Consider the following 40,751-nt stretch of genomic DNA (forward strand, 5'->3'; position numbering starts at 1 on the left):
GCTCCGACGTCCCGGGCCGTGCCCAGCCGGTCCAGCCGGCGCCGACCCTGGCCGTCCCCGAGCCCGGCGTCCGGCCCGCCCTGCGCGGCCGCCCCGGCCGGCCGTACCCCGGCGGCCCGGCGGACGCCCGGCAGGGCCTGGCCGCGCCGCCCGGGGGCAGCCTGCTGGACATGCTCAAGGTCGCCATCGCGATCCTGGACACCGCGGGCCGGGTGGTGCTGTGGAGCCCGGCCGCCGAGGAGCTGCTCGGCTGGCCGAGCGAGCTGCTGGTCGGCCGCCGGATCGACGAGCTGATCCCGGACCAGGAGCAGGTCGCCCGGATCCGGACCGCGGTCCAGGACACCCTGCGGCACGGCCGCTGGGCGGGCAACGCCGAACTGCGCGACCGGGACGGCGTGCCGGTCGCCGTGGACGCCCGGATCTCCCTGCTGGTGGACGGCGACGGCACCCCGTTCCTCCAGGTCAACCTGGCCGAGGCGGCCGCCGTACGGGCCATCGAGCGGGACCTCGCGGTGCGCGACGCGCTGTTCGAGCAGTCCCCGCTGGGCATCGCCATCCTGGACACCGACCTGCGCTACACCGCCGTCAACCAGACCCTGGCCGAGATGAACGGCGTCGCCCTGGAGGACCACGTCGGCCGCACCACCGGCGAGACCCTGCCCGAGCGGGCCGCCGACGAGATCACCGCGATCCAGCGCCAGGTGCTGGCCACCGGCGAGCCGGTCATCGACGTCACCCTCGCCTCCCCGGTCACCACCCGGGCCGGCTACCGCTCGATCTCCTACAGCCGGATGACCGACCGGGCCGGCCGGGTGCTCGGCATCTCCGGCACCGTCATGGACGTGACGGAGCGTTACCGAGCGGTGGCCAAGGTCGAACACGCCCGGCGGCGGCTCTCGCTGCTCAACGAGTTCGGCTCCCGGGTCGGAGACCTGCTCGACGCCGCCCGGATCGCCCAGGAACTGGCCAACTCGGTGGTGCCCCGGCTGACCGACCACTCCGCGGTGATCCTGCTCCAGGCCGTCGCGCACGGTGACGACCTGCCCCGGCACGGCCACGACCGGCGCACCTCGCTGCTCCAGCTCGGCACCGCCTCGGTCCAGGACGGCCCCGAGGTCGAGGTGATGCTCCGGCGCGGCGCCCGGATCACCTTCGCGGAGGACTCCGCCTGTGGCCGGGTGCTGCGCACCGGGGTGCCCGAACTGCTGTCCGGCGCCGACCAGCTGGACGACGTCACCTACCCCGGCGACCCCAAGATGCAGGCCGCCCACGACCTGGGCGTGCACTCGATGTTGGTGGTCCCGCTGCGCGCCCGCGGCATCGTGATCGGCCTGCTGCTGGTCAGCCGGGCCGGCTACCGCGAGGGCTTCGACCGGGACGACCTCGCCTTCACCGTCGAACTCGCCGACCGGGCCGGCAGCTCGCTGGACAACGCCCGGCTGTACGCCCGCGAGCGCACCGCCGCGCTCACCCTCCAGCGCACCCTGCTCCCGCAGCAGGTCCCCCAGCCCACCGGCGTCGAGGTCGCCTACCGGTACGTGCCCGGCAGCAGCGGCACCGAGGTCGGCGGTGACTGGTTCGACGTCATCCCGCTGCCCGGCGACCGGACCGCGCTGGTGGTCGGCGATGTGATGGGCCACGGCCTGCGGGCCGCCGCCACGATGGGCCGGCTGCGCACCGCCGTCCGGGTGCTGGCCGCCCTCGACCTGCCGCCGGACGTCCTGCTGCGGCACGTCCACGAGCTGGCCGACGACCTCGCCCAGGGCCCGGACGAGGCGCTGCTCGCCACCTGCGTCTACGCCGTCTTCGACCCGGGCACGGCGAAGCTGACGGTGGCCAAGGCCGGGCACATCCCGCCGGTGCTGGTGGTGCCGGGCGAGGGGGCGGTGGAGCCGACCCGCACCGGTGGCCCGCTGCGCGGCGGGGCCGGGCGGATCCTCGACCTGCCCTCCGGCGCCCCGCTCGGCGTGGGCGGAGTTCCGTTCGAATCGGTCGAACTGAAGATCCCCGAGGGCAGCCTGCTCGCGCTCTGCACCGACGGCCTGGTGGAGTCCCGGGACAAGGACCTCGACGTCGGCCTGGGCCGGCTGGTCACCGTGCTCCAGGAGCCGCACGCCTCCATCCAGGCCGCCTGCGAGGCGGTGCTGGACACCATGGAGCAGGGCCGCGAGCCGGACGACGTCGCCCTGCTGCTGGCCCGGCTCGGGCACGGCCAGGCCGGTACCCCGACGGCCGGCTGGACGCTGCCCGCCGAGCCGACCGCCGTCTCCCGGGCCCGTCGGCTGGTCCGCGCCGCGCTCGCCGAGTGGGGCGTCGAGGACCTCACCGACACCGCGGAGCTGCTGGTCAGCGAGCTGGTCACGAACGCCGTCCGGTACGCCAGCGCCCCGATCGGGGTCCGGCTCACGCTCGGCGAGACCCTGCTGGTCGAGATCTCCGACCCGCTGCCGGACCCGCCCCGGGAGCGCCACGCGGCCGAGGCCGACGAGGGCGGCCGGGGCCTGGAGCTGGTCCACCGGCTCGCGCTGCACTGGGGTGCCCGGGCCGAGGGGATCGGCAAGGTGGTCTGGTTCGAGCTGGCACTGCCGGGTAGTGACACCGGCGAGGAGTGACGCGAGTAGAGCGTCCGGACCGTCGGGAGAACCGTGCTGCATATGCCAACGGGCGCTCAGGGGGAGCGCGCGCTCCGGAAGGGGGCGCGGGCGTGGCATTGTGGTTGCGCGGGCGGTAGGACAAAAACCTTCGCCCGATCTGATGTTGTGATGTTGAGGGCGTGTGAACGCACCCCTCGATGATGAATACTCGGTCTTCTCGACATCCGGACGGTCGCGGGTTGGAGGGGTCGGTCCGTTGAACAGCACTCCGGCGCGGAACGCGCCGAGCAGCAGCGGTCATGCCGCTGTGCCCGGGCAGGCCGGTTCCCCGCACCTGCCCGTACCGGCGCCGCCGCCGGCCCGCGCCACCGCCGGCCCGGGCCGCGACGGCCGCGCCGCGGCCCACCCGGCCGCCGAATCCCGGCCCTGGGGCGCCGGGGACCCGGGCTCGATCTACGACTACATCCGGGTCGCCACCTTCGCGATCGGCCCCGACGGCCGGATCAGCCAGTGGAGCGAGCGCGCCGCCGAGTTCTTCGGCGTCCCCGCCGCCGAGGCCGTGGGCGCCGACCCGATCAGCACCTTCGTCCCCCGCGAACTCTGGCGCCGCGGCCGCGCCCGGCTGGAGCGCACCCTGGCCGGCGAGGAGTGGGTCGGCACCACCCCCTACCGGGACGCCGCCGGCGGCGAGGGACTCGCCGAGCTCTACCTGATGCCCGACAGCGCCCTGCCCACCGCGGGCGCCACCTGTCTGGCGGTCGACCTCGGCCGGCTGCGCCGGATCGAGACCGACCTCGCCGCCTCCGAAGCCGTCTTCGGGCAGACGCCCACCGGCTTCGTGCTCTTCGACGACCGGCTGCGGCTGCAGCGGGTCAACGACGCCTTCGCCTCCGGAATGGGCCTCGTCCCCACCGACCTGGAGGGCCTCACCCCGCACGACCTCTTCCCGCCGTCCGAGGCCGACCGGCTCAGTGCCGCCCTGCGCAAGGTCCTCGCCACCGGGGAGCCCGTCTTCGACCTGCGCTTCCACAGCGCCGTCCCGACCCGCGAGGGCAACCGGCTCTGGGCCGTCTCGCTGTACCGGCTCAACGGCTCGGCCGGGCAGCCGATGGGCGTGGCCGGACAGGTCTCCGACGTCACCAGCCGGCACGTCGCCGAGCGCGAGGCCGACGGCGTGCGCCGCAACCTCGCCCTGCTCAACGAGGCCAGCGCGCACATCGGCTCCACCCTCGACCTGGAGACCACCGCCAAGGAGCTCCTGGACGTGGTCGTCCCGCCGTTCTGCGACCTCGCCACCGTCGACCTGTACACCGCGCTGCTCTCCGGCGAGACCGTCCCCAGCGCCGGGCGCCTCGGCGACACCGTGCTCACCGACGGCAGCGGCGAACTGCGCCGGGTCGCCGTCTCCAGCGTCATCGGCGGCGCCTCCTCGGTGCTCGGCTCGGTCACCGGCCTGCCGATCGCCGAAGCCGGCGGCACCCTCTGCTACCCGCGCCGCTCCCCGCACGCCCGGGCGCTGCGCACCGGCCGCAGCGTCGTCCCCGAGCCCGGCCGCGACCCGCTGCTGCGCTCCACCCTGATCGTCCCGCTGGTCGCCCGCGACCAGGTGCTGGGCCTCGTCCAGCTCTCCCGGGCGATCGGCAGCGAGCCCTTCGACGCCCGCGACGTGGCGATCGCCGAGGAGCTGGTGGCCCGCGCCGCCGTCTGCATCGACAACGCCCGGCTCTACCGCCGCGAGCACGAGCGGGCGCTGATCCTCCAGCGCAGCCTGCTGCCCCCGGGCAACCCGGCCGCCAGCGGCCTGGAGATCGCCTGCCGCTACCTGCCCAGCAACAACAACACCGAGGTCGGCGGCGACTGGTTCGACGTCATCCCGCTGCCCGGCAACCGCACCGCCCTGGTCATCGGCGACGTGATGGGCCGCGGTCTGCGCGCCGCCGTCGCGATGGGCCAACTGCGCACCGCGGTAAGGACCCTGGCCATGCTCGACCTCGACCCGGCCGAGGTGCTCGGCGCGCTGGACGAGATCGCCCGCGGCCTCGGCGACGACTCCGTCCCGGCCGGGCCGCCCACCCAGTACGGCCGGCTCACCTCGACGGCCGACGAGGAGGCCCGCGAGGTCTACCTGGCCACCTGCGTGTACGCCGTGTACGACGCCGTCACCCGCCGCTGCGTGTTCGCCAACGCCGGCCACCTGCCGCCCGTCCTGCTCAGCCCGGGCGAGCCCGCCCGGATGCTCGACGTGCCGCCCGGCCTGCCGCTCGGCGTCGGCGGCGAGCCCTTCGAGGAGGTCGAGCTGACCCTCCCGGACGGCGCCTTGCTCGGCCTCTACACCGACGGCCTGGTGGAGAGCCGCAAGCACCAGCTGGACGAGGGCCTGCGCGCCTTCCGGGCCGCGCTCAGCGACCGCGGCAAGGGCCTGGAGGACCTCTGCGACCACGTCCTCGGCGAGCTCGACCCGCACCACGGCGAGGACGACATCGCCCTGCTGATGGCCAAGGTGCACGCCTTCCCCGAGGACGCGGTCGGCAACTGGTTCCTGCCGCCCGAGCCGACCTCCGTCGCCAAGGCCCGTGAACTGGCCTGCAGTTGGCTGCTCGCCCGGGGGCTGGACGAGCTGGTCGACACCACCGAGCTGCTGGTCAGCGAGCTGGTGACGAACGCGCTCAAGCACGGCCGGGGCGAGATCCGGCTGCGGCTGCTGCGCGAGCGCAGCATGGTCTGCGAGGTCTGGGACGACGGCTACGCCCAGCCCCGGCAGCGGCGCGCCCAGGAGACCGACGAGGGCGGGCGCGGCCTGCAGCTGGTCAGCCTGCTGGCCGAGCGCTGGGGCAGCCGGCGCACGCCCAAGGGCAAGATCGTCTGGTTCGAGCTGGCGCTGTAGCGCCCGGCGGGGCTGGGCCGTACGGGTGCAGTCGCCCGGCGGCCCGCCGTGTCGGCGCGGGCCGGGCGGGGCGGGCGGCGTTCGATGGCCGCCATGCGCGTCCGCCAGCTCACCGCCGCAGCCGCCGCACTGCTGCTCGCCGCCGGGCTCGGCGGCTGCTCCGACGACCGGGGCCGCGGCCCCTCGCCCGCACCGGCCCGGGCCGAGCCCACCGCCACCACCGGGGACGTCCGCGCCGCCGAGCGCGGCGCCGTCCGGGACGGCGGCACGCTGAGCTGGGCGCTGGACGGCGTCCCGGCCACGCTCAACGTCTACCAGCGCGGGGCCGGCGCCGACTCGGCGCTGCTCGCGCACGCGCTGTACCCCTCGCTGTTCCGGCCCGACGAGCGCGGGCGGCTCGTCCCGGACCCGGACTACCTGGTGGGCGCCGAGTCCACCCCGCCCGGGCAGCAGCCGCAGGTGGTCACCTACCGGCTCAACCCGCACGCCGTCTGGACCGACGGCACCCCGCTGTCGGCCGCCGACCTCGGTGCCCAGCGGGCCGCCCTGTCCGGCCTGGACCCGGCCTACCGGGGCGGGCCGGCGGCCGGGTACGAGGCCGTCGACTCGGTCGCCGAGGGCGCCGACCCGCACGAGGTCAAGGTGACCTTCCGGCGGCCGTACGCCGAGTGGCGGGCCCTGTTCGGGCCGCTCTACCCGGCCGCCGAGACGGCCACGCCGGCCGCCTTCAACCGGGCGCTGACCGGCACCGGCCACCTGAGCGCCGGGCCGTACGCGCTCACCCGGTACGACGAGGACGGCGGGCGGGTCACCGTGGAGCGCAACCCGCTCTGGTGGGGGGACCGGCCGAAGACCGACCGGATCGACTTCCTGGCCACGCCGCCCGAGCGGCGGCTGGACGCGCTGGACCAGGGCCGGCTGGACGTCGCCCCGCTCACCGCCGCGGTGGACCGGGCGGTGCCGCCGCCCGCGCCGTCGCCCGCACCGCCGTCGCCAGCACCGTCCTCCCCGGCTTCGTCCAAGGGCGGCTCCGCGGCCGCCGCCCCGCCCGAGGCGGCGCCCGAAGCGGTGCCCGAGGCGGCGGCGTCGGCGCTGCGGCGGGCCGAGTCGCTGCCCGGGGTCACCGTGCACCGGGCGGCCGCCCCCTCGCTCACCCAGCTCACCCTCAACGCCACCCGCGGCCCGCTCGGCGACCCGGCCCTGCGGCGGGCGGTGGCCCGGGCGGTGGACCGGCGGTCGATCGCCGAGGCCGCGCTGGCCCCGCTCGGCCTGCCCGGCGCCCCGCTCGGCAGCCACCTGCTCGCCGGCGACCAGGAGGGCTACCGGGACGACAGCGCCGCGATCGGACCGGCCGACGCCGCGACGCTGCTGGACGAGGCCGGCTGGAAGCTGTTGAACGGGAGCACCCGGACCAAGGACGGCAAGGAGCTCGTCCTCACCCTGCTCGTCCCGGCCGGCTCCGCGACCGCCCGGCGCACCGCCGACGCGCTCACCGCGGACCTCGACGGGTACGGCATCGGGGTGAGGACGCTGACCGCGCCCGCCGACACCTTCGTCCCGGAGCAGCTGGCCGACGGCGACTACGACCTCGCGCTGTTCTCCTGGCCGGTCGGCCCCAGCCCGGCCGTGGAGCAGCGCGCCGCGTACGCCAAGCCCCGGCCGGACGCCGACGGCGCGCTCGAGTCCGGCGGCAACTACGGCCGCAGCGGCACCGAGGAGATCGACCGGCTGTTCGACCGGGCGGTCACCGAACTCGACCCGGCGGCCCGGCTGGACCTGTTGCAGGAGGCGGACGTCCGGATCTGGCAGCTCGGGCACTCCGTCCCGCTCTACCAGCGGCCGGAACTGGTGGGGGTGCGGACCGGCGTGGCCGGGGCGGGGGCCTTCGGCTTCGGCTGGCCGCGCTTCCAGGACGTGGGCCGGAGCCGGTAGCGGAGCCGGGCGGGCCGGGCCACCGGAGTGCGAACGGGGGAGTGTCGGAAGGCGACCGCGGGGTGACGGGGACGTGACTCGTCTGTGATCTTGATCCCGCCCGACCTGCTCGTTTCTGCCGCCTTGGACGGTTCCCCGTACCATAGGGAAAAGCCGAGGCATGTCCAGATGCCCGGCGGGTGGACCGGTAGTAGCAGGCGGAACGGGTGGCGCGGCCGAAGGGCCGCCGGTGCGCGTCTCGCGGCCGGGCCCGCCGTAACCCACGATTCCGGGAGAATCCGCAAGGCATGCCCACGCGCAACGACATCCGTAACGTCGCCATCGTCGCCCACGTCGACCACGGCAAGACCACGCTGGTCGACGCCATGCTCAAGCAGGCCGGTGCCTTCGCGGCCCACCAGCAGCTCGACGACCGCATGATGGACTCGAACGACCTGGAGCGCGAGAAGGGCATCACCATTCTCGCGAAGAACACCGCCGTCAAGTACCACCCGAAGGATGGTGGCGCTCCGATCACCATCAACATCATCGACACCCCGGGCCACGCCGACTTCGGTGGCGAGGTCGAGCGCGGTCTGTCGATGGTGGACGCGGTCGTGCTGCTGGTCGACGCCTCCGAGGGCCCGCTGCCGCAGACCCGCTTCGTGCTCCGCAAGGCGCTCACCGCCAAGCTGCCCGTCATCCTGTGCATCAACAAGACGGACCGCCCGGACTCCCGGATCGACGAGGTCATCAACGAGACCTACGACCTGTTCCTGGACCTGGACGCGGACGAGGACCAGATCGAGTTCCCGATCGTCTACGCCTGCGCGCGTGACGGCGTGGCCTCGCTGACCAAGCCGGAGAACGGCACCGTCCCGGCCGACAGCACCAGCCTGGAGCCGTTCTTCTCCACCCTGCTGGAGCACGTCCCGGCCCCGAGCTACGACGAGGACGCGCCGCTCCAGGCCCACGTCACCAACCTGGACGCCGACAACTTCCTCGGCCGCATCGCGCTGCTGCGCGTCGAGCAGGGCGAGCTGCGCAAGGGCCAGACCGTGGCCTGGATCAAGCGCGACGGCACCATCTCGAACGTCCGCATCTCCGAGCTGCTGATGACCGAGGCGCTCACCCGCAAGCCGGCCGAGGTGGCGGGCCCCGGTGACATCTGCGCCGTCGCCGGCATCGGCGAGATCATGATCGGCGAGACCCTGGCCGACCCGGAGAACCCGATCGCGCTGCCGCTGATCACGGTGGACGAGCCGGCCATCTCGATGACCATCGGCACCAACACCTCGCCGCTGGTCGGCCGCGGCGGCAGCGGCAAGGGCGCGGACGCCAAGGCCGGCGTCAAGGTGGACCGCAAGGTCACCGCCCGCCAGGTGAAGGACCGCCTGGACCGCGAGCTGATCGGTAACGTCTCGCTGCGCGTCCTGGACACCGAGCGTCCGGACGCCTGGGAGGTGCAGGGCCGCGGTGAGCTGGCGCTGGCCATCCTGATCGAGACCATGCGCCGCGAGGGCTTCGAGCTGACCGTCGGCAAGCCGCAGGTGGTCACCAAGGAGGTCAACGGCAAGACCCACGAGCCGGTCGAGCGCCTCACGGTGGACGTGCCCGAGGAGCACATGGGTGCCGTCACCCAGCTCATGGGCATCCGCAAGGGCCGGATGGACAACATGTCCAACCACGGCTCGGGCTGGGTCCGGATGGAGTTCGTCGTGCCGTCCCGCGGCCTGATCGGCTTCCGCACCGAGTTCCTCACCAACACCCGCGGCACCGGCATCGCCCACTCGATCCACGAGGGCCACGAGCCGTGGTTCGGCAACCTGACCACCCGCAACAACGGCTCGCTGGTCGCCGACCGGGCCGGCGTGGTCACCGCCTTCGCGATGACCAACCTCCAGGAGCGCGGCGTGCTCTTCTGCGAGCCGGGCACCGAGGTGTACGAGGGCATGATCGTCGGTGAGAACTCGCGCGCCGACGACATGGACGTGAACATCACCAAGGAGAAGAAGCTCACCAACATGCGGTCCGCGAACGCGGACGTGGCCGAGTCGATCGTCCCGCCGCGCAAGCTCTCGCTGGAGCAGTCGCTGGAGTTCTGCCGCGAGGACGAGTGCATCGAGGTGACCCCGGAGACGGTTCGCATCCGTAAGGTCGTGCTGGACCAGAAGGACCGCGGACGCACCGCCTCGCGCGCCAAGAAGGCGTGATCCGGACGCTCTGACCGGCCTTTGGCCGGAATGCTTCGCCCCCCTTTCCGATGGAGAGGGGGGCGAACTTTTTCAACTACTCCAAGTTGTCGGGGCCGCTATTAACGGAATAGCGCTCATCACACCCAGGTGTCCGCTGAGCGAACGTGACAGTTCGTCATCCGTGACGACTGTCCGTTTGGTGCCTGTCTGGCTATGTCTCATATGTCCGGTTTTCGAAACTTACCGACTGTTCATGTGACCTAATTGAGATCGTCACTGGTCACTTTCGTGTCCGTGCGTGACGGATAGTGGGTGCAGTCAGGCTCGGGTCAAGGGTGAACGCGCAGGGGTGCGCGCCGAAACCACGAGCGCGGACGGCATTGCGGGTCCGGTGATCACCGTTCCGCGTTGCCCTCCTCGTCGCAAACGTCGAATTCAGGAGGCACACCGATGCGTGGTGTGAGCCAGGCCAAGTGGGTTGTCGCAGCTGTTGCTGTCGCGCTCGCCGCGACTGCTTGTAGCAGCAGCGGCAGCAGCGACACCTCCGGGAGCTCGGACAGCGCCGCGGTCGACCCCTCGGGCACGTTCAGCTTCCAGAGCGCGGAGCCGCAGCGTCCGCTGCAGCCGGCCAACGCCATGGAGAACCAGGGCGGCCGTATCGTCAAGCAGCTGTTCACGGGCCTCGTCGACTACGACCCCGCGACCGGTGCTCTTCGCAACCAGGTGGCCGACAAGATCGAGACCACCGACGCCAAGAACTACACCGTCACGCTGAAGTCCGGCTGGACCTTCCACGACGGCACCCCGGTCACCTCCAAGTCCTTCGTGGACTCCTGGAACTGGTCCGCCAACCCGGCCAACAACCAGATCAACTCCGACTGGTTCTCGGACATCGTCGGCTACGACGCCGTCCACCCGGACAAGGGCGACCCGACCGCCAAGGAGATGGCCGGCCTCAAGGTCGTCGACGACACCCACTTCACCATCGAACTGGCCCAGCCCGTCTCGTACTTCACGTACAAGCTCGGCTACTCGGCCTTCTTCCCGCTCCCCACCGGGTTCTTCGCGGACCCGAAGGGCTTCGGCGAGAAGCCGGTCGGCAACGGCCCGTACCAGTTCGTGTCGTGGGAGCACAACAAGGCCATCACGCTCAAGGCCTACGACAAGTACACCGGCACCAACAAGGCGAAGAACGGCGGGATCGTCTTCCGCAGCTACACCTCGCCCGAGGCCGCGTACAAGGACCTGATGTCCGACACGCTGGACGTGCTGGACCAGGTCGACTCGACCGACCTGCCCAAGTACAAGGACGACCTGGGCAAGCGCGCGATCGACCAGGCCCAGGGCGCGATCCAGAACATCTCCTTCGCGCTGTACAACGCGGACTGGTCCTCCATGGACAAGGACAAGGCCGCCAAGGTGCGCCAGGGCCTGTCGATGGCGATCGACCGCGACACCATCACCAAGACGGTGCTGAACAACAGCCGTCAGCCCGCCGACTCGTTCGTGGCGCCGGGCGTCATGGGCTACAAGGCCGGCGTCTGCGGCGACGCCTGCAAGTACGACCCGGCCAAGGCCAAGCAGCTCATCACCGACAACGGTGGCGTCCCCGGCGGCAAGATCACCATCCTGTACAACTCCGATGGTGGCCACAAGGAGTGGGTGGACGCGGTCTGCAACTCGATCCGCCAGGCGACCGGCGTCGAGTGCCTCGGTGACCCGAAGCCGGACTTCAAGACCTCGCGTGACATCGTCACCAAGAAGCAGGTCCAGAGCATGATGCGGACCGGCTGGGTGCAGGACTACCCGCTGAACGCCAACTTCCTGCGGGACGTCTACGGCACCGGTGCCGCCGCGAACGACGCCGGCTACTCCAGCCCGGAGTTCGACAACCTGGCGAAGCAGGCCGACGCGGCCACCACGGTCGAGAAGACCGCCGAGCTCTACCAGCAGGCCGAGGCCGTTCTGGCCAAGGACATGCCGGCGATCCCGCTCTGGTACTACAAGACCAACTCGGGCTACTCGAACAACGTCCAGAACGTGAAGTTCAACTCCTTCGGCGACCCGGTCTACACCGACGTCGAGGTCAAGAAGAAGAAGTAATCGGTCGGCACCGCCTGACCCGGTGACAACGGCCGGTGCCCGTCCCATCCCCACAAGGGCGAGGACTGGCACCGGCCGTTGGCACGCCGACTTATCTCTTGCCGGGTTGACGGGCCCGGCAGAGCCATACATGGAGGCACGATGGGGCGCTTTGTCGCGAGGCGACTGCTCCAGATGATTCCGGTGTTCCTCGGAACGACCGCACTCATCTTTTTCATGGTGCACTTGCTGCCCGGTGACCCGCTGGCAGCACTGTGGGGCGACAAGGCGCCGGACCCGGTGCAGCTCGCAGCCCTGAAGCACCAGCAGCACCTGGACCAGCCGCTGGTCCAGCAGTACCTCTCCTACATGGGGGGCCTGCTCACCGGCGACTTCGGCAAGGCACTGGACGGACGTCCGGTGCTCGACAAGATCACCGAGGTACTTCCGGTCACGGTCCGGCTGGCGCTGTTCGCGTTCGCCATCGAGATCGTGGTCGGCATCGGCATCGGCCTGATCGCGGGCCTGCGCCGCGGCAAGATCTTCGACAAGGGTGCGCTGGTCTTCACCCTGCTGCTGATCTCGATCCCGGTCCCCGTGCTGGGCTTCCTGTTCCAGACGATCTTCGGCATCAACCTCAAGTGGGTCACGCCGACCGTCCAGCACAGCGACGACATCACCCAGCTGGTGCTGCCGGCCGTCGTGCTCGGCTCGCTGTCGCTGGCCTACGTCGCGCGCCTCACCCGTACCTCCATCGCCGAGAACATCAAGGCCGACTACGTCCGCACCGCGGTGGCCAAGGGCCTGCCGCGCCGGAAGGTCATCGGCACCCACCTGCTGCGCAACTCGCTGATCCCGGTGGTCACCTTCCTCGGCACCGACCTCGGCGCCCTGATGGGCGGCGCGATCGTCACCGAGGGCATCTTCAACGTCCAGGGTGTCGGCCACGCGCTCTACCAAGCGATCAACATGAAGGAGGGCGCGACCGTCTCCGGCTTCGTGGCCTTCCTGGTGATCGTCTACCTGGCCGCCGGCCTGATCGTCGACCTGCTTTACGCGGTCCTGGACCCGAGGATCCGGTATGCCTGACCTGACCGAGAAGAAGACGACCGGGAAGATCCCGGCCCAGGCCACCGTCGCGGCGGCCGCCAAGCCGGAGAAGGCGCGCAGCCTCGGCTCCGACGCCTGGCACGACCTCCGGCGCAAGCCGATCTTCGTGATCTCCGGGCTGCTCATCCTGCTGCTGATCGTGATCGCGATCGCCCCCGGGCTGTTCACCTCGGTGGACCCGCGCGCCGGCGACCTGCGCAACCACTTCCACACCCCGCCGGTCTACGACCACTTCTTCGAGGGTGACTGGTTCGGCTACGACGGCCAGGGCCGCAGCATCTACGCCCGCATCATCTACGGCGCCCGCGCCTCGGTCGTGGTCGGCATCTGCGTCACCGTCGGTACGACCGTCCTCGGCGGTATCGCCGGCATGGTCGCCGGCTACTTCGGCGGCTGGGTCGACACGATCATCTCCCGCATCACCGACATCTTCTTCGGCATCCCGCTGCTGCTCGGCGCGCTGGTGATCCTCAACGCCTTCCCGACGCGCACCATCTGGAGCGTGGTCTTCGCCCTGATCGCCCTGGGCTGGACCCAGATGACCCGTGTCATGCGCGGTTCGGTGATCACGGTCAAGCAGTCGGACTTCGTGACGGCGGCCAAGGCGCTCGGCGCCAGCACCAGCCGGATCATGTTCCGGCACATCCTGCCGAACGCGATCGCCCCGGTGATCGTGGTCGCCACCATCTCCCTCGGCGGCTACATCGCCCTGGAGGCGACGCTGAGCTTCCTGGGCATCGGTCTGCAGGACCCGACCATCTCCTGGGGCATCGACATCGCCTCGGCCCAGAAGCTGATCCGTACGGCGCCGTTCGCGCTGTTCTTCCCGGCAGGCATGCTGAGCCTCACCGTGCTGGCCTTCATCATGCTCGGCGACGCGGTGCGCGACGCCCTCGACCCGAAGCTCCGCTGAGAGAAGAGGTGACGACCCGATGACCACCGTGATCGAGAACAACCAGAAGAGCGATCGTCTCGAAGTCGGAACCCCGCTCCTGGAGGTCAAGGACCTCCACGTGGAGTTCCACACCCGGGACGGCGTCGCCAAGGCCGTCAACGGCGTCAACTACTCCGTCGCGGCCGGCGAGACCCTCGCCGTCCTCGGCGAGTCCGGCTCCGGCAAGTCCGTGACGGCCCAGACCATCATGGGCATCCTGGACATGCCCCCGGGCAAGGTGACCCAGGGCGAGATCCTGTTCCGCGGCCGGGACATGCTCAAGATGAGCAACGAGGAGCGGCGCAAGATCCGCGGCCAGAAGATCGCGATGATCTTCCAGGACGCGCTCTCGGCGCTCAACCCCGTGCTCAGCGTGGGCTACCAGCTCGGCGAGATGTTCCGGGTGCACCAGGGCGCCTCCAAGTCCGAGGCCAAGGCCAAGGCCATCGAGCTGATGGACCGGGTGCGCATCCCCGCCGCCAAGCAGCGGGTGAACGACTACCCGCACCAGTTCTCCGGCGGCATGCGCCAGCGCATCATGATCGCCATGGCGCTGTCGATGCAGCCCGACCTGATCATCGCCGACGAGCCCACCACCGCGCTGGACGTCACCGTCCAGGCCCAGGTGATGGACCTGCTGGCGGAGCTCCAGGCCGAGTACAACATGGGCCTGATCCTGATCACCCACGACCTCGGCGTGGTCGCCGACGTCGCGGACAAGATCGCCGTGATGTACGCGGGCCGGATCGTCGAGACCGCCCCGGTGCACGAGCTGTACGCGAACCCCGCGCACCCGTACACCAAGGGCCTGCTGCGCTCGATCCCGCGCCTGGACCAGAAGGGCCAGGAGCTGTACGCGATCAAGGGCCTGCCCCCGAACCTGCTCAAGGTTCCGGCCGGCTGCGCGTTCAACCCCCGCTGCGACGTCGCCACCGACCTGTGCCGCACGGAGGTCCCGCTGCTGCACCACGTGACCGACGAGGACGGCACGGAGATCACCGGCCGCCGCAGCGCGTGCCACCTCTGGAAGGAGACCCTCCATGGCTGAGAACATCCTGGAGGTCAAGGACCTGGTCAAGCACTACCCGCTGACCCAGGGCGTCCTGTTCAAGAAGCAGGTCGGCGCGGTCAAGGCCGTCGACGGCATCAGCTTCGAGCTCAAGAAGGGCGAGACGCTCGGCATCGTCGGCGAGTCCGGCTGTGGCAAGTCCACGCTGGCCAAGGTGCTGATGAACCTGGAGCGGGCCACCTCCGGTCAGGTGCTGTTCAAGGGCGAGGACATCTCCACCCTGAGCGGCGCGGCCCTCAAGGCCGTCCGACGCAACATCCAGATGGTGTTCCAGGACCCGTACACCTCGCTGAACCCGCGCATGACGGTCGGCGACATCATCGGTGAGCCGTTCGAGATCCACCCCGAGGTGGCGCCCAAGGGCGACCGCCGCAAGGCCGTCCAGGACCTGCTGGACGTCGTGGGTCTGAACCCGGAGTACATCAACCGGTACCCGCACCAGTTCTCCGGCGGCCAGCGCCAGCGCATCGGCATCGCCCGCGGCCTCGCGCTCAAGCCGGAGATCATCATCTGCGACGAGCCGGTCTCGGCCCTGGACGTGTCCGTCCAGGCGCAGGTGATCAACCTGCTGGAGCAGCTGCAGGGCGAGTTCGGCCTGTCGTACATGTTCATCGCGCACGACCTCTCCATCGTCCGGCACATCTCCGACCGCGTCGGCGTGATGTACCTGGGCAAGATGGTCGAGATCGGCTCCGACGAGCAGATCTACGAGAACGCCACCCACCCGTACACCCAGGCGCTGCTGTCGGCCGTGCCGGTGCCGGACCCGACGGCGCGCGAGTCCCGCGAGCGGATCATCCTCACCGGGGACATCCCCTCGCCGGCCAACCCGCCGTCCGGCTGCCGCTTCCGCACCCGCTGCTGGAAGGCGGAGGAGCGCTGCGCCGAGGAGATCCCGCTGCTGGCGATCCCGACCACGCTGGAGGGCCCGGCCGCCCACGAGTCGGCCTGCCACTTCGCCGAGGTCCGGGAGTCGGCCGCGGCCTGACGTCCCGTACGCACCAGGAAGGGTCCGCGGCTCCGGCCGCGGGCCCTTCCGGCGTTCCGGGCGCCGGGAGGACCCGGCGCCGCGTCAACTCGGCAGGGGGGTCACGGCACCCGTCCGGGTGCACCCGGCTCGCGCCGTCGCCGGGGCGCGCTTCTCATGGGGTGTGATGCGACACACACCCCTTGAGGAGGGACCTCCATGCCCGTAGCCGCCCGTGCTCGCCTGGTCCTCGCCGCTGCGACGTCCGTGGTCCTGGTGGCCACCGGGTGCGGCAGCAGCGGGGGAGGCGGTGGCAACGGCTCGTCGGACGCCGGCAAGACGTTCAGCTACCAGAGCAATGAGCCGCAGAACCCACTGCAGCCCGCCAACGCCAACGAGGTGGGCGGCGGTCGCATCATCCAGAACCTGTTCAAGGGGCTGGTCGACTACGACCCCAGCAACGCCAAGATCCGGATGCAGGTCGCGGACAAGATCGACACCAGTGACTCGCAGACCTTCACCATCACCCTGAAGGACGGCTGGAAGTTCCACGACGGCACCCCGGTGCACGCCAAGAACTTCGTGGACGCCTGGAACTGGGGCGCCAACCCGGCCAACGCCCAGATCAACAGCTCCTGGTTCTCCGACATCGAGGGCTACCAGGACGTCCACCCGGCCAGCGGCAAGGCGACCACGGACAAGATGTCCGGCCTGAGCGTCACCGACGACCTGCACTTCACCGTCAAGCTCAGCCACAAGGTCTCGTACTTCGAGTACAAGCTCGGCTACATCGCCTTCTCGCCGCTGCCGGACGCCTTCTTCAAGGACCCGGCCGGGTACGGGCAGAAGCCGGTGGGCAACGGCCCGTACCAGTTCGTCAGCTGGTCGCACAACACCGAGGTGGTCACCAAGACCTTCCCGGACTACCAGGGCGTGGACAAGCCGAAGAACGGCGGCATCGTCTTCAAGATGTACACCACGTCCGAGGCCGCCTACGCGGACCTCCAGTCCAGCAACCTCGACGTGATGGACCAGGTGCCGCCGTCGGCGCTGGCGAACTACAAGAACGACCTCGGCGACCGGGCCATCGACGCCCCGCAGGGCGCGATCCAGAACATCGGCTTCACGCTGTACCAGGCCGACTGGTCCTCGCCGGACAAGGCGAAGGTGCGCCAGGGCCTGTCGATGGCGATCGACCGGGACATCATCACCAAGACGGTGCTCCAGGGCTCCCGCAAGCCCGCCACCGCCTGGGTCGCCGAGGGCGTCGAGGGCTACAAGGACGGCGCCTGCGGCGACTTCTGCAAGTTCGACGCGGCCAAGGCCAAGCAGCTGATCCAGGAGGGCGGCGGTGTCCCCGGCAACAAGCTGCTGATCACCTACAACGCGGACGGCGGCCACAAGGAGTGGGTCGACGCCGTCTGCAACTCGATCCGGCAGAGCACCGGCGTGGACTGCCTGGGCGACCCGAAGCCCGACTTCAAGACCGCCCGCGCGGCGATCACCGCCCACCAGCTCAACGGAGCCTTCCGCACCGGCTGGGTGCAGGACTACCCGCTGAACGCCAACTTCCTCTCCGACGTCTACCGCACCGGCGCGGCCTCCAACGACTTCGGCTACAGCAACCCGCAGTTCGACGACGCCGCCACCAAGGCCGACGAGGCCGCCAGCGTCGCCGACACGGTGACCGGCTACCAGCAGGCCGAGGCGGTGCTGCCGAGCGGCATGCCGGCCATCCCGCTCTGGTACTACCGCACCAACTCGGGCTACTCGAACAAGGTGCAGAACGTGAAGTTCGACTCCTTCGGCAACCCGGCCTGGACCCAGGTCGAGGTCAAGGGCTGACCCGCCCCCCACGCGGCCCCGCCCTCCCCGCACGGAGGGCGGGGCCCGGTCCTCCCGGCCGGTCGCCCCCGGCCGGGTCACGCCCTGGAAGGAGGCTCGGATGGGCAGTTACGTGCTGCGGCGGGTGCTGCAGATGATCCCGGTGTTCTTCGGCACCACGCTGCTGATCTTCCTGATGGTCTACACGCTGCCCGGAGACCCGGTGACGGCGCTGTTCGGGGAGAAGGCGGCCGACCCGGCCGTGGTGGCCAGCATCAAGCACAAGTACTTCCTCGACCAACCGGTCTGGAAGCAGTACCTGCACTACATGGCGAACCTGTTCCAGGGCGACTTCGGCACCAGCTTCACCGGCCGCCCGGTCTCCGACATCATGGCCGGGGCCTTCCCGGTCACCATCCGGCTCGCGCTGCTGGCCTTCGTGTTCGAGCTGGTCCTCGGCCTCGCCCTCGGCCTGGTTTCCGGACTGTGGCGCGGCAGCATCGCGGACACCCTGGTGCTGGTGCTGACCCTGGTGGTGATCTCGATCCCGGTCTTCGTGCTGGCGTACATCGCGCAGACGATCTTCGCCACCAATCTGGGCTGGGTCACCCCGACCGTGCAGGACAGCTACGACCTCTCCCAACTCGTCCTGCCCGCCGTGGTGCTGGGCTCGCTCTCGCTCGCCTACGTGGCCCGGCTGACCCGGACCTCGATCGGCGAGAACCTGCGGGCCGACTACATGCGCACCGCCGTCGCCAAGGGCCTGCCCCGGCGCACCATCATCCTGCGCCACCTGCTGCGCAACTCGCTGATCCCGGTGGTCACCTTCCTCGGCACCGACCTGGGCGCCCTGATGGGCGGCGCGATCGTCACCGAGGGCATCTTCAACGTGCAGGGCATCGGCAACGTCCTGTACCGGGCGATCAACACGAAGGAAGGGCCCACCGTGGTCGGCATCGTGACCGTCCTGGTGATCGTCTACCTGGTCGCCAGCCTGCTCGTCGACCTGCTCTACGCGGTCCTGGACCCGAGGATCCGCTATGCCTGACATCCACGACGAGGACTCGCCCAAGCCGCACCCCAAGCCCGGCGTCGCACGCCTGGACTACGCGGGCGAGCAGGGCATGGCGGTCGAGCAGGAGACCCTGGTCGAACCCGACGTGGAGAAGCGGGAGGAAGCCCGCAGCCTCTGGGGCGACGCCTGGCGGGACCTGCGCCGGCGGCCGATCTTCCTGATCTCCGCGGTGCTGATCCTGCTGCTGGTGGTGATGGCGGTCTTCCCGTACGCCTTCACCGACGCCGACCCGCGCAAGGCCGACCTGGTGAACGACTACCTGCGCCGGCCCGCCTGGGGCGACGTCTTCGGCACCGGCTGGTTCGGCTACGACGCCCAGGGCCGCTCCATCTTCGCCCGGGTCATCTACGGCGCCCGCGCCTCGATCACCGTCGGCATCTTCGTGACCGCCGCGGTCACCGTGCTCGGCGGGCTGACCGGCATGGTCGCCGGGTACTTCGGCGGCGCCGTGGACGCGGTGATCTCCCGGATCATCGACATCTTCTTCGGCATCCCGCTGCTGCTCGGCGCCCTGGTGCTGCTGAACGCCTTCGCCACCCGCACGGTCTGGAGCGTGGTCATCGCCCTCGGCGTGCTCGGCTGGACCCAGATCGCCCGCGTCATGCGCGGCGCGGTGCTGACCGTCAAACAGGCCGACTACGTGGTGGCCGGCCGGGCGCTCGGCGCCGGGACGGGGCGGCTGATGTTCCGGCACATCCTGCCGAACGCGATCGCCCCGGTGATCGTGGTCGCCACCATCGCGCTCGGCGGCTACATCGCGGCCGAGGCCACGCTGAGCTTCCTCGGCATCGGCCTCCAGGACCCGACCATCTCCTGGGGCATCGACATCTCCTCCGCCCAGAAGGTGATCCGCACGGCGCCGTACGTGCTGTTCTTCCCGGCCGCGGCGCTCTCCGTCACCGTGCTGGCCTTCATCATGCTGGGCGACGCGGTGCGCGACGCCCTCGACCCGAAGCTTCGCTGAGCGAGGGGAGCGCATCGTGAGTACAGCTGTGGACGCCACCGGGCAGGAACGGCAGACGCCCTACGAGGGGCCGCTGCTCGACGTGCGGGACCTGCACGTCGAGTTCGTCACCCGGGACGGCGTCGCCAAGGCCGTCAACGGGGTCAACTACAGCGTCCGGGCCGGGGAGACGCTGGCGGTGCTGGGCGAGTCCGGCTCCGGGAAGTCGGTGACCGCCCAGGCGATCATGGGCATCCTGGACATGCCGCCGGCCCGGATCCCGCGCGGGGAGATCCGCTTCCGCGGCCAGGACATGTTGACGATGGGCAAGGAGGAGCGGCGCAGGATCCGCGGCCGGAAGATCGCGATGATCTTCCAGGACGCGCTGTCCGCCCTCAACCCGGTGCTCAGCGTGGGCTACCAGCTCGGCGAGATGTTCCGGGCGCACCAGGGCGTCTCCCGGGCCGAGGCGAAGGTGAAGGCCGTCGAGCTGATGGAGCGGGTGCGCATCCCGGCGGCCAAGCAGCGGGTCGGCGACTACCCGCACCAGTTCTCCGGCGGCATGCGCCAGCGCATCATGATCGCCATGGCGCTGGCGCTGGAGCCGGACCTGATCATCGCCGACGAGCCCACCACCGCGCTGGACGTCACGGTGCAGGCCCAGGTGATGGACCTGCTGGCGGAGCTCCAGGCCGAGTTCCACATGGGGCTCATCCTGATCACCCACGACCTGGGCGTGGTCGCCGACGTCGCGGACAAGATCGCCGTGATGTACGCGGGCCGGATCGTCGAGACGGCGCCCGTGCACGAGCTGTACGCCCGGCCCGCGCACCCGTACACCCGCGGCCTGCTGGACTCCATCCCCCGGCTGGACCAGAAGGGCCACGAGCTCTACGCCATCAAGGGCCTGCCGCCCAACCTGCTGCGGATCCCCCCGGGCTGCGCCTTCAACCCCCGCTGCCCGCGGGCGCAGGACGTCTGCCGGGCCGAGGTGCCGGAGCTGTTCCCGGTCACCGAGGAGGACGGCACCCCGCTGGAGGGTCGCGGCAGCGCCTGCTTCTTCTGGAAGGAGACCCTCCATGGCCGTTAACGGGGCCAGCGCGATGGGCGTGGCGGTGCCGGAGGAGGTCGCCTTCGAGCAGCCGGTGCCGCGCGGCGAGCCGATCCTGGAGGTCCGGGACCTGGTCAAGCACTTCCCGCTGACCAAGGGCGTGCTGTTCAGGAAGCAGGTCGGCGCGGTCAAGGCGGTGGACGGGGTCAGCTTCGACCTGATGCAGGGCGAGACGCTCGGCATCGTCGGCGAGTCCGGCTGCGGCAAGTCCACGCTGGCCAAGGTGCTGATGAACCTGGAGCCGGCCACCGGAGGGTCCGTCCGCTACAAGGGCGAGGAGATCTCCCGGCTCTCCGGGGCCGGGTTGAAGGCCGTCCGGCGCAACATCCAGATGGTGTTCCAGGACCCGTACACCTCGCTGAACCCGCGGATGACGGTCGGCGACATCATCGGTGAGCCGTTCGAGATCCACCCCGAGGTGGCGCCCAAGGGCGACCGCCGCAAGGCCGTCCAGGACCTGCTGGACGTGGTCGGGCTCAACCCGGAGTACATCAACCGGTACCCGCACCAGTTCTCCGGCGGCCAGCGCCAGCGGATCGGCATCGCACGGGGGTTGGCGCTCAAGCCGGAGATCATCATCTGCGACGAGCCGGTCTCCGCGCTGGACGTGTCCGTGCAGGCGCAGGTGATCAACCTGCTGGAGCAGCTGCAGGGCGAGTTCAACCTCTCGTACATGTTCATCGCCCACGACCTCTCCATCGTCCGGCACATCTCCGACCGGGTGGGGGTGATGTACCTGGGGAAGATGGTCGAGCTCGGCAGCGACCTGGAGATCTACGACCACGCGACCCACCCGTACACCCAGGCGCTGCTGTCGGCGGTGCCGGTGCCGGACCCGACGGCGCGCGAGAGCCGGGACCGGATCGTGCTCACCGGGGACGTGCCCTCGCCGGCCAACCCGCCCTCGGGGTGCCGGTTCCGCACCCGCTGCTGGAAGGCGCAGGAGCGGTGCTCGGTGGAGGTGCCGCTGCTGGCCGCGCCGGGCTGGCTGAACGGCGCCGCGGTGCACGACTCGGCGTGTCACTTCGCCGCGGAGCGCGGGAGCGGGCAGGACACGGCGCAGAACGGGAGCGGGCCGGGCACCCCCTGACCCCCTGCCACCGAAGGGCGCGTCCTCGTACCGGGGGCGCGCCCTTCGCCGTGATGGAACCGAGATCTGCCGCGCACTCCCCAAGTGCACGCCGTTCCTTGATAGTTGCACTGCGCCTGGCTGTCGATGGTCGCTGCTGCGCTGAGGAGGCCTGCCCGGATGGATGCGGTCGAGGTGGTCGGCGGCGGACGGGAGAACCTGGTGCCCGGGACGCCGTTGCTGGAGGTCGAGGACCTGCACATCGAGTTCCACACCCAGGACGGCGTCGCCAGGGCCGTCAACGGGGTGAGCTACTCGGTGGCGGCGGGGGAGACGCTGGCGGTGCTGGGCGAGTCCGGTTCCGGGAAGTCGGTGACGGCGCAGGCGATCATGGGCATCCTGGACGTGCCGCCCGGCCGGATCACCTCGGGCCGGATCCTGTTCCGGGGTGACGACCTGCTGACCATGAGCCCCCGGCTCCGGCGGACCGTCCGGGGCCGGCAGATCGCGATGATCTTCCAGGACGCGCTGTCCGCGCTCAACCCGGTGCTCAGCGTGGGCTACCAGCTGGGCGAGATGTTCCGGGTGCACCAGGGGCTGTCGCGCGCCGAGGCGAAGGTGAAGGCCGTCGAGCTGATGGACCGGGTGCGCATCCCGGCGGCCAAGCAGCGGGTCGGCGACTACCCGCACCAGTTCTCCGGCGGCATGCGCCAGCGCATCATGATCGCGATGGCGCTGTCCCTGGAGCCGGACCTGATCATCGCCGACGAGCCCACCACCGCCCTGGACGTCACCGTCCAGGCCCAGGTGATGGACCTGCTGGCCGAGTTGCAGGCCGAGTTCAACATGGGCCTGATCCTGATCACCCACGACCTCGGCGTGGTCGCCGACGTCGCGGACAAGATCGCCGTGATGTACGCGGGCCGGATCGTCGAGACCGCCCCCGTGCACCAGCTGTACGCCCGGCCCGCGCACCCGTACACCCGGGGACTGCTGGACTCCATCCCCCGGCTGGACCAGAAGGGCCAGGACCTGCACGCCATCAAGGGCCTGCCGCCCAGCCTGCTGCGCATCCCGGAGGGCTGCGCGTTCAACCCCCGCTGCGACCGGGTGCAGGACCGCTGCCTGACCGAACTCCCGCCGCTGGTACCGGTGGCGGACGCGGAGGGGGCCGAGCTGCCCGGCCGCCGCAGCGCCTGCCACTACTGGCGGGAGACCCTGCACGGCTGAGACCGGCCGGCGCCGGGACGCTACTTGGTGAAGCCGACGTTCTCCCAGACGATGTCGGACAGGCCCTGGGCGCCGATGTTGGCGAGGTCGGCGCGGGCGCCGTACAGCTGCGGGCGCTGGTAGAGCGGCAGGACGCCGGCCACCTTCCAGAGCTCGCCGTCGGCCTGGTTGATCGCCTCGGAGGCGGTGCTGGCGTCGGTGGCGCCGGCGGCCCGGTCGAGTGCGGCGTCCACCGCGGAACTGCCGGCGCCGGCCCGGTTGGTGGAGCTGTTCTGGGCGTAGCTCGCGCGGCTGCCGCTGGCCGGGAACGGGGTGCCGAGCAGCGCGTAGACGGCGATGTCGAAGTCGTTGCGGTTGACGTACTTGTCGAAGAACTCGTTGGGGGCGGCGGTCACCGGGGTGACCTTGATGCCGACGTCCTTGAGCATCCTCGACACCGAGGCCGTCTCGTTCTGGGCCACGGCCACCCCGGCGGGGACGACCATCCGCAGGTTCAGCTCGTGGCCGTCCTTCTTCCGCACCTCGCCGTCGAGCTTCCAGCCCGCCGCGTCCAGCTTGCGGGCGGCCTCGGCCGGGTCGAAGCGCGACAGCCCCAGGGAGTTGTCGCGGTAGCCGTTCTGGTTGGCGACCAGCAGGTGGTTGTTGAGCGGGACGGCGGGCCAGTCCAGGCCGTTGAGGTCGGTGCGGATCAGGGCGTCCCGGTTGATCGCCTGGAGGACGGCCTGGCGGACGGTCGCGTCGGCGAGCACGGGGTTGCGGGCGTTCAGGGTGAGCTGGCGGAAGTCCGGCCCGCCGGCCCGGCGCACGGCCGCCCCCTTGGTGTTCCTGATGACCTGGTAGCCGGCCAGGTCCGGACCGTTGTTGAGGAGGTCGATCTCGCCCTTGGCGAAGGCGGTGCGCATCGCGTCGGGCAGCATGGCGTGGAAGACGATCCGGTCCAGCACCGGCTTGTCGCCCCACCAGGTCGGGTCGGCGACCAGGGTGACGGTCTGCGCCGACGGGTCCAGCCGCTCGACCTTGAAGGGGCCGGCGGTGAGCGGGATGGCGTCCAGGTAGGCCGAGTTGAACGACTCCGGGGTGGACACCTTGCTCGCGGGCAGCAGCGGCGCGTTGGCGGCGCCGTTGAACATCGACTGCCACTCGGAGAACGGCCGGTCGAAGGTCATCACGGCCTGGAAGTCGTCCTTGCCCCGCTCGACCGAGCTGACCAGCTCGAAGCCGGAGGTGCTGGAGGGCCGGTACGCCGGGTCCTTGCCGTTCATGGCGCGCCAGTTGGCCTCGATGTCGCGCCAGGTGATCGGGGTGCCGTCGGACCAGTGGGCCTTCGGGTTGAGCGTCCAGGTGACCACCTGGTGGCCGTCCCTGAGCTCGGCGTGGGCCTCCTGGAGGTAGGCCGGGTTGACGGTCTGGGTGCCCGCCGCGTCGGAGCGGAAGAAGGTCGGCAGCAGCGGCTTGCCGACCGCGACGGTCGAGGACTCGGTGCCGTCGGTGTGGATCGGCGACCACTGGTGGGAGAACTGGGAGATCGCCAGGTTCAGGGTGCCGCCCTGGCGCAGCCGGGCGCGGTCGTGGGCGTTGATGTCGACCGAGGTCAGCTTGGGCACCCCGGTGGCGGCGACCGGGGCGTCCGCGACGGCGCCGTCCGACCCCGCGGAGCAGGAGCAGAGCGCGAGGGAGAGCGTCAGGACGGTGAGGCCGGCGAGCAGTGCCGTCCGGTGGTGCTGGAGGCTGCGGCGGCCCATCGGCGTGGCTCCCGGGGTGACTGTGACGGATGGTGTGGCGTCACATCTTGCTGACGGGAGGGGGAGTTGTCGAGGGGCGGGACGGCCGCGACCGTGCGGTGCGGCGGCCCCGCCCCTCGTTCGTGCCCGGCTCGTCGGCCGGTGCCGTCGGACGGTGGGTGCCGTCCGGCGTCCGGGCGTCAGGCGTCAGGCGTCAGACGTCAGGCAACGGTGAACTTGAAGGTGCGTTCCTTGTCACCGGTCTTGTCGAACAGCGAGGTGACGGCGTCCGCGACGTCCTGGGTGGTGATCGCGGCGGTCTGGCCGTTCTTCTTGGCCTTCACCTTGTCGAACGCGCCGTTGAGCAGGGAGCCCAGCGCGTCGAGGTCCCACTTGGGCGCGATCTTGCCGGAGGCGTCCGGGGCCAGGGTGAGCGCCTTGGCCGCGGTCTTCGGGCCGAAGTCCCAGGTCTTGGCACCGGCCACGATGTGGATCTTCCCGCTGGTGACCTGCTTGCCGAGGCTGTCCGCGGCGGCCTGGAGGGCCTGGGTGGAGACCTTGGGCTGGGCGGCCGTGACGGCCAGCGCGATCGGCTGGTCCGGCTTGCCGGCGGCGCGGTCGCGGTAGGCCTGCTCGATCACGTCCAGCGCGGCGTTGGTGTCCACCGCCTGGCCGGCCTTGCCGGGGACGACGACCGGGTCGCCGTTGTCGGCGAACTTGACGTAGCCCTCCTGCAGGCCCTGGCCCGAGCCGACCGCCAGCGAGTCCAGCGCGGCCTTGAGCTTGGCGCGGTCGACCCGGACCTCCGGGGCGACGGCCTTGGTGCCGCCCTGGATCGACGTGATCACGGTGACCGGGTTGTAGCTGTGCGCGGCGAGGCCGTCCACGGTGGCCGTGGTGTCGAAGCTCAGGCCGGCGACCGTCGGGTCCAGGTCGACGCTCTGGTCGCCGATCTTGAGCTTGAGCGGCTGCTGTCCGGCCTTGCCGACCGAGGCGTCCAGCGCGTGGATCGCCTGGTCACGGCCGTTGCCGCCGATGTCCGTGCCGAGCACCACGGTGCCCTTGGGGATGTCGGACTGGTTGAGCATCAGGCCGGTGCCGTAGGCGGCGGCGCCGAGGAAGAACACCCCGCCGACGGCGTAGACGCCGAGCTTGACCAGCTTCTTCGGGCCGCCGCGCTTGGCCTTCGCCTTGCCCTTGCCCTTGCCCTTGCCGTTGGCCGGGGCGGCCGGCTCGGTCTTGGCGGGTGCCGGGCCGGACGTGGGAGCCGGCCCGGGGACGGCGCCGGGGAGGAACGGGGCGGCGTCGACCTGGGCGCCGGGACCGTCCGCCGCGCCCTGGGGGCCGGGGGCGGGCAGCGGGGTGACCTCGGTGGCCTCCGGGTCACGACCGGCCCGCCGGGGCCCGCCGGGGGCGGGCTGCGGGGCCGGCTGGGAGCCGGGCTGGGGCGCGCCGGGGAAGAGCCCGCCGGGGCCCGCCGGGGTGGCGAAGGGGTCCTGGCCGGGGGCGGCCGGGCGCTGGGTGGCGAACGGGTCGGCACCGGTCGGGGCGGAGGCGAACAGGCCCGGCTGCGGACGGCCGTCGAAGCCGTCCGGGCCGCCGTGCGGCGCGGTGCCGTTCGGGGCGGTGCCGTTCGGGACAGCGCCGTTCGGGGCGGTGCCGTTCCGGGGCAGGCCGGGTATGGCGGCCGGGGGCGCGCCGTGCTCGCGGATCGGCGCGAAGCCGTCCACCGAGGTGTCCTCCGGGCCGGGCTCGGCCTGCGGGAAGCCGTTCTGCGGCAGCCCGCTCGGTGGGAACCCGCCCTGCGGGGCGCCGCCCTGCTGGAGGCCGCCCTGGGGCAGCCCGCCCTGCTGGGGGCCGCCCTGCTGGTGCGGCGACGGCTGCTGCGGACGGCTGCCGCGCGGGCCGCGCTGGTCGCCGCGGCCGCGCGCGCCGGCGGCGGGGCCGGTCGGGCCGGTCGGGGCGAACGGATCGGCGACCGGTGCGAACGGGTCGGCGCTCTCGTACACCCCGGGCTCCTCGGCCGGGCCCCCGGCGCCGTAGGGCGAGGCGGGGGCGGCCGGGGCGGCGCCCTGGTGCGGGGCCTGGCCCCGGGTGGGCAGCGGGCGGCCGTTCGGCCGGGCGGCGCCGGCGTCCGGAGCCGGGCGGGCGCCGTTCGGGGCGGACTGCGGCCGGGCCTCGGCGCCGGGGCCGGGCACGGCCGGGGCCTCCGGCGTGCTCGGGACGCTCGGGGCGCCGACCGGCACGGCGGCCGGGGCGGGTTCGGCGGCCGGCGCCTTCTTCTGCCGCGGCCGGAACCACGCGCCGGTGGACTCGGACTCCGAGGTCGCCGGCGGGATCGGCGGGATCTGCCACTCCGGCGGCAGGTTGGGCGGGGTGGCGGAGCCGGAGCCGCCCTCCATCACGCCGAGGACGGGCGAGGCGGGTGCGGAGCGGTGTCGCGGGCCGCCCGGCTCGGTGCCCGGCGCGAACGGGTCGGCCGGGCCGTCGTCGCCCCGGGCGGTCTCGTTCTTGACGGTGCTGCGGACGACGACCGGCGGGATCGGGCGCGAGCCGGGGATGTTGATCCGGACCCTGGTGGTCAGGGTCGTCTCGGTCTTCGGACCGTCGTCCTCGCCGCCCGACCCGGTGTCGGCCCGGTCACCGCCGGGGCCCGCCGGGGTGCCGTAGGGCGGCGTGCCCGACGGGTAGGCGTCCGGACCCGTGCGCCGGGGCGTCGGGTTGGCGTTGTCAGATTCGCGGCTGCTCAATGCTGCTCTGCTCCGGGTTCGCGGGCGGGCCGTGCGGCGCGACCGCGGTTCGTGGTCGCCGGGCCTGGGGCAAACGGCGGTCGGGTACGACGTACTGCGGGACCACCATACTGGGAAGAACTGAGCGGTGAACGGCTTCGGACAGATCCTGATACGTCCGGTTCCTCCGGTATGAGAGTACGGCGGAGTGGTCCTGACTGCGCGTTGTGTGCGCTACCGTACGCGGCCGCCCGCCGGGTTCAGCGCTTGGGGTTGGGGACGCCGGGGAACCAGCTGGTGCGGGTGGGCAGGGTGGCGCAGATCACGCCCAGGATCGAGCCGACGAACAGCCAGGCCAGCGATGTGGCATTGGACCAGAGCACGTTGTCGCCCTCCGGCCGGGGCACCATCAGCAGCAGCATCGCCAGGAACCAGCCGCCGGCGGGCATCCCGGCGCCCAGCTTGGTGCCGGTGACCCGCAGGCCGGCGTAGAAGGTCGCGGCGGTGGCGGCGAGCGCCAGCAGAACTCCCACGGGCGGCCACAGGGCCTGCACAAAGGATCCGCACACCGACACCGCGATGCCCAGCAGGAAGAACAGGACATACGCCGCGATCCGGGCGGCGCGCGGGGGTTGGGGCTCGGCCAGCCGCTCCTCGCGGGTGCCGAGCACGGTGGCCGCGACCGATCGGGTCCTCGGCTTGGCGGCGGGCGCGGTCATCGGGCGTTCCCCTCGCTCGGGGCCGGGTCGGTTCCCGGGCCTGTCGGGTCGGTTCCCGGGCCCGTGGCGTCGGCGCCGAGGCCCGCGAAGAGGTCGTGCTCGGGCCGCTCCGGCCCGGCCTGGCCGCGTACCAACTGGTAGTACTCGGTGGCGAACAGGGGCTGGCCGAGGTGGTTGGAGAGCGCGAAGGAGTCGCCGGCCACGGTGATCTGGGTGGCGTGCGCGGTCAGTGCGGCGGTCTTGGGGGCGGCGTAGCCGGTGCCGTCCAGCACGGTGGTGACCACCTCGTCGGCCACCACCCCGGGGACGTCGCCGGGGAGCGCGACGCCCGGGAAGCGCGCCTCGGCCGCGGTGGCGGCGAGGCCGGCGTCCAGCACCGAGCGGGGCATCCGGTTCCAGTACACCTTGGCGATCCGCCAGGGAGCGCCCGCCTCCGGGGCGTGCGCCGGGTCGGCGGCCAGCTCGTACGCGCGCATCGCGACCCGGTGCGCCTGGATGTGGTCCGGGTGCCCGTAGCCGCCGTTCTCGTCGTACGTGACCAGCACCTGCGGCCGCACCTCGCGGATCACCGCGACCAGGTGGCCCGCCGCCTCGTCGACGTCGGCCCGCCAGAAGCAGCCGGGGACGTCGTTCTCGGGCACGCCCATCATCCCGGAGTCGCGGTAGCGCCCCGGCCCGCCGAGGAAGCGGAAGTCCGTGACGCCGAGCGCGCGCATCGCCGCGGTCAGCTCGCCGATCCGGTGGGCGCCGAGGGTGTCGTCCCGATCGGCCGTCAGGTGGGCCAGCGCGGGCGGGATCACCTCGCCGCCCTCGCCGAGGGTGCAGGTCACCAGCGTCACCCGGGCGCCCTCGGCGGCGTACCTGGCCATGGTGGCGCCGTTGCCGATCGACTCGTCGTCGGGGTGGGCGTGCACCAGGAGGAGGCTGCGGCCGGTAGTCGCGGTCATGGGAGGAAGCCTAACGACCGCGCTGCGGGGTCAGAGCTTGAGGCCGTTGATCATCCCGGCGAGGTTGCTGGTGACCTGGCTGATCGACGGTGCGATCGAGCTGGACGCCAGGTAGAAGCCGAGCAGTGCGCAGACGATCGCGTGCGCCAGCTTGAGGCCGGAGCGGCGGATCAGCACCACCACGATGACGAGCATCAGCACGGCTGCGGAGATGTTCATGGCCATGTGGGCTCACACCCCTTCTCGGGCGCCGGCCCCCGGGGGAGGGCGGCGGTGGGACCGTACGGGAATCGGGGCCGGGTGGCCGGCGGGCCCGGGACGGGGCCCGACGATCACTCGCCTGACCAGTCATACCCGATGGGTAAGGGGAGCATTACATTCAGTGAGTCCGCGCGCGCCGGGGCAAGGAGGCACTCGTGGGGCGCACGGGCCGGTCGGAGGGGGTGCGGGGCCCTCCGAGGCGTACTCGGGGGTGATGCTCCGAACGAGTGATCGTCAGTCACCCGGCCGTGGCAGTCGCCCGTCGTAGGGTCTGGTGCCATGACCTCCCACACTCCTGCGGACACCTTCCCCCGGCAGTACGCGCGGACCCTGCGCTACACCGTCGGCGCCCCCCGCTCCTTCTCCGTCGTACCCGACGGCTCGCGGGTCGTCTTCCTGCGCTCGCGCTCGGGCGGCGACCGGGCCAACCTGCTCTGGACCCTCGACACCGCCACCGGCGAGGAGCGGATCGCCGCCGACCCGGCGGTGCTGCTCGGCGGCGGCGAGGAGGACCTCTCGCCGGCCGAGAAGGCGCGCCGCGAACGCAGCCGGGAGAGCTCGGCCGGCATCGTCGGCTACGCCCTGGACGCCGCCGGCGACCGGGCCGCCTTCGCGCTCTCCGGCCGGCTGTTCACCGCCGACCTGGCCGCCGGCACCACCGCCGAACTGCCCGCCGTGGGCCCGCTGCTGGACCCGCGGCTCTCCCCGGACGGCGCCCACGTCGCCTACGCCAACACCGCCGGCGAACTGCGGCTGACCCGCACCGACGGCGGCGGCGACCGGGCGCTCGCCGAGCCGGACGGCCCGAACGTCACCTGGGGCCAGGCCGAGTTCATCGCCCAGGAGGAGATCGACCGCACCCGCGGCTTCTGGTGGTCCCCGGACGGCGAGCGGCTGCTGGCCGAGCGCGCCGACGACAGCCCGGTGCGCCGCTGGTGGATCGCCGACCCGGCCAACCCGGACCGCGAGCCCGCCGAGGTCGCCTACCCGGCGGCCGGCACCGCCAACGCCGAGGTCGGGCTCTGGGTGCTCGACCTGCACGGCGGACGCACCGAGGTCTCCTGGGACCACGCGGCGTTCCCGTACCTGGCCCGGGTGCACTGGTCCGAGGGCGGCGTGCCGCTGCTGCTCGTCCAGTCCCGGGACCAGCGCGCCCAGCGGGTCCTCGGTCTGGACGTGACCACCGGCGCCACCGAGGTGCTGTTCGAGGAGCACGACGAGGTCTGGCTGGAGGCCTTCCCGGGCGTGCCGGCCTGGACCCCGGACGGCAAGCTGGTCCGGATCTCCGACCAGGGCGGGGTGCGGGCGCTGGTGGTCGGCGACCAGGCCGTCACCGGGGCCGACCTGCACGTGCGGTCGGTGGTCGCGGTCACCGCGCGGGAGGTGTTCTTCAGCGCCTCCGGCGGCGCCGAGGAGAGCGACCCCGAGCCCGGCTGGATCGCCGTCGGCCGGATCAGCCACGACGGCAAGGAGCTGGCCTGGGAGTCCGCCAACGGCCGCCCGTTCACCTCCGTCACCAGCGCGGTGCACGCCGGCGGGATCACCGTCCGGGCCACCGCCGAGCCCGACCTGCCCGGCACGCTGGTGCAGGTCGCCCGCGACCTGCCGGAGGGCGTGGTGGTCGACGACGTCGCCACCGTCGCCTCGTACGCCGAGACCCCGGCCATCACCGCCCGCCCGGTCTTCCGCTTCGCGGGCGAGCGCCGCATCCCGGCCGCCGTGTTCCTGCCCACCGGCTACGACCGCGAGCGCGACGGCCTGCTGCCCGTCCTGATGGACCCGTACGGCGGCCCGCACGGCCAGCGCGTCGTCCAGGCGCACAACCCGCACCTCAACTCGCAGTGGTTCGCCGACCAGGGCTTCGCGGTGGTCGTCGCCGACGGCCGCGGCACCCCCGGGCGCGGCCCGGCCTGGGAGAAGTCCATCGCCTTCGACTTCGCCGGGGCCACCCTGGACGACCAGGTGGAGGCGCTGCGGGCGCTGGCCGACGAGTTCCCGCTGGACCTCGACCGGGTCGCGATCCGCGGCTGGTCGTACGGCGGCTACCTCGCCGCGCTCGCCGTGCTGCGCCGCCCCGACGTGTTCCACGCGGCGGTGGCCGGGGCCCCGGTGACCGACTGGGAGCTGTACGACACCCACTACACCGAGCGCTACCTGGGCCACCCGGCCGAGCTGCCCGAGGTGTACGCGGCGAACTCGCTGAACGGGTACGCGGCCGGGCTGGAACGCCCGCTGATGATCATCCACGGCCTGGCCGACGACAACGTGGTGGCCGCCCACACCCTGCGGCTCTCCTCGGCGCTGCTGGCCGCCGGGCGCCCGCACACCGTGCTGCCGCTGTCGGGCGTCACCCACATGACCCCGCAGGAGGAGGTCGCGGAGAACCTGCTGCTGCTCCAGGTCGACTTCGTGAAGCGCTCGCTGGGCCTGTAGCCGCCCGGGCCGTCGTGCCTTCGGCATGACATCCGTCATACCGAAGGCACGACGGCCGACACTGCCGCCGGCCCCGGCCCCGGCGGGACCCTGGGGTGGTGCGGACAGCTCCGCACCGGACCCCACCAGGGAGAGGAGCCGGGCGATGGTTACCGAGGTGGCCGCCTTCCGCGGCGTCGGCAAGAGCTACGGGCGGGTGCGCGCCGTGGACGGCCTGGACCTCGTGCTGCGGCCGGGCGAGACCGTCGCCCTGCTCGGCCCGAACGGCGCCGGGAAGTCCACCAGCCTGGACCTGCTGCTCGGCCTGCGCGAACCCGACCAGGGCAGCGTCACGCTGTTCGGCGCCACCCCGCGGGCGGCGATCGCGGACGGCCGGGTCGGCGCGATGCTGCAGAGCGGCGGGCTGATGACCGACGTCAAGGTCCGCGAGATCGTCGAGCTCGCCTGCAAGGTGCACCCGCGCGGCCGGCCGGTCACGGAGGTGCTGGCCGACGCCGGGATCGAGGAGATCGCCGAACGCCGGGTCGACAAGCTGTCCGGCGGCCAGGAGCAGCGGGTCCGCTTCGCCCTGGCGATCGCCGGCGACAGCGACCTGATCGTGCTGGACGAGCCCACCACCGGCATGGACGTCAGCGTCCGGCAGGCGTTCTGGGCGAGCATGCGCGCGCAGGCCGACGCCGGGCGCACGGTGCTGTTCGCCACCCACTACCTGGAGGAGGCCGACTCGATCGCCGACCGCGTCCTGGTGCTGCACCGGGGCCGGCTGATCGCCGACGGCAGCTCCGCCGAGATCAAGGCGCGCGCCGGGGCCCGCCGGATCGCCTTCGAGCTCCACGACGCCGACCTCCCCGCGGACGTCCGCTTCGACGAGGCCGTGCTGCGCTCCCTGCCGGGCGTGCAGGCGCTGGACGTCACCGCCCGCGTCCCGGGGGTGCGGACGGTGCGGATCCGGACCGCGGACGCCGACGCCGGCGTCGCCGGGATCTACCGGGCGGGCCTGTACCCCCGCGGCCTGGAGGTCGCCGGGGTCGGCCTGGAGCAGGCCTTCCTGACCATCACGGGCGAGCTGGACCGCCGGGCCGACGCCGAGAAGGAGAGCGTGCGATGACCACCCTGATCAAGCTGGAGATCCTGCGGACCCTCCGCAACCGGCGCTACCTGTTCTTCACGGTGCTCTACCCGGCGCTGATGTACGTCTTCTTCGTCAACGCCTACGGCTCCGGCAACCAGGCCGGCGGCCTGCCCGTGAAGACCTACTTCATGGTCTCGATGGCCACCTTCGGCGCGGTCGGCGCGGTGCTCACCGGCAACGCGCAGCGGATCTCGCTGGAGCGCAAGAGCGGCTGGACGCGCCAGCTGCGGCTGACCGCGCTGCCCGGCCGGGCGTACACCGTCGGCAAGATCACGGCGACCGCGGTGACCACGCTGCCGGCGATCCTGGTGGTCTTCGCGGTCGGGGCCGTCCAGGGCGTCCAGCTGAGCGCGCCGCAGTGGATCGGGCTGGCGGCCGCGCTCTGGCTGGGCAGCTTCGTCTTCGCCGCGCTGGGGGTGGCGCTGGGCTACGCGGCGGCACCGGACGCGGTGCAGCCGATCGTGATGATCACCTACATGGCGATGGCGCTGCTCGGCGGCACCTGGTTCCCGGTGAGCGGCTCGCTGGAGGGCCTCGCCCGCTTCAACCCGGTGTTCCTGTACAACAAGCTGGCCACCTTCACCCAGCCCGGGCACTCCCTGGACCTGGCCGCGGTCGCCGGACTGGCCGCCTTCTTCGCGGTGTTCGTGGCCGGCGCAGCGGTGCTGTACCGGCGTGACGCCCGCCGGGCATGATGGCCACCATGACCGACGCGCACCGGACCGACCGCCCCGACGAACCGGGGGAGGCCGGTCCGGTGCGCGCCTCCTTCATGAACGTCCCGGGCGCCCCGGTGGAGACCCGGCGGCAGATGACCGTCAAGGTCGCCTGGATGCTGCTGTGGATGACCTACCTGGCCTACCCGGCGAGCAGCCTGCTGAACGGCGGGCACAGCGGGGCCGAGCAGGTCTTCGGCTGGGCCTGCCTGGCGGTCTTCGTGGCCGCCTACGTCCTGCTGGTGATCTTCCGCTCGCAGGCGGGGATGAAGCCGCGGGCCTGCCAGGTGGTCGTCGGGACGATGATCGTGCTCGCGGTGGCCTCCGCCGCGGTGCTCGGCGGCGCGTTCCTGACCATGTTCATCTACGCCTCGGTGTGCCTCGCGGTGATCACCCCGGTGAAGCACGCGCTGCGCGCCCTGGTCGCGATGGCCCTGCTCACCGCGGGGACCGGCCTGGCGATCCACGCCGACAACGACAGCACCACCACCTTCGCCCTCAGCGCCTTCCTCTCCGGCGTCGCGATGACCGGCCTGCAGCGGCTGGTCACCACCATGAAGGAACTGCGCGAGGCCCGGGCCGCGGTCGCCCACCTGGCCGCCTCCGAGGAGCGGCTGCGGCTCGCCCGCGACCTGCACGACCTGCTCGGGCACTCGCTCTCGCTGATCACCCTCAAGAGCGAGCTGGCCGGCCGCTTCATGGACGCGGGCAAGGACGAGGCGGCGCGGGCGCAGGTCGCCGAGATCGAGCAGGTCGCCCGGCAGTCGCTGATCGACGTGCGGGAGGCCGTGACCGGCTTCCGCCGCCCCACCCTGCCGGTCGAGCTCGCCGCCGCCCGTACGGCGCTGGCCGCCGCGCAGGTCCGGCTGGAGGCCGCGCCGGAGCTGGTGGACGCCTGGCCGTCGCTGGCCAACGAGGAGGCGGGCGCGCTGGCCTGGGCACTGCGCGAGGCGGTCACCAACATCGTCCGGCACGGCGAGGGGGCCACCGTCTGCACGGTGACGGCGGACGAGAGCTGGGACGGCGGCGGCGGGCGGTACGCCGTCCTGGAGATCACCGACAACGGTCCCGGCCCGGGCAAGTCCCAACCGGGGAACGGGCTCTCCGGACTGGAGGAGCGCCTCGCCCTGGTCGGCGGCCGGCTGGAGACCGGCCCGGGGGAGCGCGGCAAGGGCTTCCGGATCCGGGCCTCGGTCCCCCTGCGCCCGGTCCCCGCCCCGTCCCCCGGGGCCTCCACGGCCTCCTAGGAAGCGTCCAGGGCGCGGCGGTAGCGCAGGCCCGGGTGTCCGCCGAGCCGGCACTGCCCGGTGACCGTGAATCCGCTGCCGGTCAGGACGGCCCGGGAGGCCGGGTTGTCGAGGGTGGTGGCGGCGGTCAGCGCGTGCAGGCCGTAGGCGTCGGCGGCGAGTCGGCAGACCAGCGCGACGGCGGCCTTGGCGAGGCCCTGCCCGGCGGCGGACTCGGCGACGCGGTAGCCGAGTTCGGCGCTGCCGTCCACGAGGTCCACCAGGTTGATCCGGCCGACCAGTGCGCCGTCCGGGCCGAGGACGAGGTGGAACCGGCCGGTGCCCTCGGCCTGTTCGGCGAGCAGGGCGGCGTGGCGCTCGGCGAACCCGGCCGCGGTGAAGTAGGCGTCCCCGCGGTCGGGCACGGTCCGGGCGAACCAGGCGCGGTTGGCGAGCTCGAAGGCGAGGACGGCGGCGGCGTGGTCGGGGCGCAGGGGTTCCAGGGTCAGCATCCGGTCAGTCTGCTGCGCAGGGCTTCGGTGAGCCATCCGAATACCTCCCGCAGGCCCTCCGGCACCGGCCAGCCGTTGATGACGGCCAGCAACTGCCAGTAGCGCTCGGCGCGCGGGTCGTCGGCCGTGGTGAGGCGGGCCAGCAGCCACGAGCGGAGGGCGGGGTCGTCGGGGCGGCGGAAGGTCTCGGCGTACGCGGCGGTGAGGGTGTCCAGGACGGGGTCGGCGGCCGGGGAGGAGGGCGTGATGCCCTCGGCCAGGGCCGCGCCGACCACCGTCCGTACCGTCCCGGTCAGGGCCGCGTGCAGCCCGCCCCGGTCGCCGTCCGCCCGTTCGACGGCCTGGTGCTCGGCCATCCGCCGCACCGCCGCCCGGAAGTCCGGGTCCTGGACGAGTTCGCCCAGCTCGACCCAGGCATCGACCTGCTCCGGCCGCGGTTCGTCCGGCAGTTCGGGCATCGCCGAGCGCAGCATGGCGACGAACTCGGGGTTGGCGTCCAGGTCGCCGAAGGTCTCGTCGATGAAGTCGTGGACGAGCCGGCGGCGTTCGGCGTCGGACAGTCGGGCGAGCTTGTGCATGAGTGTCATCTCCTCGGGGGTGGAAGAGCGTTGGGCGACGGCGAGCAGGACGGCCCGGCGCAGCCGCAGGGTGCGGATCTGCACCTCCAGGGCCTCCGCGTGCGCCGAGACGACCTCGTGCAGCGGGGCCTGGCGCTCCAGCACCCGGCGGATCGCGGGCAGGTCGAGCCCGAGTTCGCGCAGGGTGCGGACGAGGTCCAGCCGGGCGAGGCCGTGGAGGTCGTAGCGGCGGTAGCCGGCGGTGGTGCGGTCGGTGGGCGGGACCAGGCCGGTGTCGGCGTAGAACCGGATGGCCTTGACGGTGAGTCCGGTGCGCCGGGAGAGGTCGCCGATCGAGTAGAGCGTTTCGCTGCCGTCCATGGGCACCACTGTGGGGTCTCCCCCTGCCGGAGACTCAAGCCCCTTTCCCTCTAAGGTCGTGGCCATGGGTACTGCAGAGAACGGCCCCTCGATCCGCGTGCTGCTCGCCGAGGACCAGGGGATGGTCCGGGAGGCGCTGGCGGCGCTGCTCGGGCTGGAGGGGGACATCGACGTCGTGGCGCAGGTCGGCCGCGGGGACGAGGTGGTGGCGGCGGTGCTGGCGAACGAGGTGCAGGTCGCCGTGCTGGACATCGAGATGCCGGGGATGACGGGCATCGAGGCGGCCGCCGAGCTGCGCAGCCGGGCGCCGGGGACGCGGGTGGTCATCGCGACGACCTTCGGCCGCCCCGGCTACCTGCGCCGGGCGATGGAGTCGGGGGCGGACGCCTTCCTGGTGAAGGACGCGCCGGCGTCCGAGCTGGCCGAGGCGATCCGCCGGGTGCTGCGCGGCGAGCGGGTGATCGACCCGGCGCTGGCGGCGGCCGCGCTGGCCGAGGGCGCCAATCCGCTGACCGCGCGCGAGCGGGACGTGCTGGGCGCGGCCGCGGACGGCGCGGTGAACGCGGACATCGCCAGGCGGCTGCACCTGTCGGAGGGGACGGTCCGCAACTACCTCTCGATGGCGATCCAGAAGACCGAGGCGCGCAACCGCACCGAGGCGGTCCGGATCGCCCGGGAGAAGGGCTGGCTGTAACCGCCTCTCGGGGCAGGTCAGTTGAGCCGGTGGCGGGCCGCCCGGGCCTCCTGGCGGACCTTGGCGGCGGTGTCCGGGTCGAAGGCGTCCAGGATCCGCGCGTAGTCGTCCATCTCCGCCGAGCCGCCGAGGAAGTCGCCCATCCGCACCAGGAGTTCGGCCCGTTCCAGGCGGAGCTGGGCCGGGTGCCGGGGGAGCAGCAGGGCGAGTTCGGTGGCCCACAGCTGGGTGCGGGCCTGTTCGGGCCGGTCGGCGGCCCAGGCCCGGATGTTGCCGAGCACCCGCAGCACGATGTCCAGCGGCTGGGCGGGGGTGAGCAGCGCGGGGGTGAAGTCGTGCCCGGAGGCGGCGACCAGGCGCTCGACGTCGGCGGGGTCGAGCAGCCGCCCGCCGTGGAAGGGGTCGGCGAGGACGTACTCCTCGCCGCCGGCCGGGCCGCCGACCGCGACGATGAAGTGGCCGGGCAGGGCGATGCCGTGCACGGTGAGCCCGGCCCGGCGGCCGACGGCCGTCCACACCAGCGAGAGCATGATCGGCAGTCCGCGACGGCGCCGCAGGACGTCGGGCAGCAGCGAGGACTCCAGCCGGCGGTAGTCGGACTGGCGCCCGTGGAAGCGTTCCCGGCCGCCGAGCACGGCGGCGAGCAGTGCGGCGGTCTCCTCCGGCCCGGACGGCGAGCGTTCGGCGACGGCGAGCCGGACGGCGGCCGCGTGCCGGTCGAGGGCGGCCTCGCAGGCGGCCAGCAGGGTGTCGACGCCGGGCGGTTCGCCCGGATCGCCCGGGTCGAGGACCGGGTCGTGCTCGGCGGCGGCGAGCAGGCAGAGCAGCACCGGGTCGGGCTGCTCGGAGCGGGCGGCGGTCCGGAAGCGGTCTCTGCTGTGCTCGGTCACGGTGACGGCGACGGCCTTCGTACGACGGACGGACAAGCGGACATACCAGGAGGGAACGGTCGGGCGCCTACTCCTGGGGGAGGAGCGCGTAGTGGTAAGTGTGACTGGTCGTGAAGCCGAGTCCGTCATAGAGCGCCCCCGCACCGTCGTTCTCCGCCTCGACCTGCAGGTACGCGCCGCTCGCCTCCTCCTCCGCCGCGCGGGCGGCGAGCACCGCCATCACCGCGGTCGCCAGTCCGGCCCGCCGGGCGTACGGCTGGACCTCGATGGCGCCGAAGCAGGCCCACGGGCCGTCGATGACGCAGCGTCCGATTGCCAGCGGCGGCTGCCCGGGGGCGCCGGGGACGGTGGCGAACCAGACCGAGGGGCCGCCGTGCAGCACCCGGCGGGCCGCCTCGCGCGCCGCCGGGTCCTCGCTCAGCTTCCCGTACAGGGACATCCAGTCCTCGCCCGCGGTCCGCGCGAGCCGCACGCGCCCGTGCCCGGTGCCGGTCCGGGCGAGCGCGGCCAGCGGGGCGGTGCGCACCTGGGTGGGGGAGCGCGGCGGGCCGAGCAGCGGCCTGAGGTCGTCGGCCGTCCCGGGGGTGATCACCTCGACCAGGGCGGGCAGTCCGCGCGCCGCGTACCAGGCCCGGACGGCGGCCAGGGCCGCGGGCAGCGGCCTCCCCGGATCGCCGAGCGCCTGGACGGAGTTGGCGCGCTGGGTGAACCCGGCCGCGGCGCGCAGCGTCCACTCGCCGAGCGCCTCCTGCTCGACGCCCGGCCAGCCGCGCCCGGCGGTCCGCTGGAGTTCGACCGGCGTGGCGGCGGGCAGCTCCGCGCGCCGCGCGGGGAAGAGCGGCACGACCTTGCCCGCGACCAGCAGCTTCTCCGGGAAGGTCACCGGACCGCCCGACCGGGGCTCGACCGTGAGCCCGTGATCGTCCCACGATGTGAGCACGCCGATCACATCGCGGAACACCGGACGGTCGTCCACGAACTCCGAGAGGCGCCGCACGGACACGCGAAGACCCACGTCAGAGCGATCTATCCGGACTTCCGGACGCCGTTCCAGCTGGTCTCGGGTCATGATCCGGCCACCTCCTGTGCATTTGCCTGCTCCGACCCGCGATACTAGGGGCGGGCATCGACGACGCCGCGCTCACACCGCGCACGGCAGCAGAACAGAACGGGCCGACAGGCCCTTCCGAGGAGGAACGACAGCGTGACCTACGTCATCGCGCAGCCTTGTGTCGACGTGAAGGACAAGGCGTGCATCGAAGAGTGCCCGGTTGACTGCATCTACGAGGGCCAGCGCTCCCTCTACATCCACCCGGATGAGTGTGTCGACTGCGGCGCGTGCGAGCCGGTCTGCCCGGTCGAGGCGATCTTCTACGAGGACGACACTCCGGAGGAGTGGAAGGACTACTACAAGGCGAACGTCGAGTTCTTCGACGACCTGGGTTCGCCCGGCGGCGCCTCCAAGCTCGGCCTGATCGAGCGGGACCACCCGTTCATCGCCGCGCTGCCGCCGCAGAACGCCGACCACTGACGATCGGTGGCTACTGAGCTGTGAACACCAACAGCACGCGCGCGCCGTTCCCGGGTCACCCGGGGGCGGCGCGCCGCGTTTCCGACCGGCTCCCGGTGTTCCCCTGGGACAAGCTGGAGCCCTACAAGGCCACCGCCGTCGCCCACCCCGGTGGCCTCTGCGACTTCTCCGTCGGCACCCCGGTGGACCCGGTCCCCGAGCTGATCCAGAAGGCGCTGGCGGCCCACACCGACACGCCGGGGTACCCGACCGTCTGGGGTCCGCTGGAGCTGCGCGAGGCGATCGCCGGCTGGCTGAACCGCCGCTGCGGCGCCGGGATCGGCCCGCGGGCCGTCCTGCCGACCGTCGGCTCCAAGGAGCTGGTGGCCTCGCTGCCGACCCAGCTCGGCCTCGGCCCGGGCGACCAGGTCGCCTACCCGCGACTGGCCTACCCGACCTACGAGGTGGGCGCCCGGCTGTGCGGCGCCGAGCCGGTCGAGTACGACTCGGTGGACGAGCTGGACGGCTCCCGGGTGCGCCTGCTCTGGGTGAACTCGCCGTCCAACCCGACCGGCCGGGTGCTCGGCGCGGACGAGCTGCGCCGCGCCGTCGAGTGGGCCCGGGAGCACCGGGTGCTGCTGGTCAGCGACGAGTGCTACTTCGAGCTGGGCTGGGAGGCCGAACCGGTCTCCGTCCTGCACCCGGACGTCTGCGGGGACCCCGGGGACGGAACACAGCACGAGGGCCTGCTGGCCGTCCACTCGCTCTCCAAGCGCTCCAACCTGGCCGGCTACCGCGCGTCCTTCGTGGCGGGCGACCCGGTGGTGGTCGAGGAGCTGCTGGGGCTGCGCAAGCACGGCGGCATGATCGTGCCGGCGCCCGTCCAGGCGGCGACGATCGCGGCGCTCGCCGACGACGCGCACGTGGCCGAGCAGCGGGAGCGGTACGCGGCCCGGCGCTCGGCGCTGCGGGCGGCGCTGGAGGCGTACGGCTTCCGGGTCGAGCACTCCGAGGCGAGCCTGTACCTGTGGGCGACCCAGGACCGCCCGTGCTGGGAGACCGTGGCCGAACTGGCCGGGCTGGGCATCCTGGTGGCGCCCGGTGACTTCTACGGGCCGTCCGGCGCCGGCTTCGTCCGGGTCGCGTTCACCGCGACCGACGAGCGGGTCGCCGCGGCCGTGGAGCGGCTGGCCGCGGCGCGCTGACGGCGGGTACGACGGAGGGGCCGGGGTTGCGGAAAGGGACACCCGCCCCGCCCCCGCGTGGGGGCCGCGGCGGGGGGGGGCGCGGGGGGCCCCCGGCCCAGAGGCGGGGGGGATTAAAAA

At 72.4% G+C, this 40,751-nt stretch carries 31 protein-coding genes; 22 read left to right on the forward strand and 9 right to left on the reverse strand.

All coding sequences use genetic code 11. The features are described from left to right. The 15 genes from ACFXOZ_RS30675 to ACFXOZ_RS30745 all read left to right on the forward strand — a co-directional run. Positions 1-2,612 (forward strand): SpoIIE family protein phosphatase (locus ACFXOZ_RS30675; RefSeq protein WP_380593402.1); only part of this gene is annotated, 2,612 nt, incomplete at its 5' end. 238 nt (positions 2,613-2,850) lie between these two features. Next, a complete protein-coding gene (locus ACFXOZ_RS30680; protein WP_380593403.1) occupies positions 2,851-5,478 on the forward strand; it encodes a SpoIIE family protein phosphatase in 2,628 nt (875 codons plus the stop codon). Positions 5,479-5,571: 93 nt separating this feature from the next. Then, complete coding sequence (locus ACFXOZ_RS30685; RefSeq protein ID WP_380593404.1) at positions 5,572-7,410, forward strand: ABC transporter family substrate-binding protein; 1,839 nt, start codon at positions 5,572-5,574, stop codon at positions 7,408-7,410. 287 nt (positions 7,411-7,697) lie between these two features. After that, positions 7,698-9,602 (forward strand): translational GTPase TypA, encoded by a 1,905-nt coding sequence (gene typA / locus ACFXOZ_RS30690; RefSeq protein ID WP_380526650.1) that lies wholly within the window; start codon positions 7,698-7,700, stop codon positions 9,600-9,602. Between the two features lie 432 nt (positions 9,603-10,034). Beyond that, positions 10,035-11,687 carry an ABC transporter substrate-binding protein gene (locus ACFXOZ_RS30695; RefSeq protein ID WP_375884705.1) on the forward strand — a complete coding sequence of 551 codons (1,653 nt, stop codon included), beginning with the start codon at positions 10,035-10,037 and terminating at the stop codon, positions 11,685-11,687. 141 nt (positions 11,688-11,828) lie between these two features. Continuing rightward, entirely contained in the window at positions 11,829-12,755 is a 927-nt protein-coding gene (locus ACFXOZ_RS30700; RefSeq protein WP_380526651.1) for an ABC transporter permease, read from the forward strand. After that, a complete protein-coding gene (locus ACFXOZ_RS30705) occupies positions 12,748-13,689 on the forward strand; it encodes an ABC transporter permease (RefSeq protein WP_380526652.1) in 942 nt (313 codons plus the stop codon). The genes ACFXOZ_RS30700 and ACFXOZ_RS30705 overlap by 8 nt, the downstream gene beginning before the upstream one ends. Before the next feature lie 19 nt (positions 13,690-13,708). Then, positions 13,709-14,758, forward strand: a complete 1,050-nt coding sequence (locus tag ACFXOZ_RS30710) for an ABC transporter ATP-binding protein (protein ID WP_375884713.1) — start codon at positions 13,709-13,711, stop codon at positions 14,756-14,758. Then, complete coding sequence (locus ACFXOZ_RS30715; protein ID WP_375884716.1) at positions 14,751-15,767, forward strand: ABC transporter ATP-binding protein; 1,017 nt, start codon at positions 14,751-14,753, stop codon at positions 15,765-15,767. Before ACFXOZ_RS30710 ends, ACFXOZ_RS30715 begins: the two co-directional genes overlap by 8 nt. 198 nt (positions 15,768-15,965) lie before the next feature. Continuing rightward, positions 15,966-17,591, forward strand: a complete 1,626-nt coding sequence (locus tag ACFXOZ_RS30720) for an ABC transporter substrate-binding protein (RefSeq protein WP_380593405.1) — start codon at positions 15,966-15,968, stop codon at positions 17,589-17,591. 100 nt (positions 17,592-17,691) lie between these two features. Continuing rightward, positions 17,692-18,618: an ABC transporter permease gene (locus ACFXOZ_RS30725; RefSeq protein ID WP_375884720.1), complete on the forward strand. Its 927-nt coding sequence runs from the start codon at positions 17,692-17,694 to the stop codon at positions 18,616-18,618. 76 nt (positions 18,619-18,694) lie between these two features. After that, complete coding sequence (locus tag ACFXOZ_RS30730; protein ID WP_375884880.1) at positions 18,695-19,609, forward strand: ABC transporter permease; 915 nt, start codon at positions 18,695-18,697, stop codon at positions 19,607-19,609. A gap of 16 nt (positions 19,610-19,625) precedes the next feature. Next, on the forward strand, positions 19,626-20,678 hold the full coding sequence (locus ACFXOZ_RS30735) for an ABC transporter ATP-binding protein (protein WP_380593406.1): 1,053 nt from the start codon (positions 19,626-19,628) through the stop codon (positions 20,676-20,678). Then, entirely contained in the window at positions 20,668-21,789 is a 1,122-nt protein-coding gene (locus ACFXOZ_RS30740) for an ABC transporter ATP-binding protein (RefSeq protein ID WP_375884724.1), read from the forward strand. Before ACFXOZ_RS30735 ends, ACFXOZ_RS30740 begins: the two co-directional genes overlap by 11 nt. Positions 21,790-21,948: 159 nt before the next feature. Beyond that, positions 21,949-22,998, forward strand: coding sequence for an ABC transporter ATP-binding protein (locus ACFXOZ_RS30745; RefSeq protein WP_375884728.1), 1,050 nt, complete (start codon positions 21,949-21,951; stop codon positions 22,996-22,998). 20 nt (positions 22,999-23,018) lie between these two features. On the opposite strand, the gene ACFXOZ_RS30750 is transcribed toward ACFXOZ_RS30745, so the two are convergent. The 5 genes from ACFXOZ_RS30750 to ACFXOZ_RS30770 all read right to left on the reverse strand — a co-directional run bounded on the left by ACFXOZ_RS30750 (position 23,019) and on the right by ACFXOZ_RS30770 (position 29,339). Further along, a complete protein-coding gene (locus ACFXOZ_RS30750; protein ID WP_380593407.1) occupies positions 23,019-24,740 on the reverse strand; it encodes an ABC transporter family substrate-binding protein in 1,722 nt (573 codons plus the stop codon). Between the two features lie 200 nt (positions 24,741-24,940). After that, the gene (locus ACFXOZ_RS30755; RefSeq protein ID WP_380593408.1) at positions 24,941-27,469 is read right to left on the reverse strand and encodes a peptidoglycan binding domain-containing protein; all 2,529 of its coding nucleotides are present in this window, start codon (positions 27,467-27,469) and stop codon (positions 24,941-24,943) included. Positions 27,470-27,708: 239 nt separating this feature from the next. Next, on the reverse strand, positions 27,709-28,167 hold the full coding sequence (locus tag ACFXOZ_RS30760) for a DUF6113 family protein (RefSeq protein ID WP_380593409.1): 459 nt from the start codon (positions 28,165-28,167) through the stop codon (positions 27,709-27,711). Then, positions 28,164-29,114, reverse strand: a complete 951-nt coding sequence (mshB, locus tag ACFXOZ_RS30765; protein WP_380593410.1) for an N-acetyl-1-D-myo-inositol-2-amino-2-deoxy-alpha-D-glucopyranoside deacetylase — start codon at positions 29,112-29,114, stop codon at positions 28,164-28,166. The genes ACFXOZ_RS30760 and mshB overlap by 4 nt, the downstream gene beginning before the upstream one ends. Before the next feature lie 30 nt (positions 29,115-29,144). Beyond that, positions 29,145-29,339: a DUF2304 family protein gene (locus ACFXOZ_RS30770; RefSeq protein WP_030062563.1), complete on the reverse strand. Its 195-nt coding sequence runs from the start codon at positions 29,337-29,339 to the stop codon at positions 29,145-29,147. 315 nt (positions 29,340-29,654) lie between these two features. Between ACFXOZ_RS30770 and ACFXOZ_RS30775 the strand changes: the two genes are divergently transcribed. The 4 genes from ACFXOZ_RS30775 to ACFXOZ_RS30790 all read left to right on the forward strand — a co-directional run bounded on the left by ACFXOZ_RS30775 (position 29,655) and on the right by ACFXOZ_RS30790 (position 34,903). Beyond that, positions 29,655-31,808: a prolyl oligopeptidase family serine peptidase gene (locus tag ACFXOZ_RS30775; protein WP_380593411.1), complete on the forward strand. Its 2,154-nt coding sequence runs from the start codon at positions 29,655-29,657 to the stop codon at positions 31,806-31,808. Positions 31,809-31,953: 145 nt separating this feature from the next. Then, positions 31,954-32,916, forward strand: coding sequence for an ABC transporter ATP-binding protein (locus ACFXOZ_RS30780; RefSeq protein ID WP_375884744.1), 963 nt, complete (start codon positions 31,954-31,956; stop codon positions 32,914-32,916). Beyond that, positions 32,913-33,635 (forward strand): ABC transporter permease, encoded by a 723-nt coding sequence (locus ACFXOZ_RS30785; protein ID WP_380593412.1) that lies wholly within the window; start codon positions 32,913-32,915, stop codon positions 33,633-33,635. The genes ACFXOZ_RS30780 and ACFXOZ_RS30785 overlap by 4 nt, the downstream gene beginning before the upstream one ends. A gap of 8 nt (positions 33,636-33,643) precedes the next feature. Then, positions 33,644-34,903: a sensor histidine kinase gene (locus ACFXOZ_RS30790; RefSeq protein ID WP_380526669.1), complete on the forward strand. Its 1,260-nt coding sequence runs from the start codon at positions 33,644-33,646 to the stop codon at positions 34,901-34,903. On the opposite strand, the gene ACFXOZ_RS30795 is transcribed toward ACFXOZ_RS30790, so the two are convergent. Together ACFXOZ_RS30795 and ACFXOZ_RS30800 are read right to left on the reverse strand one after the other, a co-directional pair. Continuing rightward, positions 34,900-35,394: a GNAT family N-acetyltransferase gene (locus ACFXOZ_RS30795; protein ID WP_375884751.1), complete on the reverse strand. Its 495-nt coding sequence runs from the start codon at positions 35,392-35,394 to the stop codon at positions 34,900-34,902. The two genes, ACFXOZ_RS30790 and ACFXOZ_RS30795, sit on opposite strands and share 4 nt — an antisense overlap. Continuing rightward, positions 35,388-36,332, reverse strand: a complete 945-nt coding sequence (locus ACFXOZ_RS30800; protein WP_380593413.1) for a MerR family transcriptional regulator — start codon at positions 36,330-36,332, stop codon at positions 35,388-35,390. The genes ACFXOZ_RS30795 and ACFXOZ_RS30800 overlap by 7 nt, the downstream gene beginning before the upstream one ends. A 64-nt stretch (positions 36,333-36,396) precedes the next feature. Between ACFXOZ_RS30800 and ACFXOZ_RS30805 the strand changes: the two genes are divergently transcribed. After that, a complete protein-coding gene (locus tag ACFXOZ_RS30805; RefSeq protein WP_375884756.1) occupies positions 36,397-37,026 on the forward strand; it encodes a response regulator in 630 nt (209 codons plus the stop codon). Between the two features lie 17 nt (positions 37,027-37,043). Here ACFXOZ_RS30805 and ACFXOZ_RS30810 read toward each other — a convergent pair whose 3' ends face one another. Then, the gene (locus tag ACFXOZ_RS30810; protein WP_375884759.1) at positions 37,044-37,952 is read right to left on the reverse strand and encodes a transglutaminase family protein; all 909 of its coding nucleotides are present in this window, start codon (positions 37,950-37,952) and stop codon (positions 37,044-37,046) included. Between the two features lie 31 nt (positions 37,953-37,983). Then, positions 37,984-38,985: a GNAT family N-acetyltransferase gene (locus ACFXOZ_RS30815; RefSeq protein WP_380593414.1), complete on the reverse strand. Its 1,002-nt coding sequence runs from the start codon at positions 38,983-38,985 to the stop codon at positions 37,984-37,986. A gap of 135 nt (positions 38,986-39,120) precedes the next feature. Between ACFXOZ_RS30815 and fdxA the strand changes: the two genes are divergently transcribed. Both fdxA and dapC read left to right on the forward strand, forming a co-directional pair. Then, positions 39,121-39,447: a ferredoxin gene (gene fdxA / locus ACFXOZ_RS30820; RefSeq protein WP_030287402.1), complete on the forward strand. Its 327-nt coding sequence runs from the start codon at positions 39,121-39,123 to the stop codon at positions 39,445-39,447. 20 nt (positions 39,448-39,467) lie between these two features. After that, on the forward strand, positions 39,468-40,631 hold the full coding sequence (dapC, locus tag ACFXOZ_RS30825) for a succinyldiaminopimelate transaminase (RefSeq protein WP_375884764.1): 1,164 nt from the start codon (positions 39,468-39,470) through the stop codon (positions 40,629-40,631). The last annotated feature ends 120 nt before the right edge of the window (positions 40,632-40,751 follow it).

It is taken from the genome of Kitasatospora sp. NPDC059160, from assembly GCF_042755465.1.
In the GTDB taxonomy this organism is placed as follows: domain Bacteria; phylum Actinomycetota; class Actinomycetes; order Streptomycetales; family Streptomycetaceae; genus Kitasatospora.

What these genes read in the sequence shown, in the direction of transcription:
- ACFXOZ_RS30795 (WP_375884751.1), bottom strand. Translation starts at nt 35,394, where the DNA reads ATGCTGACCCTGGAACCCCTGCGCCCCGACCACGCCGCCGCCGTCCTC.
- ACFXOZ_RS30800 (WP_380593413.1), bottom strand. Translation starts at nt 36,332, where the DNA reads ATGGACGGCAGCGAAACGCTCTACTCGATCGGCGACCTCTCCCGGCGC.
- ACFXOZ_RS30695 (WP_375884705.1), top strand. Translation starts at nt 10,035, where the DNA reads ATGCGTGGTGTGAGCCAGGCCAAGTGGGTTGTCGCAGCTGTTGCTGTC.
- ACFXOZ_RS30745 (WP_375884728.1), top strand. Translation starts at nt 21,949, where the DNA reads ATGGATGCGGTCGAGGTGGTCGGCGGCGGACGGGAGAACCTGGTGCCC.
- ACFXOZ_RS30785 (WP_380593412.1), top strand. Translation starts at nt 32,913, where the DNA reads ATGACCACCCTGATCAAGCTGGAGATCCTGCGGACCCTCCGCAACCGG.
- ACFXOZ_RS30760 (WP_380593409.1), bottom strand. Translation starts at nt 28,167, where the DNA reads ATGACCGCGCCCGCCGCCAAGCCGAGGACCCGATCGGTCGCGGCCACC.
- ACFXOZ_RS30770 (WP_030062563.1), bottom strand. Translation starts at nt 29,339, where the DNA reads ATGGCCATGAACATCTCCGCAGCCGTGCTGATGCTCGTCATCGTGGTG.
- ACFXOZ_RS30775 (WP_380593411.1), top strand. Translation starts at nt 29,655, where the DNA reads ATGACCTCCCACACTCCTGCGGACACCTTCCCCCGGCAGTACGCGCGG.
- mshB (WP_380593410.1), bottom strand. Translation starts at nt 29,114, where the DNA reads ATGACCGCGACTACCGGCCGCAGCCTCCTCCTGGTGCACGCCCACCCC.
- ACFXOZ_RS30815 (WP_380593414.1), bottom strand. Translation starts at nt 38,985, where the DNA reads ATGACCCGAGACCAGCTGGAACGGCGTCCGGAAGTCCGGATAGATCGC.
- ACFXOZ_RS30725 (WP_375884720.1), top strand. Translation starts at nt 17,692, where the DNA reads ATGGGCAGTTACGTGCTGCGGCGGGTGCTGCAGATGATCCCGGTGTTC.
- ACFXOZ_RS30710 (WP_375884713.1), top strand. Translation starts at nt 13,709, where the DNA reads ATGACCACCGTGATCGAGAACAACCAGAAGAGCGATCGTCTCGAAGTC.
- ACFXOZ_RS30740 (WP_375884724.1), top strand. Translation starts at nt 20,668, where the DNA reads ATGGCCGTTAACGGGGCCAGCGCGATGGGCGTGGCGGTGCCGGAGGAG.
- ACFXOZ_RS30780 (WP_375884744.1), top strand. Translation starts at nt 31,954, where the DNA reads ATGGTTACCGAGGTGGCCGCCTTCCGCGGCGTCGGCAAGAGCTACGGG.
- ACFXOZ_RS30790 (WP_380526669.1), top strand. Translation starts at nt 33,644, where the DNA reads ATGACCGACGCGCACCGGACCGACCGCCCCGACGAACCGGGGGAGGCC.
- typA (WP_380526650.1), top strand. Translation starts at nt 7,698, where the DNA reads ATGCCCACGCGCAACGACATCCGTAACGTCGCCATCGTCGCCCACGTC.
- ACFXOZ_RS30700 (WP_380526651.1), top strand. Translation starts at nt 11,829, where the DNA reads ATGGGGCGCTTTGTCGCGAGGCGACTGCTCCAGATGATTCCGGTGTTC.
- ACFXOZ_RS30705 (WP_380526652.1), top strand. Translation starts at nt 12,748, where the DNA reads ATGCCTGACCTGACCGAGAAGAAGACGACCGGGAAGATCCCGGCCCAG.
- ACFXOZ_RS30730 (WP_375884880.1), top strand. Translation starts at nt 18,695, where the DNA reads ATGGCGGTCGAGCAGGAGACCCTGGTCGAACCCGACGTGGAGAAGCGG.
- ACFXOZ_RS30715 (WP_375884716.1), top strand. Translation starts at nt 14,751, where the DNA reads ATGGCTGAGAACATCCTGGAGGTCAAGGACCTGGTCAAGCACTACCCG.
- ACFXOZ_RS30750 (WP_380593407.1), bottom strand. Translation starts at nt 24,740, where the DNA reads ATGGGCCGCCGCAGCCTCCAGCACCACCGGACGGCACTGCTCGCCGGC.
- ACFXOZ_RS30720 (WP_380593405.1), top strand. Translation starts at nt 15,966, where the DNA reads ATGCCCGTAGCCGCCCGTGCTCGCCTGGTCCTCGCCGCTGCGACGTCC.
- ACFXOZ_RS30685 (WP_380593404.1), top strand. Translation starts at nt 5,572, where the DNA reads ATGCGCGTCCGCCAGCTCACCGCCGCAGCCGCCGCACTGCTGCTCGCC.
- ACFXOZ_RS30805 (WP_375884756.1), top strand. Translation starts at nt 36,397, where the DNA reads ATGGGTACTGCAGAGAACGGCCCCTCGATCCGCGTGCTGCTCGCCGAG.